Source organism: Deinococcus radiotolerans, from assembly GCF_014647435.1.
Lineage (GTDB): Bacteria > Deinococcota > Deinococci > Deinococcales > Deinococcaceae > Deinococcus > Deinococcus radiotolerans.
On record NZ_BMPE01000001.1, the window covers coordinates 1 to 57,522 of the forward strand.

The following is a 57,522-nucleotide window of genomic DNA, read 5'->3' on the forward strand; positions in this document are numbered from 1 at the left end:
GTCGCCGAAGGTGAGTTTGATCTGCCCTTCGCTGATCACCGCCGCCCGCGACCGCCCGAAATTCGTGGGGTTCGCGCCGCCCTGCGCGCCGCGCATGCTGCGCCAAAGCACCACCAGAATCAGGCCCGTCAGCACGAGCGGCAGCAGCTGCGCCAGCCAGCCCAGCGTGCTGCCGCTGCCCGTGACGGTCAGGGGCACGCCCGCGTCCCGCACGCGTTTGAGCGTCGCGCCGTCGGGCGGGAGCACCAGGGACCGCACGCCCATCCCGTTCTCCGAGGCGAGCGTCACGTTCGCCAGGCCCGCGCTGTTCAGCGTGACCCGCGTGACCCTTCGGGCATTCAGGTCCTCGAAGAAGCGGTTGGTGGTGTACGGACCGTCACCTGGCGCGGCCAGGGCGGGGGAGATCAGGGCAAGGGCGCCCAGCGCAGTCAGCAGCGGGCGCGGCAACCGTCGGGGACGCATACGTCATCCTACGCCCGGTTGGACCGGCAACTTCGTGAGCCCGGCACTCAGCTGCCGGTCAGCTTCGCGTCATAGGGTGATCACATGCGCAATGCGATTCTGCTCGGCACCCTTGCCCTGGGCCTCAGCGCCTGCTCCGTCACCGTCCGCCCCAACCTGGGCCTTCAGGGATCGGACAGCAACCTGATCACGACCCTGCGCCCGGACCGCGGCGAGGGCAGCACCTACGCCGTCGGCGAGGCGGTCCGCTTCGTGGTCAGCACCCGCGCCGCCGGGTACGTCACCCTGATCGCCCTTCAGGGCGGCGAGGCCAGCACCCTGATCCGGAACGCGTACGTGCCGGCTGGAACGACCGTGTTCCCCCGCGCGCAGGACGGCGTGACGTACAACGTCTCCTACCCACGCGGCCTGCAACGCGTCCGCGCGATCTTCACCCGCGTGCGCCCCACCAGTGACCTCGTGCTGCGCGGCACGTACGACGAGGGCCGCTGGAACGCCACCAGCACCGCCTACATCCAGCCGTACGCCGTTCAGGACCGTGACGTGCAGGAAACCTACCTGTACATCCGCTGACCTCAGCCCACACGCCGGAGGCCACCTGCGCGTCAGGTGGCCTCCGGCGCGCTGTGGGTCAGTGGTGCAGGGGCACCGTTGCGCGCCGGGCCGCCCGCGGGGATGGCTGAACCGGATGCCCCTTCCACGCCCGCACGAGAGCCCGCAGTGCGGGGTCCGCCAGCCCGCCAGCCCGAATCAGGGCGGCCGCCATCCGCTGCCGCTCGGCGGGCTCCTGGCCCAGCAGGACCAGCGCGCGGGCCTGCGCCAGCGCGACCAGCGTCTCATCCGTCCGCCCGGGCAACGTGAGCGGCGGGCTGGCCCATGCCGTCACGGGAAAGCTCGGAGCGAGTTTGGGCCCCACTCGGCCAGCCAGGTCCACAGGGCTGGGTCGGTCAGGACCCTGCGCGTTACCACGCCGCGCAGCTCCGGCTGCGCCGACCAGCGCCACGCGCCGGGGCAGGCAGACCCGGCGCGCAGCAGGCCCACGGCGCTCACCCGGCGGGCCACGCAGGTCACGCCCAGGCCCTCCCCGGCCGCCCACTCACGCAGGACGCGGTGCAGTTCAGCGAACGTGCCGCCCGACGCGACCACATCCACCAGCGCGGCCCGCCGGTCCTCGCGGAACAGGTGGCTGGGCCGCAGGCCCACCCCGGCCAGCAGAGGCCGCAGGGCGCTGGCCTGCTGGGCGTCCAGCGTCGCGTTCAGCAGCGACACGTTCAGCGCCGAGATCCGCCACGACACGGCCACGCCGCCCGTAAGGCCGCTCAGGTACGCCCGGAGCGGGTCGGGCGAGCGGCCCACGAACACCAGGTCCCGCCCGGCGGCGGCCACCAGCACGCCCGCCAGCGCGGCCCGCAGCGCCGGCAGGTGCGCGCCTGCGCTGCCCAGGTCGGGGGTCACGCCCAGCCCGTGGGGTTGGGTTACGTCCCACACGCGGGGCCCGCTCGACTGGTTGGGGCAGGCAGGGCTCGTCATGGCGTCATGCTGCGCCGCGCCCGGTGCGGGCCGCATCTGCCATCCGGCGCACCCGCGTTCAGGCCGGTTATCCTGCCCGCATGAGCCTCACCTTCCAGGACGCCAGCGCGCGCGTGGACGCCTTCATCTCCCAGTTCAAGGAGGGGTACTTCCCGCCGCTGCTGATGCTGGCCCGCCTGACCGAGGAGACCGGCGAGATCGCCCGCGTGATCGCCCACCAGAACGGCAAGACGCCCAAGGCCGGCGAGGACGCCGGAGACCTGGAGATGGAACTGGCGGACCTGCTGTTCGTGACGATCTGCATGGCGAACGAACGCGGGCTGGACCTGGAACGCGGCTTCGAGCGCATGATGACGAAGATCGAGCGGCGTGACGCGACCCGCTGGACGAAGAAGGACACGGACGAGGACGCCGCTGACCGGGCCGCTGAGGAGGGCGCGCTGTGACCGGCGACGCGGCGGGTGACCCGCGCTACCCGGTCGGGCCGATGCCCACGCCCCTGACCCTCACGCCCACCGAGCGGGTCGAGGCGCTGGGGCAGGTGTTCGCACTGCCCGCCGATCTGTTCGAGGCGGTGCAGGGCCTCTCCGAGGCGCAGCTGGCCACCCCGTACCGCGAGGGCGGCTGGACGGTGCGGCAGGTCGTGCACCACGTGGCCGAGAGTCACATGAACGCGTTCATTCGCCTGAAGCTCGCGCTGACCGAGAACAACCCGGTGATCAAGCCGTACGAGGAGGACCGCTGGGCGACCCTGCCCGATCACGAGCTGGTGCCAGAGGTGAGCCTGAACCTGATCGACGCGCTGCACTCTCGCCTGGGCATGCTGTTCGCGTCACTGGACCCGCAGGGGGACGACTGGGCCCGCCCCTGGACGCACCCGGCGCAGGGCCGCACGTACACCGTGGACACCCTGCTGGCCATGTACGCCTGGCACGGGCGGCACCACGTGGCGCACATCACCGGCCTGCGCGACCGGATGGGCTGGTAGGTGCAGTTCGGCCCTGAGCTGCACACCCCGGTCCCGCACCGCGCGGCGGGCGTGGTCGTCCTGAACGCGGCAGGGGACATCCTGCTCGTCCGCGAACGGGGCGTGCCGGGGGGACGGGGGAAGGCTGACCTGTGGCACATTCCCAGCGGCACCGTCGAACCCGGCGAGAACCCCCAGGACACGGCCGTGCGTGAGGCGTGGGAGGAAGCTGGGGTCCGCGCTGGCCTCCTGAAGTTCCTGGCGGCCTATCTGGGGCACTTCCCGGATGGTGAGCCGGTCCTGCGGCACGCGTGGCTGGCCGAGGCGAGTACCGGTTCGACCTTCACGCCCGCCCTGCCCGATGAGGTCAAGGAGGTGCGCTTCGTGCCGCAAGCTGAGTTTGACGCGCTGTACAGCGCCGGGCTGATCCGCATGCACCACACGAAACTGTTCTATGAAGACGCCCTGCGCGAACGTGAACGCTTGATGCCCCAACTTGAACGCTGAGCCCTCAGCGGCGTGCAGCAGGCGCCGCGTCCGCGCGGGGCACGAGCACAATGGCGTTCGGCACGGGGCGGCTCCAGACCGTGTTCAGGTACCCGCCCAGGTTCGCGTACCCGCCGGTCACGAACGCCGTGGCGCTGCTGCCGCTGTCCAGGCGCACGGCGTCCCGCACGCCCGCCTTCGCCAGCGCGGACGCGAACGCCTCAGGACTCCCGTGCTCCAGGAACGCAATCGTGGGTTGACCAGCCAGCGTCCCGAACGCCACCTGCCGGGTGGGCCGCCAGATGCTCGCAGCGGTGTTGAAGCCCTCCCGGGCCGGGTCGAGTGCCACGCGGCCGCCCTGCACCAGCAGCGGCCCGGCACTCAGGGCGTCCGTGGCGGCGTCCCAGCCGCCCTCCGCGCGCCAGTTCAGCGTGGCGCTCAGTGGGGCACCTGCCGTGCGGGGCAGCTGCGGGAAGCGCGCCGGGTCGAAGGTGAAGGCCAGTGTCCCCTGGGGCGGGGTCACCAGGCCCGTCATCGCTGAGCCCACCACGCCCGCGCCGGGCGCTACGAGCAGCGTGGTCAGGCGGTCCGCACCGACCCGGGTGCGGCCGTCCCCCACGAACGCCGTGAGCAGGCCGGGGTCCGCCTTGGCCCGCACGCTGTTCACGGTCACGCTGAAGCCTGCGCCACTCAGGACGTACCGGGGCCGGGGGTAACCGAAGAGGGTGTCACCCTGCGCGGTGAAGCCCAGCGTGGCACGCTTTTCTAGGCTGGGTGCGGTCATCAGGCCGCCCATGGCGACCAGGTCCACTGGCAGGTGCGTGCCTGGATCGAAGTACCCGCCGTTCACGCCGGCCACGCCGCCCACGCGCTTCACGAGGTCCGCGACGCCGCTGGCCTGTCCGGTCGGGGCGCTCACCACGCGCGGCTGGTAGCGGGCCGGGTCGAAACTCAGCAGGTGCAGGCTGCCCAGCTGCCGGTACGTCACGCCGTCCGGCATGGCGTCCGGGTCCACGGGGGGCGGCACGTTCCCGTCCAGGTAGGTGGTGGTGTCGATCACGACGCGCTCCGGGTTGTTCAGCGTGAAGATCTCGCTGCGCCCGCCCCCGGTCGTGAGGCCCACCGCGGCGCCCTGCGGGGTCTGCGTGAGGGTCAGGGTGTCACCGGACTCAAGGGTCTGCGAGGAGGGGGTGACGGACACGCCGCTCAGGGTGACAGTCAGGCCGTTCTGGAGGCGCGTGACGCTGCTGGCCGCCGCGCCACTGAGTTCCAGCACGACCCGCTGCACCTCCACCGTGCGGTGCAGGGTGCGGCTCACGCGGACGGTATCCAGATTCACCGTGAACGCCGGTTGCGGCTGTGGCAGGGGAGAGGGCGCCGGGGTGGGGCCGGGTACGGGCGCCTGTGCCAGATCCGGCGAGGGCGGCAGGGTCGCGGCCGGCACGCTGCTCGGGGCGGCGAAATCCAGCAGGGCGGGCGTGTCGGCCAGCACCTGGAGGCCCAGCGCGTTCAGGGCCGCCAGAGGAACGAACAGACTGCCGCCGCTCAGCTGCGGCACGGGCAGCTTCGCGCTCAGCGTGAAGCCCGTGGCGCGCCACCCGGTGGCCGGGTCGTAGCGCAGTTCCCGCGTGCCTAGCAGCAGGCGCAGGTCCGCCGGGTCGTTGCGGACGGCCACACCCAGGCGCGGCAGGGTCCACACCGGCAGCATCTCCCCGCCGGGGAGGGCCTGCGTGCCCACCGCCGCCGACTGCACCACGCCGCCAATCGCGACGGGCCGCGCGCCCGCCGATCCGATCAGGGCTGCGCCGAGCAGCAGAAGGGCGAGGCGACGGGGGAAAGCTCGGGGGGACGCAGTCACGCCGCGGAGTGTACCGTCCGCCCCGGCGCGCGCTGGTGAGCGGCCCGTCAGCTTCAGTGTTGGGAGTCACGGTCAGTGACGCTCTTGTATGAAAAGTGAATTTATACTTGACCGCATATGATTGAACCTTCACTGGCGCTGTACGGGGACGCCTTCGAACGCGTTGACGGTCTTATCCAGGAGCTTCTCGACACCACCGGCGTCCGTTACGGCCTGCTCGTGGACCGCAAGGGCTTCGTCCTCTCGCACAAAGAAGCCCTGTGGGCGCCGCGTCCCCCCGCGCTGGACAGCGTCGCCACGCTGGTCGCTAGCAACGCCGCCGCGACCGCCGCGCTAGCCAACATGCTGGGCGAACGCACCTTCAGCGAGCAGATCCACCAGGGTGAGAACGGCACGCTGTACGTCGAATCGGTCGGCACGGACTCGCTCCTCACGCTGATCTTTGACGCCAGCGTCCCCCTGGGCAAGGTGAAGGTGTACGCCAAGAAGAGCATCGCGCAGATCGCCGCGATTCTCGACGAACTCAAGGACATCCCCCCGGTGCAGCTGGGCGAGGACTTCAGCGCGGGCGCAACCTCGCTGCTCGACGATCTGCTGGGCTGAACCCACCCCGGCTCCCACCCCTCACCGTTCGCCTGATTCCACCAGAGGAGTTCCATGAGCACCATCAACTTCGCGGCGCGCGAAATCAACTGCAAGATCGTCTACTACGGCCCCGGCATGAGCGGCAAGACCACCAACCTCAAGCACGTGTTCTCCAAGGTGCCCGGCCACCTGCGCGGCGAGATGGTCAGCCTGGCCACCGAGGACGAACGCACGCTGTTCTTCGACTTCCTGCCCCTGGACCTGGGGACCGTGCAGGGCTTCAAGACCCGCTTCCACCTGTACACCGTGCCCGGCCAGGTGTTCTACAACGCCAGCCGCAAGCTGATCCTGCGTGGCGTGGACGGCATCGTGTTCGTCGCGGACAGCGCCCCCAACCGCCTGCGCGCGAACGCCGAGAGCATGCGCAACCTGCGCGAGAACCTCCAGGAGCACGGCATTGACGTGCGCGACGTGCCCATCGTGCTTCAGGTGAACAAACGCGACCTGCCCGACGCGCTGCCGCTCGAGATGATCCGCGCCGTGATCGACCCCCGGCAGGAACTCATGATCTTCGAGGCCATGTCCGACAAGGGCGTCGGCGTCTTCGAGACCCTCAAGACCGTCAGTCGCCTGGTGCTGGAGCGTCTCTCCCAGAACAAGTAAAGCGCAGAAGGCAGCGGGCCACCCACGTACGCGCGGGTGGCCCGCTCTCTGACCGCCCAACCCTGCAGAGCGGCGGACCGAATCGACACTTCTATGCGGCACACCGGCCTCAACTCTGGGCCACGTGAGCACCGGTCATTCATGGTGCCCCCCTGGTGTCCTGGCGGCTCCTGCGCCTTCCTCTGCACCCGGTTGAATCCCGTTCCCCGGTCTGCGCTCCGCCTGAACTGGTGGTGCATCCCGTATGCTGAAGCGTAATGAGCGCCGTGATTCACCTGCAAGCGCTCGGGCTGACCGAGTACGAAGCCCGTGCCTACACCGCCCTTCTGGCCCTGGGCCGGGCCGTTCCGGCCCGCGTGGCCCGGCAGGCCGGTATTCCCCGGCCCAAAATCTACGAGACGCTCGAACGCCTGGAGGGGCGCGGCCTGGCCGCCAAGGTCGGGCAGAACCCCCTGGAATACGCGCCGCTCAGCGCCCGGGAGTACCTCGCGCGCGCACGCCGGGCCTTCGATGACCGGCTGGGCGCCCTGGACCGCGACCTGTCCCGCCTGGCCCCCGACCCGGCCCCCGAGGCGGTCTACCACCTGTACGGCGAGGCGGCCATTCGCAGCCTCTGTGAGGACCTGACCCTGAACGCCCGGCGCAGCCTGTACATGGCGGGTGACGCCAGTTTCGCCGACCGTCTGGAACGACTCAGCCCGCGCGGGGTGGACCTGTACCGCACGCCCCTGGCGAACCTGCCGGCCATTGCGGCGCCCGGTCAGCGGGCCTTCCTGCTCGCCCGGGACGGTGAGGCGGCGCTCGTGGCGCACTTCATCGATGAGGGCGGCGTGGGTGAGGCGCACGGCGTACACACCCACAACCCCGTGATCATCCACCTGATCGAGGGGTACGTGCAGCTGGCCGCGCAGCAGCTTCAGCCGCGCTGAGCAGCGCCAGCGGGCCGCCGTGTTGACAGTGCCGGGGGTCGCTGGTAGCATAGCTGAGCCTCAAACGAGGCGGCACGATCAAGAGGGGCTGTGGCGCAGTTGGGAGCGCGTCTGAATGGCATTCAGAAGGTCAGGGGTTCGAATCCCCTCAGCTCCACCAGAAGGTGCCCCGCATGCACGCGGGGCTTTTTCAAGGCGATGTAGCTCAGCTGGTTAGAGCGAACGACTCATAATCGTTAGGTCCCCGGTTCAAGTCCGGGCATCGCCACCAAGAGAGGAGAATCCCGTCCAGGACGGGATTTTTCTTTTTGTATCGCAAGATTGAACTTGGTGTACCGACCCGTGATCGTTCGCTCCAGATCCAGACCGCTGAGACCCGTCAAAGGGGCATCGACATGGTCATCTCCGAACTCTGGGAGCAGTTCTACTACCACCTGCGGGTCAAACGGCGAGCCAGGACAACACTCCGCTTCTACAGCGTCACGCAGCGCGCCCTCGAGCGGTACGCCGCGCACGACGCTGGCTTCCCGGCTTCTCCAGACCTCATCACGGTGACCCACCTCCGGGGCTTCCTCGTGTGGCTGGATGACCAGGGTCTGGCGCCAGGGGGCATTCATGCCCACGTGCGGGCGCTCAAGGCCTGCTTCGGCTGGGCTCACAAAGAAGAGCTGCTTTCCCGAAACCCAGCATTGCGTCTGGAACGGCCGACCTTGCCCGGGCACCGCCTCCCCATGGTCGATGCCGACCTGGTTGGAAGCCTCATTCAAAAGGCCCGCGCCGCAGACCAGCCTCTCAGAGACGTGGCCCTGCTGCTGACCCTCTTCGACACCGGTGTGCGGCTGGGTGAAGTGATTGGCATGAAGGTGAACGACCTTCGTCCGGAGAAGGGCCTGGTCCGCGTGGTGGGCAAGGGGGACAAGGAGCGCTCCGTCCCCATCGGAACGCGGGCCCTGGGCGCCATCACCACCTACATGCGCCGCGAGCGCCGTCCCAAGCACGCCGGGGTGCATCACCTCTTCCTGAACCGCACTGGGCAGGCGATGACCCGGAGCTGCGTCGGTATCCGCCTGAGCCTGCTGGCCCGGCACCTCGACCTCGACCGCTCCCTGGCGGCGCCCCATGCCTTCCGCCGGGGCTTCGCGGTGGAGTTCCTGCGCAACGGCGGCGACGTCTTCACGCTGCAGCAGATCCTGGGGCACAGCAGCCTCGAGATGACGCGGCGTTACGTCAACTTCCTCGACGAGGACCTCAAGGCGGCGCACCTGCGCTTCTCGCCGGGAGACCGCCTGTGACCCCGGAGCCGCTGAACAGGGTGCTGGCGCACTACGGCTTTGACTCTGTGAGCACCATCGAACAGATCGAACGGGGAGGGGAGTGGCGGGTCCGGCAGGGCGACCGGATCCTGCGCTGGGCCCCCGCGGATCGGCCGCTGGCCGAACATATCGTCCGCGACGCGCAGCTCTTAAGCGTCCTGGAGCACCACCATATTCCCGCGCCGGAACTCCTCGCTCTGGATATGAGTGACTCAGCGCAGGTGGTCAGCGTGCAGGATCTGCGGCTGCCAGGTGCCCACACCGGGCTCGGTGCCACCGGGCTGTCGGAGCAGGGCTGGCGATCGCTGGGAGGGTACCTGTTCGCCCTGCATGAGCGTGGACCTCTCTCCCCGACGTCCCGCTCCATGCCTCCGGTGAACGCGGAGCGAGCCCTCGCCCTCCTGCGAGACCGCCAGGTTCTGGACGCGGCCCAGGTCCGCTGGGTACGGCGCTGGCTGTCCCTGGTGCCTCCCGCCGTTCCGGTGCTGACGCACGGCATGGTGACGCCGTCCTGGGTGGTGACCGATGACCGGGGCGATCTGGTTCTGGGCCTGACCGACTGGAGTGTGGCCGGTCCCAGGCTGCCAGGGCACGACTTCCTGCACCTGCCTGAGGCGGCGCGCTGGACCGTGCTGGAGGGCTACGGCCAGACCGGCTTCCCGAGACTCCTTCAGGTTTACCTGCATCAATTGTTGGAAGCCGCCCGGGACGTCGCGCCAGAAGCCGTCACAGGCGCGGCGCTTGAGCAGTTGCACCGTCTGATCGAGGAAGAACTGCGGCTCTAGAGAGATCCTTGGAGGCCCGAACCCCTGCTGCGGAGCGTGGGGCTTCGGGCCTTTATTTGCTTCGGTTACGGTGGGCTGCCGCGACTGAACTGCGCGGACGCGTCACTGTCGATACGCGGCGTTCAACTGTGCCTGGAGAAAGGCTTTGGTGCCGCGCGCGTGCGTGACGGTGGGCCGCATGCCCTGTGTGTGGTGCTGGATCTCGTCGAGCGCCCGTTTGACCTTGCGCTAGGTGTCACGGATGAGGGCGTCATCCAGCGCGTCACCTTCCCGCAGTTCGTGGGCTGGTGTGACGTAGTCGCGGTAGTGCCGCACCCGGTAGGGGAAGTCGGCTTTAGTGAGTGTGATCCACCCACGTTCACTGGCGACGGCCAGCAGGACATCGAGCCGCCAGTCCCTGATCGCGCCCAGGTGGTGTGGCGCCTCGCTTGATGCCCTTGCCAAGCGGGGATACGCCTGTGCACAGGTCACCAGGACGTGTTCGAGGATGGCGCTCAGGGCAATGAATGCCATACGTGAGGCGCCAGCGTGGTGCAGCACCACCGCCTCAGCCCAACGGTCTTGCAGGAGCCTGATATCTTCTGCCGTCAGGAAGACATGCTGAAAGGCAGGCGTGTCCAGCGCGTCTAGGCGTCAGGGGCGCGGCCAGGATCACCAAGGGCTGGGCCATGAGCCCTATCTCTGGCGCCCCACAGACCGTCCAGCCATCCGGCGAAAGGATTTCACCGACCCTGCGCTGCAACGAAGCGCGCACCTGGTCGGAATTTTCCGCCTGCAAAATGGCCTTCAACAGCAGCGCGCCCTGCCCCTGCCTCTGCGCGTCTTCAACCACGCGCGTCACATAGTCGATTCTGGATTCAGTGGCCAGCCAGCCGGAGGCGTAGCCGAGGCCAGTGAAATACGTTTCAAGCTTCCGGGCAGTCCGGTACCCGCCCGGGCCGTCACTGATGACCTGCGTCAATTGCCGGACGGACTTGTGCCGAAGCGTAGGAAACGTCATGGGGGCTGACAGGCCCGAAGGCACTGCGGCCCGGTCAGGTCCTATGACAGATGACGGACACCTGCAGTCTGGGCAGAGCTGTGCAAGTCATAGAGAGAAGGAATTGGGCAGAAGTCAGCAAGGGCAACGCGAACCTCTTCTGCGATCAATCAGGTTCACTCCACCTGCGTCGGCCGCTGCGCGGTCTCGTCCCAGGCGGCCCGCGAGTTGATCGGGGGTAATCCGGCGTGCGCGGCCAGTCAGGTCAAGACGGTGTCGGCCTGCCATAGGTCACCGGGCTTCTGCCGGAGTCATAGCGCCCATTCAGGAATCGCAACCAGCCGGCCCCGGTTATAGTTGCCGCTTCCACGGCGCGTCGTCGAACAGCCAGATCTGGGCGTCCCGGGCCAAAGCACACAGAACTCCCCAGGGCTGGCTCAGGATCTGGGCATAGACCCCGGTCTGATAAACGACGAACGCGTCGAATGCGTCGTCGAGGAGGTCGGCAGCGGCGGAGGCGAACAGGTCGAAGAATTCCGGCAGTAGGGACGGGATGTGGAAGTCGGGGTGGAACCATCGCGGGATCATTACGACCGGCACGCTGGACCGGCTGCTGTCCGGCGAGGCGATGGTCAGAAGACGTCCAGGAGCTTTTCTGCCTTTCACGACGCGGCGCAGCAGCGGCTTGAGGTGTCCTTCCACCTTGAAGCTGTCTTCGCCGGACAGGGAGTTGGGGCGAACAGGTGTGGTCATGGCGGTGGGATCAGGTTTCGTGCGGGAATGACGCGGGAGGCCTCCGAGACCAGCCTGTCGATCAGCAGTGCCGTCAATTCCGTTGCCTCCTCCGCTGGCAAGGGCAGCGCAGAGTTCAGGAGGCCGCCTCCAGCAGGGGCGGGCTGTGCCTGGGTCGCTGGCGCGCGGTTCAGCGCTGGGGCCGGTAGCGGGGCCGGGGCTTACGCCGTGGCTGGCAGAGCTTCATGCTGGCACTCGCCGCAGCGGCAGTCGTAGGCGATGGCCCCCGGCCCGACGGTCTGGACGGTGTAGTGCCCACCAGGAGTCGGCGCCACTCCGGTGACGCCAGGGTCATCCACGGGTCCGAGGGAATGGGTACCCCGGCCTTCTTGAACAGGTCTAGGTCGAGGTACTCGCTGAAGTCTGATCCCACAGAAGTTGAGGGCTTGACAGAGGATTTACAGTTCACGTGAAGGAGTCGAGCGCTCTCGAAAAACGATCAGCTGGCCCAACGCCCCCCGGATTTTTCCGGGGTGTTTCCGTCCTTATGCGCCGCCAGACGCGGCAGGAGACCCTATGCCCACCACAGCCCACCAGATCACCCGGATCACCGCCGCACATGCCCAGGGCCTCTCAGACGCTGAGACCGCACGCTACGCCGGTGTTAGCCTCAGCACCGTCAAGCGACTGCGGGTCAAGCTTGGCCTCACAACCTTCAGCGAACGCACCCTTCGTGGACGCCACGGCGAGGGACTCCTCGCTGACATGGCGACGGCTCGCGGCCTCAGGGTGACCTGGAGCCCGAGGAACGGCAGCCCTTACGACCTCCAGATCGGGAGCCAGCGGGTGGACGTCAAGACCTCAATGCAGCGCCCCGACGGCACCTGGCGCTTCCGACTCCCCCCCAGTCGCCCCAGCTTCCACGGTACCCACCGTTATCCGAAGAACTATGGCGCGGACTGCGACCTGCTGGCCCTCGTCGCGCTGCGACCAGGGACCCCTGACGCGGACATCTATTTCATCGAGAGTAGGACCGCCCCCGAGAACGTGGTTCTTCGCCCTGGAGGCGTCTATGACTCGTTCAGGAACGACTGGACGGTCTTTGAAGATGAGCGTGCCCTGGCCGCCTGAGGCTTCCCGTTTCCCCTTCGTTCTCTCAGAAGAGGTTCTGCAACAGGCAGAACTACTTTCAACGATTTAGGAGCCCACATGCGTCAACAAGATCATCTGCCTGAATTTGCCTCGTCCCTCAGGCATATTTCCTCTTCGCTCGTTCTGGACTACCGTAATGCGGGCTCAGCGTTCCTGCAGGAAAATGCTCCTGAAAGCACCGAGAAGTTTAAAAGGGCTTGCTGGCAGCTGGTATCGGCATGGCCGAATGAAACCTTCGGTCTTCAGATCACTGAGCTTGATCCACTTTTCAACACCAGGTGGGAGCACAAGCCCAGACTCAGAGTTCCTCCCTATCTGGTACATAACTTGATACGAGCAGGGTGGTTGACGGTTTTGTACAGCCCGTCGGGAGTGGGGAAGAGCCGACTCATGCTGGAACTGCTGCACGCGGTGGCCAACGGCCTGCCCTTCAAGGGTAGGAAGACCAGAGCGCGTAAGACCCTCTACATCGATTACGAGATGGGCCCAGCTGACCTGCAGCGCTATGGAGATGAGCTTGCTGTTTCAGGCTTCGTGATCACGCAACACGACGTCCCGCTGCTTAAGATCGCCCCCCTGCTGCGAAGGGCGAAGCGCGCGGGATGCGAGTTGATCGTGATTGATTCCTACGCTTCCATCGCTAACCAGACTGGAGAGGAGAACGCCGTGAACTCCAATGCGGTGGCTGAGAAGGTCCTCAAGCCGCTTGCGGATCTGGCACATTCGCTCGGACTGGCGATCGTCGTGTTACACCACACCAGGAAGGACAGCAATCAATACGAGGGGGCACAGCGTATCAAGGGGTTGGCGGACGCCATGCTGCAGCTGAGCTTGGACCAGAACTCTGGTCACATGGCGATCACAGCTCATAAGGTGCGGGGAGACTTCGAACCCTTGTCATGGGAAGCGAGAGGGCATCCCAACCTCCGCAGCCGCGCTCGCGCCGATCAAAAGGCAGGAGGCCGACATAAGGACACCGAGCGGCGCGAGTGGCTTGTGCAGCTTCTCAGCCAGGGGCCAGTGCTCACCAGTGAGGTTAATACTCGGTTCGAGTCGACGTTCGGGACAGGAGCCAAGCGGTTGGAGCACATTATTCGGGCCTTGATGAATGAGGGTATCGTTCGAAAAGCCAAGAAGGGCCGGGAGGTCGAACTGAGCCTCTTACCTCCGGTCAGTCAGGTCGGATCACGGACGTCAGATGTCCCCCTTATATATCCCCCAACGACTTCCGAGGTTTGACTCAGTCTGTGGAGCGGGTCAGCAGGCTCAGGTGGGTCCTGACCATCTTTCCTCTATCACCCCATGTGCTTGGCTGGCACTAAAGATCTCACTCGAGTGACGGTCATGATCCTCGCTTCCGCTCGGAAAATCTCCGCCATGAGCGCGGAGATTTGGGTGAACAGGGGAGAGGAGTTGGTGCAGGCCGGCGAGCCGCAGAATTCGGCGACGTCGCCCCGCAACGCCGCAATCGGCAAGGTTGTCAGGACTCCCCCCCACTCCCCCCGGGGTCAGGCGTGCGAGGCCCACGCAGGTACGCGAGAGAGGCAGGGCACTGAATCAGGCCCCCAGTAGGCACCAGCTGGCGCTCTCCAGAGCAGCCGGGCAGCGATGCCACGAGTCCTGCAAGGGTTCGGGGGTGACCACGCACAGGCGCCTGGTCCGCGCACCGGCCCTCACCCTGTCGGCGCTGACGCGCCAGAACGTTCAGTGTTGGCCAGCCAGAGCTCGGCTGAATGAACGCTGCGCCTGACTGCTGGCCTCAAGGAGAAGACATGAACTCAGCGCAAGACTCGTATACCCTGGCCGAAGTCGCCTTCCCCTCCACCTCAGCGCTTCCGCCAGGCCGGCAGGTGTTGCTGCTCGTCGTAAGTGACACCGTGGAGGACCTGGTGTGGGCCCAGGTGGAGGAGGGATTGCCGGCGTCCGTGCACCGCGCGCAGATCGTTCAGGCTTCCGGATGCTTTCCCGATCTGCCCGCTGGGAGCGAAATCTACTTCCGGCCGGAACATGTGCTGCAGGATCGGGCTGGCGGGCCGTATGGCCGCTGGAGTGCTCCTGGTGCCCTGACTGCCTGACCAGGTAACAGAGCCCAGGTCAGCCGGTCGGCAACCAAACTGGCGGCTCTTCCGAGGTTCCTCTGTCTGGCGGGTGCAGCTGGCCTTTTTCTACCGAACTCGGGCCTGTTCGACCCGCTCATGGGGACGTAAACGCCTGTTTCGAGCCGCGAATGGACGTAAATCAGACAAAACCGGCCAGGGTGTCGGGAGGTGTCGCGCGGGAACGGTGCACGCTTCTACCTTGTCGACTGAGCGTTGCTAGGGAACCGGCGCCTGTCTGCTGGGCATTGCGGGCGTGAACACCCCCGACACCCCACCTGTTCATGCCCATTTCGCCCTGTGCGAACGTCGTCCTGGCCGTATTCTGGAGCACACGATGCCAGCCAACACCACCGAGATTGAGCGCCGCCTGTGGGCCGCTGCCGACAACCTGCGGGCGAACAGCAAACTCCGCAGCCACGAGTACAGCACCCCTGTCCTGGGCCTGATCTTCCTCGCCTACGCCGACTACCGCTTCACCGAAGCCAAGACCCGGCTCTCGGCTGGTGGAGGACGGCGCAGTGGGGTCACCAAGGACGACTACCAGGCAGCGGGCGTTCTGTACGTGCCCGAAGCTGCGAGGTACTCCTGGTTACTCCAGCTTCCCGAAGGTGCCAACGTCGGCCAGAGCATCAACGACGCCATGCGCGCCATCGAGGAGGAGAACGAGGACCTGCGCGGCGTGCTCCCCAAGCTCTACAACCGCATCGACAACAGCATCCTGGTCGCGCTCCTCAAGGCCTTCAACTTCGCGGAGATCGCCGATGACCTCGAAGGGGACGCGTTCGGCAAGATCTACGAGTACTTCCTGGGCAAGTTCGCGCGGGACGAAGGGGGCAGGGGTGGCGAGTTCTACACTCCGACCAGCCTCGTCAAGCTGATGGTGGAGATCATGGAGCCCTTCCATGGCCGCATTTATGACCCGGCCTGTGGCTCGGGCGGCATGTTCGTGCAGTCTGCGCGCTTCGTGGAGGAGCACCGGGCGAACCCGACGTCAGAGATCAGCGTGTACGGCCAGGAGAAGACTGCTGAGACCGTCAAGCTAGCCCGCATGAACCTCGCGGTGCACGGCCTGAGTGGAGACATCCGTCAGGCCAATACCTTCTATGAGGATCCGCACACCAGCCCCAGCAAGTTCGACTTCGCCCTGGCGAACCCACCCTTCAACGTCTCAGGTGTGGACAAGGACCGGATCGGTGTAGATCCGCGTCTACCCTTCGGCCTGCCGCGCACCGACAACTCCAACTATCTGTGGATGCAGTACATCCACTCCAGCCTGAACGAGCGGGGCCGCGCCGGGGTCGTCATGGCGAACAGCGCGAGCGACGCGCGCGGCAGCGAGCAGGAGATTCGCCGCCACCTCATCCAGGCCGGGGCCGTTGACATCATGCTGGCAACCAGCTCGAACCTCTTCTACACGGTCACGCTTCCCGCGACGGTATGGTTCTTCGACAAGCGCAAGAAGGGTACCCCTCGCGAGGATCAGGTGCTGTTCATTGACGCGCGACACATCTATACGCCGGTCACGCGGGCTATTCGGGAGCTGAGCGGCACGCAGGTAGAGTTCCTGGCAAACATCGCCAACTTGTACCGGGGCGAGGCCAGCGAAGACCTCCATGGCAGCGCTGCGCTGATGACCGAGCACTTCCCGAACGGCGCCTACCGCGACGTCCCCGGGCTGTGTAAAGTTGCCACGCGTGCTGAGATTGAGGCGCAGGGTTGGAGCCTGAACCCTGGCCGCTACGTGGGGGTGCAGGCCCGCGCTGTCGACGATTTCGATTTCAGCGTGCGCCTGGGCGAACTGAACGAGGAACTAGAGGTCCTGAACGTCGAGGCGCACGAGCTAGAGGAGCGAATCTGCGAGAACATGCAGGCGTTGCTCGAAGGGGTCGGAGCGTGACTTGGAAATCTTTCACGCTGCGCGATCTTCTAGTGGAAACAAAGGATGGTGAATGGGGCCAGGGTGAGCCTTTTGAGGACTCTGTCCTAATGCGGGTCATTAGGGGAACTGATTTTGACAACGTCCGAGTGGGGGATTTATCTTCCGCACCCCTTCGTTACATTAAGGGGCACACAGCCTTACGGAAAGCCCTTAGATCTAGCGACATATTATTGGAAACGGCTGGCGGTTCTAAAGATCGTCCCACGGGCAGAACGGTCTACCTGCACTCATCGCTATTCAACTCATCTGAAGTGAAATTGACTTGTGCAAGTTTCGCAAGATTCTTGAGGATTGACGTTAGCAAGGCTGACCCTAGATTTATCTATTACCTGCTATCCAGTTTATATACGCAAGGGAAACTTAGAAAATACAATACGCAGCATACAGGTGTATCGCGTTTCCAATTTACTGTCTTTGCTGATAGTGAACCCCTTAGCTTGCCTCCCTGCCCCACCCAGCGCAAGATCGCAGTCATCCTCTCCGCCTACGATGACCTGATCGAGAACAACACACGGCGCGTGCGGGTGCTGGAGGAGATGGCCCGCGCCCTGTACCGCGAGTGGTTTGTGGAGTTCCGCTTCCCAGGGCACGACACTGCCGAGTTCGTGGAGGACGAGCAGGGGCATAGGCCGAAAGGATGGGAGTGGCGACAGCTTCGGGAGGTTGCAGCAACAAACTTCCTCAGCATTAAGAAGGGCAAGGAGCCTGATGAGGTGCTGTACGTTGACCTCTCCTCAGTGGGAACGGGAGCCATTGAGACGGCGGCGTTGATGCCCTTCGAGTCTGCTCCCGGGCGTGCACGTCGTTTGGTGCGTCACGGCGATGTGATTTGGGCGACAGTGAGGCCGAATCGCCGCACTTTTGCGCTTGTGCTGAATCCAGACCCACGCCTCGTGGTGTCTACGGGCTTCGCGGTTCTAACACCAAACCAGGTTCCTTACACTTTTTTCTACATGACCACGACGACGGAGGACTTCTCGGCCTACCTCGTCGGGCGGGCACGCGGCGCGGCCTACCCGGCGGTTGTGGCTGAGGATTTCGCACAGGCTCCACTGCTCATCCCAGACGAGGACATTCTTCGACTGTTCCATGAGCGGGTTGAGGCTATGGCGCTTCAACAAGAGAACCTTCGCGTCCGTAACGCCAACCTCCGCCGCACCCGTGACCTGCTCCTTCCCCGGCTGGTATCGGGTGAGCTGGACGTGTCGACGCTGGATGTGCGGGGGCTAGAGATTGAGGAAGTAGAGCGGCAAGAGGAGGCGGTGGCGTGATCGCAGAGCAGGCGAAGCTGGCGGAGTTGCTGGAGGGCAGCAAGCAGTTCGAGGTGCCGCTGTATCAGCGTCCCTACTCTTGGGGCACGCCGGAGCGCGAGCAGTTCTGGCGGGACATCGTGCGCGCCGGGCGGGACCCCAAGCCGACCCTGCACTTCACGGGGTCGGTGGTGTACATGGAGCGCCCCGGCAGCATGGCCGGGAACCTGAAGCGGGCGCGCCTGATCGACGGACAGCAACGCCTCACGACCCTGACCCTGCTGATGCTGGCCCTGGCGGAGCGTCTGGCCGAGGTCGGCGAGCTGGAGTTGCCACTGGAGGGCACGGCAGACTCCCAGCGTGTGGAGGCGTCCGACCTCCGCAACGACTACCTCGTGAATAAGCGGCTGAGCGGCGACTCTCGGTACAAGCTGCTGCCCACCCACGTGGATCGCGACACCCTCAAGCACCTGCTGGGCGACGCGCCCCCGCCGGACAAGGTGTCGCGGGAGGTGCAGGCCGGGGCCGAGTTCTTCCGGGGCAGACTGACCGAGCCGGGCGTCGACCTGCGGGAGGTGCTGCGCGGCATCCATAAGCTCCAGGTGGTGACCGTCGCGCTGGAGGAAGGCCGGGACGACCCCCAGCTCATCTTCGAAAGCCTCAACAGCACTGGCAAGGACCTGACGCAGGCCGACCTCATCCGCAACAACGTGCTGATGGGACTGGAGGCTGCCGAGCAGGACAACCTCAGCCGGGACTACTGGGTGCCGATGGAGGCGCTCTTCGCGGACACCGAGGAGGGGACCTTCGACCGCTTCATGCGCGACTTCCTGACCCTGCGAACGCGCAGCCTGCCCAACGAGCGGGAGGTGTACGCGGCCTTCAAGGCGTACCGGGCGTCCCGTCCCACCGAGGAAAGTGTGAAGGCCCTGGTCGCAGATGTGGTCCACACCGCGCGGCTGTATCTGGGGATCATCGATCCCGCGCGCCTGCCGCAGACGGCCCTTCGCCTGGCGATGGAGGACCTGACAGCGCTGCGTCTGCGGGTCATCTTCCCCTTCCTGCTCGAACTGCTTGAGGACCGCGAGCGCGGCCTCCTGACCCCTGAAGACCTCGTGCGTTCCCTGCGTCTGATGGAGTCGTTCCTGCTGCGCCGTGCGGTGGTCGGCGCTCGCACGGCACCCCTCAACCGCTTCTTCGCCGGACTGGGGCGCGACCTGAAGAAGGACGACTACCTCCGGTCCCTGGAGCGGGCGCTGGTGCGCTTTCAGGACCGGGACCAGGACGGCTTTCCCACTGACGAGGTGTTCGCCCGCTCGCTTCAGGAGGTGGCCCTCTACCGCTTGAACGTCTGTAAGCACCTCCTTGTCCGGCTGGAGAACAGCTTTAATCCGAAGGAGAAGCTCTGGCACGCTGGCCTCACCATTGAGCATGTCCTGCCGCAGAACGAGGATCTGAGCCAACCCTGGCGGGACATGCTGGGTGCTGACTGGCGGGGCATTCAGGAGCGCCTAGTGCACACCCTCGGGAACCTCACGCTGACCGGCTACAACAGTGAGCTGGGCGATCGCTCCTTCGAGGAGAAGAGGAAGCTCCCTGAGCCTAAGGGCTATGTCCACAGCCGCCTGTTGATGACCCGGAAGATCGCGGACCTTGACGTCTGGAACGAAGCGGAGATCGTGGCAAGGTCGGCGACGTTGACGCAGCATGCGTTGGGCCTCTGGGCCTATCCAGAGTTCACGCCTGAGGAAATCACTGCTCTCCGTGTAGAAGGGCGCCAGAGAAGCAAGGTCAGAACTGTCGAGGATCACCTGGAGACCAGCGGCCCGGCGTTGCGAGAGCTCTTCGGACAGGTGCGGTCGCGACTCGCTAAGTTACACGAAGGCGTCACGGAGGCATCGCAGAAGACCTACGTGGCCTACAAGATTCAGGGGTCGAATTTCTGCGACATCGTGCCACAGCCTGCGCTGGATACCGTCAAGGGTTGGCTGAATCTGTCTCCTGAGCACCTTGACGACCCGTTGCACCTGACCCGGGATATCACCGGCAAGGGCAAGCCGGGAAACGGGAACGTGGAGTTCACTCTCCCTCTCCAGTCGGACCTCGACGCATTCGAGGCCCTGGCACGACAGGCGCTCGATTATCAGCTGGCTCGCCAGAGCAAGCCCGGGGGTGAGACTGCGACTTCAGAGGCACCAGGGATGGTGGACTTCTCCCACCTGCCTGAAACAGTCCAGCAGATTCTCCATGAGCTCGAAACACGGACGCGCGGGCTGAGCGGTGACGTCTGGGACAACCTCACGCAGTTCCACCGCTCGTTCCGTGCTCGCCGTGTGTTCATGGAGGTGCGCCCCCGCCAGAGTGCCATCCATGTCTCGGTCAAGCTGGCGCCGGAAAGTCTGCAACCCGATGAGCAGGAGGGCTGGGGGCAGGGTGGAGCCTGGCTCTCGCGCACCATCCGCACCCTGGAGGAGCTGGAGCATGCGTGGCCGGCCATGGTGGCGGCATACCTGCGGCAAGAAGAGGGCGCTACGGATGTCAAGCTGCCCGGGGTCAGCAACGCACAGTACAAGCAGGCCAAGGCGATCTACGCCGAGTTGCTCAGCCGGGCTTCGAACGTCGCGGATGACGTGACGGTCCAGACGACGCAGAAGAGCGCCAAGTTCTATGTTCCTGGGAGTGCTGGTCCGAGAGAGTTTATGAGGCTGTACAGCAGCTCGATCAGCGGAAGCGCCGGTGTGCGCCTGAATCTCCTTCCTGGCGCTCTGGACAATCCGGCTGGGCTCGGCCGGCCGGTGGATCCTGGCAACGAAACGTCCGGCTTCGTGGAAGGTCACTTTGAAGTTCGAGCGACAGCAATGGATGAAGTCGATCCCATCATGCTGCTCGTGCGCCAGGCGTATGAGGTCCACCGTGCGTGAATTCAGCGAGGCCAGGCTGGTGGAGGAGACCTGTCTCGCCATCCTCCGGGACCTTGGCTGGCGAACCGCAGACGCCACGCACGAGGTGCTCGGTGAGGCAGGCACCCTGGGGCGCGAGAGCCAGCGCGAGGTGGTGCTGGTGCGTGAGCTGCGGGCCGCCCTGGTCCGGCTCAATCCGCACCTGCCAAAGACCGGAATCGAGCAGGCCGTCGAGGTGGTCACTCAGGACCGTTCGGCCCTCTCGGCTGTGGCTGCCAACCAGGAGCTGTACCGCCTGATGGTGGACGGCGTGCCGGTCCTGGTGCCTGACGACGATGGCGAGCGGCCCGAACGGGTCCGGGTGTTTGCTTGGGAGACCCCTGAAACCAACACCTTCCTGGCAGTGCAGCAGCTCACGGTCAAGAGTGACCTCTACACCCGCAGACCGGATGTCATCGGCTTCGTCAACGGCCTGCCGCTGGTGTTCATCGAACTGAAGTCGACGCACCGGCGCCTGAAGAACGCCTACAAGGACAACCTCCGCGATTACCGCTCAACCATCCCGCACCTGTTTCATCCCAACGCGCTGGTGATTCTCTCGAACGGTACGGAAGCGAGGGTGGGAAGCATGACGGCCGGCTGGGAGCATTTTGCCGAGTGGGTTCGTGTCGAGCGCGAGGACGAACCGCGGCGTGTGGGCCTGAGCACCCTGCTGCGCGGCACCTGCGAGCCCTCACGCCTGCTGGACCTGGTAGAGAACTTCACCGCGTACCTGGAGACCCAGGGCGGCGTGGCGAAGATCCTCGCCAAGAACCACCAGGTGCTCGGGGTGAACAACGCCCTGGGGGCGCTGAGGGAGACGGCTCAGAACCGGGGCCGCCTCGGGGTGTTCTGGCACACCCAGGGCTCGGGGAAGAGCCTGAGCATGGTGTTCTTCTCCCGTAAGGTCCTGCGCAAGGTCCCCGGTAACTGGAGCTTCCTGGTGGTCACCGACCGTGAGGAACTCGACCAGCAGATCTACACGACGTTTGCGCGCACCGGCACGGTCCATGAGCCCGAGGAGCAGGTCCGTGCCGGCAGCGGGGCTCACCTCAAGGAACTCTTGCGCGAGGACCACCGCTTCCTGTTCACCCTGATCCAGAAATTCCATACCCCTCAGGGCGAGGTCTACCCACAACTCTCGGCGCGGGGTGACGTGATCGTCATGACGGACGAGGCGCACCGCAGCCAGTACGACGTGTTCGCCGGGAACATGCGGGCCGCCCTGCCGAATGCCGCCTTCATCGGCTTTACCGGCACGCCGCTGATGGAAGGGGAACAGAAGACCCGGGAGGTGTTCGGAGATTACGTCTCGATATACAACTTCAGCGAGGCGGTGCAGGACCGCGCCACGGTGCCGCTGTACTACGAGAACCGGATCCCGGAGCTGCAACTCACCAATGCCCAGCTTCAGGCCAACATGGAAGACCTCCTTGACCGCGAGGGTGTAGACGAGGACGCCGAGCGGCTGGTCGAGCGGGAGTTCAGCCGCGAGTACCAGCTGCTCACCCGGGACGACCGGCTGGAGAAGATCGCCCAGGACCTGGTGAGGCACTTCCTGGGCCGCGGACAGTTCGGGAAGGGCATGGTGGTGAGCCTCGACAAGGCCACAGCCGTCCGCATGCACGGCAAGGTCCAGCGGTACTGGCAGGACGAGATCGCCGCCACGGAAGCCGAGCTCACCACGGCCACCGGCGAAGCACGGGACGCCCTGCTGGGCCGCCTGCGCTTCCTGCGGGAGACGGACATGGCCGTGGTGATCTCTCAGGCGCAGAACGAGATCGCCGACTTCGCCGACCGGGGCCTGGACATCCTCCCGCACCGCCGGCGGATGGTCACCGAGGACCTCGAGGGCAAGTTCAAGGACCCCGCCCATCCGCTGCGGCTGGTCTTCGTGTGCGCGATGTGGATGACCGGCTTCGACGCGCCCAGCGTCAGCACCATCTACCTCGACAAGCCCATGCGCAACCACACCCTCATGCAGACCATCGCGCGTGCCAACCGCGTCTGGGAAGAGAAGGTGAGCGGGCTGATCGTGGACTATGTCGGGGTCTTCCGCAACTTGCAGCGCGCCCTGGCCATTTACGGCGCAGGGAGCGGCTCAGGCATGGGCGACGAAACCCCTGTGCAGAACAAGGACGAACTCCTGGCAGCCCTGCGGGCGGTGCTCGGGGAGGCGGAAGCCATCGTGACAGCCCACGGGGTCGACCCGCAGGCCATCCTGCAGGCCACTGGAGAGACGAAGCTCGAGCTGATCCGCGACGCCACGGACGCCCTGTTGGCTGGGGACGACGTGCGGAAGCGCTTTACGGATACGGCCAACACCGTGAACCGGCTTTACAAGGCGGTGCTGCCGGATCCTGCGGCGCAGGCCTACGCGGCACAGCGGGCCCTGTACCGAGTCCTGGCGGAGCGCCTGAACTTGGATGAGGACGAGCCCGAGGTGGACGGCGTCATGCAGCAGGTCGAGACATTGCTGGACACCTCAGTTGCAGCGCACGGGTACGTGATTCGCGACGGGACCACCCGCATCGACCTGAGCCAAGTGGACTTCGACAAGCTCCGGGCGATGTTCGAGAAGACGCCCCGGCAGCGGACCGAGGCCGAGAAGCTGCGCGCCGCGCTCAACGGTGAAGTGCAGCGCCTGACCCGGCTCAACAAGACCCGCGTGAACTACGCGGCACGACTGGAGGCCATGATCCAGGACTACAACTCCGGATCGGCCAACGTCGCGGTCTTCTTCGAGGAACTGGTACGCCTGGGACGCGACCTGAGCGAGGAGGTCAAGCGCGCCGTGCGTGAAGGACTCAGTGAAGAGGAACTGGCGGTGTTCGACCAGATCACGGCGGCGTCCGGAGACGTCGGCGACCAGGAACGCGAGGCGGTGAAGGCGGTGGCACGGGGGCTGTTGACCCGGCTTAAAGGGGACCGCCTGGTGCTGGACTGGCGTAAGAAGCAGCAGGCCCGGGCCCAGGTCAGGCAGGCGATCAGGCAGGAACTCGATGCGCTCCCCGAACAGTTCACTCAGACGGAGTACGACGTGGCTGTGAATGCTGTCTACGCTCACGTGTACGAGGCCTACCGAAGTAAGGACGAAAGTATATATGCATGAGGCAGCGATTCTCAATTCAGCCATGGGTAGGGAGGAACAATTTTGAAGGTATTTATCTTTGGTGCTGGTGCCTCCTTCGGTTATGCCGACTCTAAGACAGGTCTAGGAATGCCATTGGCGCGTAACTTTTTTGAGACCTTCCATAAACTTTCAATTAGTGATGATCGTAATGTACTTCATGGATTTTTGATCCATGAGGCTGCTAGGCGAGTCGGTGTCCCTTTGGGGGATGCTGATTTACAAACCAAATGGGCTGAAAAGTATTGGGTTAAGTGGAATCTTGATATTGAGGTATTCGCGACTGAAATAGAGCGACAGCTATCTCTTATTTCTTCTGGTGAGAATAATGATGTCATGGAAGTCATGCATTATACCAAGGCATATGATGAACTGATCTTCCTGTTTGCATCGGTTATGAACGAAATTCAGAATGGGGAGATCAATCAAGCATATTTATGTTTAGCGCGCAAAATCGATAAAGATGACTTGCTTATAACTTTTAATTGGGATACTATGTTAGATCGAGCGCTAAGTGCAACGGGACAATGGCATGTTGATGACGGATATGGAGTTCAGTTTAAGAAGATCTATCGGGATGGATGGACGAATCCTCAATCATTAAATTCAAAAAATTCACTTTTAAAGCTGCATGGATCAACCAACTGGCTGATGCCTTATAGGACTTTCCATCTTGCGCTGCACGAGCGTAATTTTGCAAATATTGGCGTTGATCCCAAAGACCGCATTTTATATGCCTATGAGTCAACTAAGAGTCCATATGAAACGTGGGAGGGAAGGTATAAAGGGGGATATGAACCGTTTTCATATTATTATTACCCGCCAAATATTCCGATAGATACTCCTAAAGTCTCCGGTCGAAGTCTCGTATCTATAAATGCAATGCCTCATCTAAAGGAATACGGTAAGGTTTCATTAAATCCTGAGATGCAGGAGGCCATGCCTTTGATAATACCTCCCATTCAAAATAAAGAGTATGGAATACTAGGTGGAATTCTGGATGATATATGGTATAAGGCTGGGAAATCGATAATCACATGTGATGAAGTGATCTTTATCGGCTATAGTTTTCCTGTGACAGATGTACGAAGCTGGAAGATGATGGATGACGCCTTAAAATTCCGCGAGAGACCTTTAAAGATCACTATTGTAAATCCATATCCAGGCGACTTAAAGGATAGACTTGAGGAAAGATATGGAGATATGATTGAGGTAAGTGTTCAATATATGGGATTTACCGAATTTATTAGTGACTACTAATATCCGTTAATGATATGGCGTATAATCCAAATACCAATTGATGAATTCTAATGTAATGAAAAATTCTTCTGTCGAGCTCAATCAGAAAGCGTAGGTTCTAGCTGTCCTATGCAGTGTTGATATGAATGTTCGAGCAATTCGCGGCGCTTGAGTGTCAGGCGTTCTCCACCGTGCAGCGCGAGGACGCGGCGGAACAACTCTTCCTGGGCGTGCGGTTCTGCAAGTTCCGGCTCGAGCCGCCGCACCTCCTGCATCAGGGCGGCCAGTTCCAGAGGGGGAATATCAGTGAAGTCTCTGGAACCTCGTTCCCGCAGGATCACTGGAGTAGTGCCGTGGAGGCGCACGACCTTCTCGACCTGTCCAGGCTGCCCATTTTCGTCTGTCTGCTCGAAGATGCCCTGGCGGAGCCCCCGGGCCACCGCCCTGTTGAGGTGGCCCTGCAAGGTCTTGCCGTACGGCAGGCCGGCGGCGCGGGCATAACTGCGGTAGGCCACGCGGCACAGCATGGGCCCTTCCACCTCGATGATCTGCCGCAGTCCCTCGATGACCGGCTCAGGGCTCGGGAGGTCCTGGGGATGGGGCAGCAGGCCGGGCTCGGCGACGCGGTGAGGCGCCAGCACCAGCTCGGGAATGGCGGTCTGAGGCACGGCTGCCTCGGGAACGTCAGGACTGAGGACCTGCCCAGCCTGTTGCGCCAGGGTGATGGCGTCTTCCGGCACCTGCGCGGCATCGACAGCGTCGTCGGGAACGGCTTCGGGAATCGCCTGCGTCGCCACAGGGGCGAAGTTGCGCGGGTCGTTGTGGGGATAGACGCCCCGGGCGTCCAGCGTGCGCCACAGGTCCTCCAGGGCCGCTTCAGGATCACGGCTGAAGGTGCTGCCGCGCACGCGCCAGAACTGCATTCCAGCGCGCTCGAGAACCTGCTGCCGGTGGAGGTCCGCCTGGAACTGCTCCGGGCCGTGCCACTGGTCCCCGTCACACTCCACGGCGAGCCGGCCACGCTGGCCTTCGACCACCAGGTCGATCCGGTAGCCGTTCATCTCGAACTGCGGGATGACGCGGTAACCCCGTTCAGCGAGCTGCAGGTAGACGTCCACCTCGAACCAGCTGTCAAAGGGCCTGGGCGCGTTGTTGCGGGCCCGCCCGGGCCGGGCGGCCTCCGTGCGCAGGTCCTGGATCCGGGCGTCGGCCAGAGGCTGGAACTGGGCCAGCTCCGGGTTGCGGACGTGCCGGATGAGTGAGGCCCGCAGGTCCTCGGGATGAAGGTCCGGGAGGTCGACACTGTGGAACAGCCACAGCTGGTCCCGGGCCCGGCTGGCGGCGACGTTGTAGCGGGGCTGGAAGATGGCGTCGTCGCGGGAGCGCTTGGAGGCGCGGCGTCCATCGGTGGGACTGTCCACCATGCTCAGGAACATGACGTCGCGCTCATCGCCCTGGAAGCTCTAGGCGTTCCCGCACACGACCTTGCGCTCTTCAAGCTCCCGTTCGGAGACTTCGGCCCGGAGCAGCGCCGCGATCTCCTCGGCCTGCGTGTCCCCGACCAGACTGACCACGCCGATGGTTTTCGCCCGGCCGTCCGCGTCCCGGTAGCGCGGGTCAAGGATGCAGGCCTTGATCTGGTCCACGATGGCCCGCGCCTCGGCCGGGTTCGTCTTGTCGCCCCGCGGGACGGTGTAGCCGTCGGTCACGTGCCGCGCCACCAGCGGTGCGAGCCGGTCTGCTCCGAACTGGCGCAGGGCGATCAGCGGCTGGTCCTCGTAACTGAGCTCGCTGGAGAATTTGATGATCTCCGGCATGCATCGGAAGTGCTCCCGCAGGCTGATGCGGTCGGCGTAGGTGTAGGCGCCGAACCCGAACAGGCTGGCCTTGCGCTCCCCCAGAATCTCGGGGGCCGGGAGCCCGGTGAGATAACGGCCGACCAGGGCGTCCAGGCGATCGGTCTGCAGGCCGACGCCTTCCGGCTCGATCTGCTTGTCGTCCCCGACGATGATGATCTTCTTGGCGATGAACGTCAGGAAAAGGCTTTCAGGTCCGGCCTGACTGGCCTCGTCCACGATCACCACATCGAACATGCCGGGGCGCAGCGTGAACGTCTCACCGACCAGGTGCAGCGGCATGATCCACGCGGGGATGGCGGTGCGGGCCTCTTCCAGCGCGGCGCGGGCCGTCTGGCGGTGACGCTCCGCGTGCTTCCCGGTGCCCTTCCCGAGGCTTTTCATGGCGCGCTGCCAGCGCACCAGGCCCTGCTGCTCACGCTGGGTCAGGCGGTTCAGGGTGTTCACCCAGGCCCGGTGGGTGGCGAGGTCACGCAGGGTGTCGCGGATTCGCTGTCGGCAGGCCGCCAGACGCTGGCGGACATCAACTTCGGTGTCCGGGTTGGACAGCCGTGCGAGCTCGGCGTCCGCGCGCAGCCACCGCCACGCTGCCTCGAGGCTCCTCAGGCGTTCATCCCACACCGCGTCCTCCGGCTGAGTGCGGAGCTCGTCGGCCAGGGTCGGTGCCGTCCGGCGCAGGGTGGCCATCAATTGGTCGCGTTCCTCCAGGAGCTGCTTGCGTGCGGTCAGGTGGAGGACGCGCCGGTGGGCCTGGCTGTACGCGTCGGGATCCCGGGTCTGGACGGCTTTGATGAGTTCGCGGGTCACCGGATGGGTATCCGGCCGCAGGGCCAGGCCTTCGAGGGCCGGGAGCAGATCATTCAGCACCTGCCGCCGGGCTGTGGCGGTGGCCTCCGCACTGGCCGCCTGAACCCCTGCCGTGAGGCGGTCCAGCTCAGCGCTGTCCCACCAGCGCGGCTCAGGCAGGCCGGCGACCGACCGCGTGGCCGTTCTGGCCTCGGTCAGGCGGTCCTGAAGCTCATCCAGGCGCGTCAGCGCTTCCTGCGCCTCACGAAGGGCCAGCAGGCGGCGCTTCATCGAACCGGAGACCGGCAGCCCGACCTCCTTCCAGAGCGTCTCCAGTCCTGCGAGACGCTGATGAAGCCTGAAGTGCTGGAGCAGGGCTTCAAGTACTTCGGGGGTGTCGGCCGCGCGTCCCCCGACCCTGACTTCCTCACGCAGGTACTGCCGGGTCTTTACGGCCGCCGGCTTCATCAGGAAGTTGCCCCAACCTCCTCCGGCCCGCAGGTGGGCGAGCACCGTCTCGGCGTCGGCCTGGACGGTCTGAGGGTCCCGGGTGCCCAGCCCGCTCACTGCTGTCTCCTCCAACCAGTCGCCGTGCGTCAGCAGCGACGGCAGATGGGCATCGGTCTGGGCGCGCACCTCCTGCCACAGCCCGGCCTGACCCTTGAGGGTGGCCGCGACGGCGCCGATCAGCCAGGCGTCGGGGCCGGCGTGAATCGTCTGCACGGCGCGGGACAGCTCCCGCAGCGCGTCCAGCAGCGCCCGGCGAACGTCCGGGGCCGTGTCCTGCAAGGTGGCGAAGCCCAGGTGGGCGCGCCCGCCCGCATGGCGGTCCGAGGTGGTGACCGCTTCGGCTTCCTCACGCACGAACTGAAGGAACGTTTCAGGAGCCAGCAGCGTGTCCCGGCCGTTCCAGTGCTGCGCGAGTTCCGTCTCTTCTTCCGCCGTGAACTCGCGCAGCAGGGCCAGCAGTCTCAGCGCCTGGGCGTCGGTCAGCGGCGCGCTCTGCACCGGATTGCCGAGTTCCGTGAGCCACCCGAACTGCGCTTCCTGAGCGCGCAGACGTGCCCCGGTCTCCTGAGCGCTGCCCAGGTAGCCTTCCAGGTTCAGGTCGCCGACTTCACCCTGGCGGATGCGCCGCAGGTCGTCCAGCAGGGTGTCCTCTTCCTTTCGTGCCTTCTCCAGCTCGTACGAGAGGGCATTCAGGCGGGCCGTTTCGCGGGTCTCCGGCTCCCGGTGGGCCGAACGCTGCGTGATCTCCTGCACCGAGCGCTCGAGGGTGGCCTTGGCGCCCTCCTCGCCGCGCAGATGCGTCACGCACAGGGCGGCCAGCTCTGCCGGGAACTTGTCCCGCAGCACCTTGAGGGCGCGGGCGGTGTGGCTCGTCACCAGCACCCGCTGGTCGGTGGCCAGCAGGTGGGAGACGAGGTTGACGATGGTGTGGGACTTGCCGGTTCCTGGGGGGCCCTGCACCAGGACGCCGGGCTGGCGCTCGAGCCTGCGAATGATCTCCAACTGGGCGTCGTTGGCCGGCAGGGGAAAGTACACCTCGGTGGCGCGCTGGCCCCCTGAGGTGCCGCTCATGCCACGGCCAGGGGGCTCGTTCGACACCTCGACGAAGCGGCGAAGCGGTTCGGGAATCGTGTCGAGCTGTCCCGCCTGGCGGACGATGTCGGCGTACGCGGCCACCAGACTCCGTTCGCCCCGGCGGCGCAGGATCAGGGCAGGTGCCCAGTGGACGGTGGGATCGGCTGGAGCCCCGCGAGGAGGAGTCAGTTCCGGAAGATATGAGCCGCGCTCTCCCGCCGCGTTCACCCACGCCTCAAGCAGTTGAGGGAGGATCGTGGCGCTCCAGACCTCCTCACCAGACTCTGCGAGGGCCTGATGAATATGGTCCTGGACCTGTGCCAGGGGCCGCTCATCGGCGTCGAGCATGTCCTGCTCAAGGGTCGTTCTGGCACCGTCCCCGGCCGCGGTCACGGTCAGGACCCCCCTCAGGGCGTCGAACGTCAGGGCCGCGCGCGCCGTGAGCAGGTGGCGGCGCACCTCGGAGCCCCCAGGCGTGCGCCAGGCCAGGTACCCGAGCCCCAGGCGCAGCTCGTAGGTTTCTCCGAACGACTCCAGCTTCTGATGAAAGTCGAACAGCTGGGAGTACCGGTCCTGAACCGTCCGGGCCCGGCGCTCCTCGGCAGCCCAGGCATGCCATTCCCGCTCGTACCGCCCCCAGGCCGCCAGCGCCTGCGCGTCGTCCTCGAGAAACAGGGTTTCCTGAATCTGCTGAGGCTGCAGATCATCGTCCGGAATGACCGTGGTGATGACCCTTTGCGTCAACACCACTGGCGGTCGGTCCGGTTGCCCCACCGGGCTGGTGAGCCAGTCGGTCAGTTCCGCGGGCACCATGGGAGCCGGGCGGAACTTCGGCTTGCGGAGCACCAGCCACTCGTCCGGCGTCACCTCACGCTCGGTCAGGCGCGCGGCGTTGGTCACCTCGGGTTCCTGCGGGAGGCTGTGCAGCCACAGCAAACTGTCGTTGTCACTGGTGCGCTGCGGTTTGTACTTCAGCCCCGTGAACTCCTGGAGGAACTGAAAGACCTTCGTCGTGCGTTCGCGTGTCGTCGCTTCCATCTCAAAACCTCAGGCGGCGGATAGGTGGCTGGGGAACTGCTCGTGCCTACTCTACGGGGACCCCAGGGAGGGGCTCATCGGGGGAAAATTCAGCGGGCGCAGCTGAAGAAGGCGTCACAACTTCCCCCGGCAGGTCGGTGGCGTCGGCGGTTGGCTCGGGAGAGGCTGCCGCAGGCGCACTGCTGGCGCTGGACCGGGCCGCCGGGGCGGGGGTGGGCGGCGCCGCTGGCGCGGGCTTTGGGGGGGAAACGGGAGGCGGTGACGAGACCGGAGCTGCAGTGGCCGGTCTGGTGGGCTGCCGAGAGGAAGCGGATGGGGGCATGGCCGCTTCCTCCTGCACGACCGGTGGTGGCGACACTGGCCGAACTGGAGCCGCAGTTTCCACTGGTGCAGTGCGGGGCGCCTCTCTTGGAGCCACAGCTGAGCTGGGTGCCGCCGTGGGAGGCGCCGCGTCCACCTCCGGGAGGGCCACCTCGGGCACAGCCGCCGGTCTGGCTGAAGGTGATGGTGGCGTTACCACCGCCGGAGCGGCCACCGGTGTTTCAGGAGATGCCGCCCCTGCCGCTGGGGGGACCGTCACAGCCGGCAGGGTGACCGGGGCAGGGGTGGTGGTCTGCGAGGCAGGGCGGGTTTGGCTCATCCAGGCCACCATGGCCCCTCCAGCGCCAGCGGCCAGAAGAGCAGCCACCATCACTGGGCCCCAAGGAATCCGGCGGCCTGCCCGAACATCTGCAATGCCGACTGGGGGCGTGTCCGGGACCTCACGGAACGGCACGTCAACAAAGGGAGAGTCTGCCGGTAAGGTGGGCGCGGCGCGGGGTGCCGTCGTGAGCCTGACCGCTGGCACCAGTTCAGGCGCCGCGTCCGTCAGTTCGCGGCGCGCACTCCACTCCAACTTTGACAGCAGCCGCAGGACGTGGTCCACATCGTCACGCTGATGGGCGTAGGGAGGCACCCGCAACAACTCCAGCGCCTCATCGATCTGCCCACGCTGCTCCTGAACGACCCGCAGGGAATGGGCCTGTCGTACCTGAGCGGGGAGAGGCAGGCGCGGCTGATCCAGCTGGGCCTCACGGTCTCGAAGGAGCCGTTCCTGGTCAACCAGCCGCAGCTGCGCCGTGCGCAACTGTGCGGTCAGGTCGTCAACGACGAGGTCAATCTCGGCCCGCGCCTGCTCCCAATGCGCCTGGGTCGCTGCCAGTCGCTGCTGGACGCGCGACTCGACTTCACGCATCACCTCTCTGCGCAGTTCCTCCTCGGTCTTGCGTGGAAAGCGGTCCGCCAGACGCACCTCGCTCACGGTGACGTAGCGCAGGTCCGCACAGATCGAGGCGGTTGCCGGCAGGACGTACCGCTCCGGTGGGCTGAAACCGACCGTGACGTCTGCACCCAGCGCCACGGCCAGGGTATAGACCCCCTGCTCGTCAGTGCGGGTGGTATGACGCTCCTCGTTCACCTCAGCCCAGACCTCGACGTCAGCGACGCCCTGGTGGTCATGGGCAGCGACCACCCGGCCCCGCAGGAACGAGAGATTCATCGGCTGAAGGCCAAGCCGCGTGGGAAGCACACGAGGATCGGCGCCGTCCCACCGCCCACCGTGACTCCTCGGCGCCGATTTCAAGGCGTCAACGAAGCCTTCCGTGCCGAGCAGCAGACCCACGTTGAAGTCTTCGGCCACACTGGAACTCGGGTCGGCACTCGGCAGCCACACCATCGGCGTCACGCGGACATTGCCGCCCAGCCCAAGCCGCTTCAGGCCCGCCTGGAGGTCGCGTGACGCATTGTACGCCTGCTGATACGGGTTCTCGGCCCGGCCCGCTTTGAAGTTGACCACAGGGTCCGTGAAGCGGCCACGCCGGACCAGCCACTCGCCGGCCGCCGTACCTGTCACCACCCCATGCTTGTTCTTGACCTCGATCAGATCGATCCCACCGGCACTGATCAATGCGCAGTCCAGTTGCCGCCGCTGGAGACCCGGGCTCGTGAACTCAAGGAGCGCGATGGCGTCAGGGTGGCTGGTCAGGAACGCTTCAAGCACAGGAATGATCGGCTCAGCCACGTCACCGATCAGGAAGCTCTGACCGACAAACATCCGGCGAAGCGGACTGTCAGGCGCGACGCCACTCAACGTTCGACCCGCTGGGTGATGAAGTTCGGCTTGTTCTCGAATGTTCCCCACGTGCCGAACAGGGTGGCCTTGCCTGAGCGCAGGGCGTCGAGGGTGACCGATGACCAGTCGCCGGCGTACACGACGCCCTGGTACGTCTTGTTGTTCACGGTGAAGGTGTACGTGACATGCACCTTCTGATTCCGGCTGGTGAACTTCTTGATGCTGGCCACGTTCACCTGCGCGGAGGCGATTTTCAGGAGCGGCTTGCTCGTGGAAGGAAGCGCCGGCGCCTGACTCAGAAGGCGCTTGACGGTGAACGAAGGCTGGTTGGCGTAGGTGTCCCAGAGGCCCACCAGGTTCACGGAACCGGCCTTGAGCCGCTCCTGATCCGCTGCTGTCCAGTCGCCCTCATACATGATCGCCGCGTAGGTTTTTCCCTCCACCTCCACGTTGAACTTGAGATGGGAGCGGCCACTGGCGCTGCGGAACACCGTGACCTGTGAGGGACGCGCCTCACTCAGCAGGCGCAGGTTCTGGGCTTCGTTGCCGCGCAGCGACAACGTGATTCCCAACGCAGCGGGGGTGACCGCTCGGCCAGGCAGGCTGACGGCAGACGCGGCAGAAAGCAGAACGCAGGCCAGAAGCAGGAAATGGCGCATGTGCGGCGAGTGTAGTGAATGCACTCTTTCACCGCACATACAGATGAATTCGCCCAGGGTGCCCCTTCAACATTCTCCCAGCGATGATCCTTTGCTCTCCATGAATATTGACAGTTCAAAACAACCGATATAGATTGTCTGGGACGAGGAAAAAGCTCAGCTGGTTAGAGCGAACGACTCATAATCGTTAGGTCCCCGGTTCAAGTCCGGGCATCGCCACCAAGAGAACTCCGACCAGGGAAGGGTCGGAGTTTTTCCGTTCCTTCCCCTGGCGTCCTGGGGTCAACTGTTCGGATCGGACCCTGCGCCGCCTGGAGGCGCCGGCCATGACCTGTGGCAGCCGCTATGCTGGTGCGCAGCATGATGACCCGGATCTCACGCGCTGACTTCGAACCTCTGCTGGGGCAGGACTTTCAGGTGCAGACGCCGGGCCAGCCGGTGCAGGGCTGGACGCTGGTCGAGGTGACGGGCAGCCCATCCGGCGCAGAGGCCTTCGACCTGCTGTTCACCGGGCCGCTGCATTCGCCCCTGGGGCAGGGCGTCGTCCGCCTGACTGGGCCGAACCTGTCCCCACTGGACCTGTTCGCCGTGCCGCTCGGACCGGACGGCCAGGGCATGCAGTACCAGATCATCTTCACCTGACCGCACGCAGCGGCCCATGAAGCGCCAGGCGTGGGGCGCGGCCTGCCGGACTCCGGGGATGGGCGAACCCACACGGCCGGAATCCGGCAGGCCGCCCTTAACCGGGTAACAGCGTGTGAACGGGGCGCCGCATGAACCAGTACACGCCCCGCTCCTCAACGGGCAGGAATCCCAGGCGCGTGTACAGTCGCAGGGCCGGGTTGAAAGGCTCCACGTGCAGGGTGACGGGCACGCCCTGCCGGTCGGCCTCTTCGAGCCAGTGGCTCAGGATGTGCCCGCCCAGCCCGCCGCCCCGGTGCTGGGGCAGCAGGGTGATATCCATCACGCGCCACTCGGGTCCCTGCTCGTGGCGGTAGAAGCGGCCGACAGGACTGTCATCCAGGGTGATGATCAGGTAGTCCGCGCCGGGCCGCTGCGCGTGGTAGGCGTGGTCCTGCGCCGCGAACTGCTGGGTCAGGAAGTCGTGCCGCTGATCATCCGTCCAGTGGGGCACAAGCGCGAGTTCATCCGCCCGGGTGCTCGCGTACAGCTGGAACAGAAAATCACGGTCGGCTGGCGTGACTGGACGCAGGGACACACGCACGATTCAGGACCGGGGTGGGAAGACGCCCTGCAGGGCAATGCAGAAGTTCGCGGTCAGGTACGGCTGCATGTTGTTGTGCGGCTGGCTCCCGCCTGCCGGCGCGAGGGCTGACGGGGACAGGTTGATCGGCGGGCCTGCGTTCGGCGCGGCGTACGTGGTGCCGCCCACTGGCCGGGCGAGAACGTTCCCGTTCGGGTCCTTGCTGTTGGCCGGATTGATCTGTGCCATCAGGGTGTGCGTGTGCGCCGGGATCTCGCTTTCCAGGAGGGTGACGGTTTCCGCACCGTCCGTCTCGCCCAGGTCGTGCTGGGACAGGCCAGGGCCCTGGCCGGGGTGCATGGGCGCGCAGCCCTGCAGGTCCGGCAGGGCGAAGGTGCTCTTGCCGTCACCGCCGTAGGTGGTTCCCAGCAGAGAGAACAGGGCGGTGTTCTGCGAGATGGGCAGGAGCTGGCCGTTGCACAGGGCCCAGCCTCTGGGGGGGAAGTTGAAGGGGAAGATGCGGATTTCAGCCACGAAGGGGTCAGACATAGGGCTCCTGTGAGATCAGGTGGGGCTGGGGAAGATGCCGTACAGGGAGATGATGAAGTTCACGCACAGGTAAGGCTGGAAGTTGGTGTGGGGCTGACTGCCGCCCACGGGCCCGATGGCGGGCGCCATACTGGCCCCGGCCTCGCCGATGCGGTACAGGCTGATCACGGTGGGCTGGGCGAGCACGGTGTTCTGCGGGGCCGCCTGAAGGGCGTTGTTGCTGGAGGCCACCGCCGCGTGCGTATGTGCGGGCAGTTGGTTTGAGGTCAGCGTGACTGTTTCCACGCCGCCCGTCTCGGCCAGGACCATCCCGTTGCCCTGATGCGTGGGCAGACGGCCGCGCATGTCGGGCAGCGCGAACGTCTCCTGGCCGTCCCCGCCGTAGGTGGTGCCGATCAGTTGAAAGAGCGTTTCATTCTCCGAGATGGGCACCAGCTGCCCCTCGCAGAACATCCAGCCAGCCGGGGCAAAATTCCCCGCGAACATGCGAACTTCTCCGACGTACGGTTGAGCCATGAGGTACTCCTTAGGTCTGGGAGGGGAAGATGCCCTGCAGGGCGATGCAGAACGACAGGGTCAGGTAGGGCTGCATGTTGCTGTGCGGTTGCGAGCCGCCCGCCGTGGAGACCGTGGATGCCCCCAGGGCGACGGCAGCGCCAACGTCCCCGTAGATTTCTCCTGTGGCGGTGGCCAGGAAGTTCCCGGTGGTGTTCGGCAGGGTGGCGGGAGCGGACAGGCCGGTCAGGGTGTGCATGTGCGTGGGCATTTCAGAGACGGACAGGGTGTGCGCCTGCTCGCCGCCCCGTTCCCCCGGGAGGTGCCCGGCGCCCTGGTGGATGGGGACACGCCCCCGGTAGTCGGGCAGCGCGAAGTTGACCCGGCCGTCCCCGCCGTACGTGGTGCCCAGCAGGGAGAACAGCGCCTGATTCTGATTGATGGGCAGCAGCTGGCCATTGCACGGGGCCCAGCCTTTGGGGGCGAAGACGAAGGACATCAGACGAATTTCACCTAGAAACGGTTCGGCCATGGGTGCTCCTTGTGCCCTGAGGCAACGTGATGGATGACGGGAAGGAAAGAGCCTGGAGGTTCAGGGCACCAGGCACGTGGCGTTCACGAAGTTGACGGTTGTGCCGGCTGTGACGTCGACGCTGGCGCCGCCGATATCACGGCTGGACACGAAGTTCTGCACGTTCGTCGAGCTGGTGCCGACGCCCGTGAGGCCCTGCAACTGGAAGGTGCTGCCCTGGTATGAGCCCAGGGAGTAGTCAATGACGGCAGCTGGGTTGGTGCCCATGGAGATGTTGTTGTTGGTCAGATTCAGGCACACGCGGTTGCCCTGATTGTTGCCGTTGGCATTCTCGATGAACAGGCCCGCGAAGGCGAAGTTCCCGCCGGCCGTGACCGTGTTGTTTCTGATGGTGGCGTCCAGTTCGCCCAGATTAACGGACCGGGTGTAGCCGCCCAGGCCGAACGCGTAGTTGGTGACGTTGTTGCTGTTCAGGTCCGCGGTGATGTGCCCGCTGTCCTCAACGGCCAGCGCAATGCCGTACCCGTTGTTCGACGGGTCTGGGGTGGTGATGGGATTGTTCGCAATGGTGCCGGTCAGGTCGGCGTCGTTCCCGGAGAACACGTTGATGCCCATGCCTGCCCCGCCCGAGACGCTGCGGTTGGCCGTCACGTTGAATCTGGTCCGCGAGGTCTGCGAGCCCGAGAGGTTGATCGCCGACTGGTTCCACCCGGTGAAGGTGCTGTCCGTGATGCTCACGTCCGAAACGCTGGTGTCCCCGGCGTCCACCTGGATGCCGTCGGTGCCGCTGGTGGCGGTGGCCTGCGTGAAGCTGCTGCTCTGCACGACCGTCTGGAAGTTCGCGGTATTCCGTAGGGACACCGTGACACCATCGGAGGGCAGGTTGACGGTTCTGCCCGGGTTCATGAAGGTGCTGCCCGTGATCTGCAGTTTGTCCGGCGTGCCGGGCGCGGCGGTCGTGGCGGAGCTCACGCGGACGAACACGCCGTGGTTGGCGGCGCCCGTGACGGTGGTGCCCGTGATGGCGTTGGTGCCGAGCAGTTCAAACAGGTTCACGCCGTACTCGTGAATGGCGTCCCCGGCATTGGTGACGGTGCTGTTGCTGAGCGTGAAGTTCCTGATGTTCCGCCCGTTGATGCCTTCCTCGGCGGACCCGTTGATGGCCAGGCGGTCCAGCGTGACGCCCGTGACGGCGGACAGGTTCACCGGGGCGTTGCAGCCAGCGTTGGTCGAGCCGTCGCAGACGCCTGCGCCGCCGCCGTCCACGCTGGTGGCGTTCGTGAAGTTCATCCAGCTGAGGTTCAGGTTGCTGCCGTTCGTGACGCTCACACCGGCCGTGCTGGTGTTCTGGATGGTGCCGCCGGAGCCTGCCGTGCCCGCGCCGCTGACCGTCAGACCTGCCGCAGCGCCGGTGTTGACCAGCCGCACGCCGTACGTGCCGCCGTTGGCGTTGATCTGCCGGAAGTTCAGGCCCCCCGCGCCGATGGTGGTGTTCTGGACGTTCAGGGCGCCGCCCAGGCCACTGCTGATGGTGTTGGTGGTGCCGCCGACCGTCAGGGTCCCGCTGCCCGTGGCGCTCAGTCCGGTACCGGTGGTGGTCGTGATCGCCAGGCCGCCGTTCGGGAAGGACACGGTCGGGCCACTCCCCGTGGCGGTGCTAATGGTTACGGCGGGGTTGGGCCCCGTGTAGAAGGTCTTGGTGCCCAGGAAACTGACGGCCCCGGCCGTGTTGTTCTGAATGAGCACGCCCTGTCCGGTCGGCGCGCCCGAGGTGCCGCTCGTCACGGCCCCGTTCAGGGTCACCGAGCCGCCCGTCAGGCTCTGCGCGGTGATCACGCGGCCCGTGTTGTGGGTCAGGCTGCCGCGGTACGTGACGGTGGGGGTGCCGGAATCCACCAGCAGGGCCGGGTCAGCCGCGACGCTGCCGGTGACGCTGGACGTATCCGCGAACAGGATCGTGCCGGCCGAGCCGTTCAGGATGTCAATGCCGCCCGAGGTGCCGCCCAGGGTGGTCGTCCCGGTGAAATTGACCGTGCCGTCCATGTTGGACAGCAGGATGCCGTCGCCGGCCGAGGCGCTCAGGGTGGGTGTGGCGCTGCCGGCCGTGCCGCCCGCGCCGAAGGTCACGGTGCCGGACGCCATATTCGTGATGTTCACCGCCCGGCCGGCACTGGCCTTGCTGACCGCGCCGAGCATGGTGACGGTGGGCGTGCTGTCCGTCACGGTGAACGCGTCCCCGGAGGGGTTGGTGACGTTGACGCCGCTGCCGAACGAGAAGGTGCCCGCCGAGTTGTTCAGGATGTCAATGCCCGCGTCTCCGCCGTTCAGGGTGGCCGTGCTGGCGGTGTAGGTGCCGTCCGCGTTGTCGAACTGGAGTCCGGTACCGTTCGAAGCGTTCAGCGAACCACTGAGGTTCAGGGTGCCGGTGTGCCCGCCACTGACGCTGAGCAGCGCCCCGGCGCTGGCTTTCGTGACGCTGCCCCCGTAGGTGAGGTTCAGGGCGCCGCCACTGACGCTCACGGCGGCGCCCGCCGCGCCGGTCACGGTGCCGCCCGTGCCGGTCAGGGTGCCGTTCACGCTGCTGAAGTTCAGGCCGCTGGTCGCGCTGCCCGAACTGCTGAGCGTACTCAGCGTGCCGTTCACGGTGCCGCTGCTCAGGTTCAGGGCGGGTCCGCCGGTTGCGGAGACGGAGAGGTTCGAGACGGTCAGCGTGCCGAAGCCCGTGCCGGTCACGCCCTGCGCGCCGCTGCTGATGGTCAGGCCACTGATCTCCGAGACGCTGGTGGCGTCTGCGGGCAGCGTGACGGCCGCGCCGCTCGACTGCCCGATACTGGGGGTCTGCCCGGCCGGTTCAACCGCAATGCCGCTGACGGTCAGGGGCACGCCCTGACCGATGAGCTTCTGATTGGCTTTCAGGGTGACGCCCGCGTTCTGGCCGGTCGTGGTGCCGTCGCCCCGGTAGACGTACAGGATGTCCCCGGCGCTGGAGGCGTTCTGCGCGGCCAGCAGCGTCGTGAATGGACTGGACTGACGGCCGTCAGGGGTGACGGCGCTGGCGTTGTTCACGTACCACACCCGCTGGCCGATGTTGACCGTGTTCTTCAGCACGCCCGTGGGCGTGCTGCACGAGCCGTCGGACACGCTGCTGCTGATGGTGTCCGTGACGTTGCCGTCCCCGGCTTTCGGGTTGAACGTGAGGCTGCCGTCCGCGCTGGCCGTGACGTTCCCGCCCCGGGCGCTCGTGGGGGTGGTCGTGGCGGTCAGCGTGGGGGCCGGCTGACCCTGGGTGGGGACTGCCTGCACCCGCGTCAGTGGCCCCTGACTGGCCGGAATGACGGTGGTGGTGTTGCCCACGGCCGCGCGGGCGGGCGCCCCGTACTCCGTGATGATGAAATCCCCGCCGAGTTTCGCCAGGCGCGCCGAGTTTCCGGCGGTCGTGACGGACGGAATGAACTTCAGGCTGGGGCTGCTGATGGAGGTGCCGCACAGGGCAGCGACCTCGGTGGCGTTCAGCGTGGCGGCTCGCGCCGCCGCCTGGGTTCCCAGGGCCTGCTCCTCGGCGCTCTCGGAGACGCGGGTGACCGAGTCGTCCATCGCCTCGAACAGCATGCTGAACGAGAACGGATCGTCCGCTGCGCTGCTCTGAAGCGGCACCTTCACGGCGAAGGTCACGAGCCCGTCGAACTGATTGACCCCCGGGTTGGCGCTCAGGGCGCGGCTGCCGGGCGTGGTGGCGTTGCGCACCACGAAACCGTACGGGAACAGGCGGGTCACGCCCAGGGCGGCGGGGGTCGTGGGCGTCGTGAAGCGCAGGGGGTCCACCTCCTGCTCCGTGAAGAACTGCAGGTCCTCCCCGCCGGGCATCAGGCGCGCCCCGCCCGTGAGGGGATCGGGCAGCATGCCGTGCGTGGGCGTGATGGTGGGGGCGGTCGCGGCGCTGGCTGCGGAGCCGTCAAACTTCGTGAAGGTGCTCAGCGGGGTTTCCCCGACCGTGGATGGCGTGCTGGCCGCCACGAAGGTCAGGTTTGACCGCGCCTGCGTGGCGGCGACGCCGCTGCTGCTGGCGTTGCGGACCCGGAAGGTCGCGTACAGGTGCCGGTACCCGCCCGCGCCGCGCGTGCCGGTCACGAACGATCCCCGGGACGCCAGTTCCATCTGAACGCCCCCGGTGGTCGTCAGGGCCTGACCGGCCAGCGTGTGGGGCACGGCGCGGGCGGTGGCGGTCATGCCGTCCGCGCCAATCCGCTCGAACTTGATTTCCATGAGGCCCAGCGTGGACCCCAGGCCAGGGGTAGGCGCCGTAGGGGCGGAGGGGGCCGTGGGCGCGGTGGGGGCAGGGCCGGCCGCGCCGCCTGGCAGGGGCGCGGCCGTGCGCGCGCAGCCCAGCAGGAGGCTGAGGCCCAGCAGGATCATCAGGGGCGGGCGGCGCCGCGTGCGGTCAGTGGTGTTCATCAGCAGGAGCTCCCCAGGTAGGTGGTCGGCGCGGCGGCCGTGCCCGCGGTGCGGACCCGGCACACGGCGACCGTGTTCGGCCCGGCGTACGTGCTGCCCGCGAACGTGGCAACCTGTACGGTCGTGCCAGCCGGCAGCGTGGCCTGCAGGTCCGCGGCGCGCTGCGTGACGGTCCGCGTGCCGGGCGTCACCTGCTCTTCCAGGCTTTCGGTGACGCGGGCGACGCTGTCCTCGGTGGCCTGCAGCAGGATGCGCACCTCGAACGGGTCGGCGGCGGCCGTGGCCTGGAGCGGCAGGCGGTAGGCGAAGGTCACGCGGCCGTCGAACTGCCCGGCGGCCGGGTTGCCCGGCAGGGCCCGGCCCACCCCACTGGCGCGGCGCACCACGAAACCGTACGGGAACACGCTGGTCACGCCGGACGCCGTGACCTGCGCGCCCTGCGTCCAGTTCTGCGGGTCCGCCTCGGCTTCCGTAAACGCCTGGAAGTCCGCGGCCTGCGCGGTCACCACGGCCGCCGTCTTCAGGGGGCTGTACTCCATGCCGTGGGTGGGCAGGATGTTCGGGGCGACGCCCGGGTCGGCGGCTGTCCCGTCGAAGCGGGTCAGGCGGGTGATCGCGGTGCCCTGAAGGGTGCTGGCCGCGCTGACGGCGAAGAACGTGAGGTTCTGCCGGGCGTCCGGGTAGGCCGCCGCGGTCTCGTAGCTGGCGTTGCGGACCTCAAAGGTGGCCGAGAGATACCGCTGCCCGCCCGCGCCGCGCGTGCCGACGTCAAAGGCACTGGTGCTCAGCGCACGGACCTGCACCCCGCCCGGGAGGGCCGTCACGGCCTGGGCGTTCAGGCCGGCGCGGACGGGCCGCAGCTCGGCGTGAACGTCCTGGCTGCCCAGACCGCTGATGGTGAGTTCCATCAGGCCCAGCGGGGTTGGCGTGGCGGGCGGGGTCGTGGTGGTCTGACAGGCCGTCGCGACGGCCGCCGTGAGGAGCAGCAGGGTCGGAATCTTGAATCTGGACATGTCGGTACTCCTTGACGTCACAGGTCCTGGGGCTCAGCGAGATCCAGTGACGGGAGGCCGAACCCCGTGATGGGCACGCTCTGAATCAACGTCACGGCCGCCCAGCGGCCCAAGTCCTCGACTCTGGGTGGGCGGTACGCGGCGGTGTCGGCGGGTGTCTGAGGGTCCTGGGCAGGGTGGGAAGACATCATGACGGTACCTCGGGAAGGTGAACAGGGGCGGTGCACTCAGGCCAGACCGGCCGCCGCGGCTGACGTCGGCGGCGCAGGACGCTGCGCCGGGCGGATGCAGGGCCCGCCGATCAGGTGGAGACGTGTCCGGTCCCACCAGCATAGGACCCGCGGCGCAGCGGCGCGGCTCACATGCCGGTCCCAGCGTACGGGTGGCCCCGTTAAGGGCGCGTTAGCCCCAACAGCTCCCTTCAGGCCACCCTGCGCGCGGGCGAGGCAGGCTGAATCAGAGGTGATTCCGGCGCGGCCCGAGGGAAGCGACCTAGAATGCCTGCCATGTCGTATGTGTCCCTGAACCCTGCGCGCGGCGAGGTGCCGCGAGACACCCTGGTCCGCTGGCTGAACGAATACCTGAACGTGGACGCCTTCAAGGACCCCAGCCTGAACGGCCTGCAGATCGAAGGCACCGAGGTGGTCCGCCGCGTCGCCGTGGCGGTGGACAGCAGCCTCAAGACCATTCAGCACGCCGCTGACAGCGGCGCGGACCTGCTCATCACCCACCACGGGCTGTTCTGGGGTCAGCCGCTGGCCCTGAGCGGCCCGCACCGCGAGCGGGTCCGCACGGCCCTCATGGCCGACCTGAACCTGTACGCCGCCCACATCCCCCTGGACGCGCACCCGTTCGTGGGGAACAACGCCATGATCGCGCAGGCCCTGACGCTCCAGAACACCCAGCCGTTCGGTGAATGGGCCGGCGGCAAGATCGGCGTCGCCGGAGAGCTGCCCTTCGAGCAGTCCCTGCAGGACTTCGCGGACCGCGTGCAGAAACTCACGGGCGAGATCTGCCTCGTGCACGGGGGCGGGCGCTCCCCGACCGTGCATCGCCTGGGCGTCCTGAGCGGCAGTGGCGCGGGCAGCATCGCCGAGGCCGCCGCGATGGGCCTGGACACCCTGCTGACCGGCGAGCCCGAGCACAAGCACTTCCACGACGCGTTCGAGTACGGCGTGAACGTCGTCTACGCCGGTCACTACGAGACCGAGGTGTTCGGCGTGCGCGCCCTGGCCGCCCGCCTTGAAGACGAGTTCGGACTGGCGTGGCAGTTCCTGCACCACCCCACCGGCCTGTGACGCCCCTGCACCCGGGCCTGTTCATCAGCTTCGAGGGCCCCGAGGGCGCGGGGAAGAGCACGCAGCTGACCCGCCTGGCCGCTCGCCTGCAAGAGCACGGTACGCCGCACCAGCTGACCCGCGAACCCGGCGGCACGCCCCTGGGTTCACGCGTGCGTGACGTCCTGCTTGACCCAGACCTGAGCATCGACCCGCTGCCCGAATTCCTGCTGTACTCCGCCAGCCGCGCCCAGCTGGTCTCGAACGTGATCCGGCCCGCCCTGGCGCGCGGCGAGGTGGTCGTGTGCGACCGGTACGCGGATTCCAGCCTCGCGTATCAGGGCGCCGGACGCGGCCTGCCCGTGAACCTCCTGCGGGAGATCACGCTGGCCGCCACGGACGGCCTCACACCGGACCTGACCGTGCTGCTGGACCTCGACCCGGCCGTGGGGCTCGACCGCGCGGCGCGGCGTGGACAACCCGACCGTCTGGAGCGCGCTGACCTGGACTTCCACCGCCGCGTGCGCGCCGGCTTCTTACACCTGGCCGAGCAGACCCCCGCACGCTTCTTGGTGCTGGACGCCACGCGCTCCGTGGACGCGCTGGCCGGGGAGATCTGGGCAGCAGCGGCGGCGCGCCTGCCCTGACGGACCTCAGCGGCTGCGCCGCGTGTCAGTGGCTGGCGCGGCCCTGTCCGGTGGGCGCGGTGACCTCGGGCTTCACGCCAGGCAGTTTCACCTCGAACACGGTCGCCCAGCGCTTGCCGGTCAGCAGCAGCGTGCCGCGCTCCGGCACGAACGCAATGCCGTTGGGCACGTCGTCAAAGGTCAGGGGCCGCCCGGCCTTCACAGCGGCGGCGCTCGCCTCGCGGGTCAGGGCGGCCACGTCAATCCAGGCGGTGACCTTCCCGGTCTGCGGATCAATCCGCGCGATCCGGTCCGTCAGCCACACGTTCGCGTACACGTTGCCCTGCACGAACTCCAGCTCATTGAGGTTCTTCACGGGCTGACCGGCGTCCGTGACCTGCACGGAGCGCGTCACGCGGAATGTTTTCGGATCGCGCCACACCAGCGTGGACGACCCGTTACTCATGATCAGCGCCTTGCCATCGGTGGTCAGGCCCCACCCCTCGCCACTGTACCGGTACCGCCCGGTCTCCTTCAGCGTGCCCGCATCGAAGGTGATGGCCACGCCGTCCTCCCACGTCAGGTGGTACGCCACGCCGTTCAGGGCCGTGACGCCCTCCCCGAACGCCGTCGCGATGGGCGTGGCGACCCTGGCCAGCACCTTCCCGCTCTTCAGATCCACGCGCCGCACGCCGGACTGCCCCTCAATACCGGTACTTTCCATGAGCGTGCCATTCCCGAGGTACTGGAAACCCTCCGTGAACGCGGCGCGGTCATGCGGGTAGCGCGCCACCACGCTGGGCATCAGGATGGGTGTCGCAACGGTCTGCGCAGCTCCCAGCGGGAACAGCAGCAGGGGCAGCAGGGCGGGCAGCAGGCGAGGGCGCACGGCCTCATGGTAGCGGCCCCCACGCGGGACGCGCGTCAGCCGTCTGGCGGGGGTGGCTGTCACAGGGGACAGCCTCAGCCTTCAAGAGCCCGGTCTGCTGGGTGCCCGGAGCCCGTCAGCGTCCTGATCTCCTCAGCCCAGCAGGCCCCCGGCTGAGGCGCGCACCACCTCGTGCGGGTCGTCCAGCAGCGGCCTGAGATGGCCCATCTCGCCCCACTGAGCCAGCGCCCAGGCCGCGGCCTCGCGCACCTCCCAGGCGGGGTCCTGCACGCCTGCCAGGAGCAGCGGCCAGCCCTGCGGCGCGCGGGTGTTCCCCAGGACCGTCAGCGCGTTGCGGGCCATGCCCTTGCGCCTCGGGCGCAGGAACGCGGTGCCCGCCCACTGCCGCTCGAACTCCCGTTCACTGACGCCAAAAAAGCGGGTCAGGTCCGGGTGGGCCAGTTCCGGGTCCGGACGGAAGAGTCGCGCCAGCGGCCCAGCCTTCAGCGTCCACGGGCAGACCTCGCTGCACACGTCACAGCCGAACAGCCACTCGCCCATCCCGGCGCGCAGCTCGGGCGGAACCGGCCCGCGGTGCTCGATGGTCAGGTACGACACGCAGCGCCGCGCGTCGATCGCGCGGTCCGGGCCGATCGCGGCAGTGGGGCAGGCGGTCACGCAGCGCAGGCAGCGCCCACAGCGGTCCGGGTGGGCCTCCGCCGCGCCGGGGTGCGGCAGGTCGGTCAGCAGGACCGCCAGCGTCACGAACGCGCCCAGCTGCGTGCTGACCAGCATCCCGGACTTCCCGCGCCAGCCCAGGAACGCCCCGGACGCGAACAGCCGCTCCATGACCGGTCCGTGATCCACGTACCCGCGGGCGCGCACGCCCAGCCGCGCGGCCTCCGCCTCCAAGTGCGATAGGACCGGCTGGAGCTGGTCATGGTAGTCCGGCGTCCACGCGTAGCGGGCCACGCGGCCCACCCGCACGCCCCCCTCCGGCACGGGCGGTGTCGCGAACGCGTGCGACACGCCCAGCACGAGCACGCTCTGCACGCCCTCTAGGCGCTGGGAGGGATCGGCCCGCACCGGCAGCTGCCGCTCCAGGTAGCTCATGCCCGCGTGGCGCCCCGCCGCCAGCCACCCTGCGTACTCGTCCACCGCCGCGCGCGGCACCTGCGCCGGGGCCCACCCGACCGCGTCCGCCCCCAGGCTCAGGGCGAGGTCGTGCAGTTGGTCGTGGGGCGAGACGCTCATCGCCGCGCAGTATGCCGCGCCGCCCGCACCGGAAAGGGGAGAGGCCGCACCCTGACAGCGGCGCGGCCCCCTGCTGTTGTCCCTTACAGCGTCTCTTTCGCCAGCGCCCAGGCGCGTTCGAAGACCTCGCCGCGTTCAGGGCGGGCCATTACGCGCGCCAGCCCCTGCGCGAGGGTCATGCTGGGCACCGTGACCTCTGTGACGCGCTGCACGTCGTCCCAGTGGCAGGCGGCCAGGGCGATGTCGCCCTGCTCGGCCTTCAGGCTGAAGTGCACGCCGTCGCCGCGCAGCTCCACGCCGCACAGGTCGCCGTTCTCGCGCCCGCAGCGGCCCAGCCGGAAGTCCACGGTGCTCAGGTCCGTCCAGCCCAGCGTGCTCGCAATGAACCCCGCGAACAGCCGCGCGGGCAGGTCCTTCTTGCCGGCGTGCCGGACGGTCAGGTGTGTCACGCGCCCCAGCTGCCGCGCCGCGTCTGGCGAGTCGAACAGCTGCGCCAGCGCCTCGCGCCACCCGGCCGAGCGGCTCCAGCCCAGGTCCGCCAGCGCGTAGTGCCGGGAGGGTGGGACGTCCAGCGTCAGGCTGTCCACGATCACCTGATCGGCGATCTCGGTCAGTTCGGCCAGCAGCGTGCCCTCGGGGCGGCTGTCCGCGCCCCACCAGACGTGGTTCACGGTCGCCGGGCGGATCAGCGGCAGGATCGCGCCCTGCAGCTGCTCGGGGCTGGCCTCCAGCGTCAGGCGTTCCACGTACAGCCCGCCCGATTGAGGCACGAGCGCGGCGTGCACAGTCAGGTCGTCCGTGCCGTCCATGACACCGATGATCTGTCGCCCCGCGTACCGGCCCTCCAGGCCCGCGAGGGCCTCCTGCACGCGGCCCAAGTGCCGCTTCACGGTCAGGGCGATCATGTTGCCGGTGTAGGCGCGCGTCTCCACGTCCGTCTGCGCCCACAGTTCATCCAGGGTCGCCTGGGCCTTGCGGACGGTAGTGTCCACTGGCCCCAGCGATTTCAGGTCGGTCGCGTAGGTCACGCCCTCACCTCCCGGGTCACAGGCGCCGCCAGCGGCGGTCGTCGCCCATCAGGTCGTCGGCCGCGTCGGGGCCCCAGGTGCCGGACGTGTAGTTCGGGAAGTCCGGGCCCTCGCCCCTCTTCGGTTTGCGGGCGGGGTCGGTGTCCCACACGCTCAGGATGCCGCTGACGATCTGCCACGCCAGGTCCACCTCGTCCTCGCGCGGGAAGAGGATCGCGTCGCCCACCATCGCGTCGAGCAGCAGGCGGGAGTACGGGCTTTCCAGCTGCGCGCCGAACGCGTCGTAGCGGAAGTCCATGACGACCTCGCGCAGCACCATCTCCTGCCCCGGCGTCTTGCTGCTGAATTTCAGGCTCACGCCCTCGTCCGGCTGGATGCGGAAGGCCAGCACGTTGCGCTCCAGGCCGCCGGGGAAGATGCCCAGCGGGGGCCGCTTGAACACCACGGCGATCTCCGTGACCTTCTTCGGCAGCCGCTTGCCGGTGCGCAGGAAGAACGGCACACCCTGCCAGCGCCAGTTGTCCACCTCCAGCTTCACCGCCACGTACGTGGGCGTCACGCTGCCCTCACGCACGCCGGGCTCCTCGCGGTACCCGGGCACCTTCTCGCCGTACAGGGTGCCGGGACCGTACTGGCCGCGCACCGCGACCTCCTCCACGCGCCCAGCGGGAATCTCCTTGACGGCGCGCAGCACCTTCACCTTCTCGTCGCGGATGGCGTCCGCGTCAAAGGCCGCCGGGGGTTCCATGGCAGTCAGCGCGAACAGCTGCATCAGGTGGTTCTGCAGCATGTCGCGCACCACGCCCGCCTCCTCGTAGTACCCGGCGCGGCCCTCCAGGCCCAGGTCCTCGGCGGCCGTGATCTGCACGTGATCCACGTACCCGCGGTTCCACAGCGGCTCGAAGATGGCGTTCCCGAAGCGGATCGCCATGAGGTTCTGCACCGTCTCCTTGCCCAGGTAGTGGTCAATGCGGTACACCTGCGACTCGTTCCACACGTGGTGAATCGCGTCGTTCAGCGCGCGCGCCGAGGCGAGGTCACGCCCGAAGGGCTTCTCGATCACCAGGCGGCGCCAGCCCTCGGACTCGTCCGAGAGGCCCAGGCGGCCCAGACCGTTGCTGATCGGCTCGAACAGGCTGGGCGGCGTGGAGAGGTAGAACAGGGCGTTCTTGCGGCCCCCGTGCGCCTCCTCGGCCCGGTCGAGTTCGCGGCCCACCTTCTCGTACACCTCGTCCGCGGCGAAATCCCCAAACTCGTAGTACAGCAGTTCGCGGAACTTCTCCAGGCTGCCCGGCTGGATCGCGTCCGTCTCCTTGCTGTCCTTCAGCGCCTGAATGGCGTAGTCCTTGAACTGCTCGTCCGTCATCTCCTGACGGCCCACCCCGACGATGTTGAACGCGCTGCCCAGCAGGCCGTCCTGCCACAGCCCGAACACGGCGGGCAGCAGCTTGCGCCGGGACAGGTCGCCGGTCGCGCCGAAGATCACCAGCGTGGCGGGTTCCGGCGCGCGGTTGCGGCGCATCAGCGCGCGGAAGGGGTTCGTGCCGTCCTCGCCGGGGGCGCCCGCCGCTCGTTTCGGACTGGCCTTTTTCGGGGCGGCTTTCTTCACCTTCGGGGCGGGTTCAGCCACGCCCACCTTCTGCGCAGCGGCCTTGCGGGTCACGTTCTCCTGCACCTCGCTGGCCTTCACGCCACGGGCGCGGGTGTCCTTCGCGGGGGCGGCGCTGGCGGCCTTCTTCGCCGATGCCTTCTTGGCCGCGGGCTTCTTGGCGGCAGGTTTCTTCGCCGGTTCCTTCTTGGCACTGTCCTTTTTCGCGCCGCGGGTCATGCGTCACCCTTCACGCGCTGCTGGCCAGTCTCGCCCAGCTGTTCGGCGGCGCTCCCCTCGCCCGCGCTGGCCGTCTGGCCGATGTTCTCCGGCGCGGCCACCTTGGGGTGATCGCCGGGCGCCACCTCGGGCACCAGGCCCTCCTGGCGGGGGGATTCGATGGTCTTCACGGCGTGCCCGCCGAACGCGCGGCGCATCGCCGAGAGCATCTGCCCGGCGTAGCTGACCTCCTGCTGGCTGCGGAAGCGCATCTGCGTCGCCAGGGTGATCACGGGGGTCGGCACGCCCAGTTCTATGGAGTCGATGATCGTCCAGCGGCCCTCGCCACTGTCCGCCACGTAGTCCGAGAGCTTCTCGAACTCGGCCTTGTTCTGCAGCGCCTCGGCGGTCAGGTCGAGCAGCCAGGAACGCACGACGCTGCCGTGCCGCCACAGTTCGGCAATCTGCGCCATGTCGAGGTTGAAGTCCTGATGCGCCTTCATCAGCTCGAAGCCCTCGGCGTAGGCCTGCATCATGCCGTACTCGATGCCGTTGTGGACCATCTTCACGTAGTGCCCGCTGCCTGCCGGGCCCATGCGGCCCCAGCCGCGGTCGGCGGCGGGCGCGAGCGCCTCGAAGGCGGGACGCAGGCGCTCGACGGCTTCCTCGGCGCCGCCGATCATCATGGCGTAGCCTTCCTTGAGGCCCCACACGCCGCCGGACGTGCCGACGTCCACGAAGTGAATCCCTTTGGCCCCGAGTTCCTCGGCGCGCCGGATGCTGTCCTTGTAGTTGCTGTTGCCGCCGTCGATGATGATGTCGCCGGGCGCGAGGCGCGTGGCGAGGTCGTCGATGACGCTCTGCGTGATCTTCCCGGCGGGGACCATGACCCACACGGCGCGGCTCCCCGGCTCGCCGAGTGCGGCGATCAGGTCGTCCATGCTGCGGGCACCGCGGGCGCCCTGCCGTTCGATCTGCGCGACGCTGTCCTCGCTGCGGTCGTAGCCGGTGACCTCAATGCCCCCCTGGGTAAGGCGCAGGACCATGTTGCCGCCCATCTTGCCCAGTCCGATCATGCCTAGTTTCATGGTTGTCCTCCCGGCATGGAAGCGCTTCCGGCCCCCAGCCTCAACGTGCTGCACTATACGTCCGCACCCGCGCGGGACGTCCAGGGCAGCCCCCCCGCCTTCACGCCGCATGAAGCAACCGTCAACCCCGCCCCCACCCCGGACGCCGCGCACCTCCGTGAAAGGAGAGACCAATGCCCGCCGGACGCAGTGCTACGCTCCGGACATGACCGCACCCGCCCCCACCCCCGCAGCGGGCGACCTGCTGCCCCGCGCCGCGCGCGGCGAGCGCCTCCACCACGCCGAGATCGAGGCTCTGTACCACCAGCCTCTCCCGGACGTCGCCGCCGTCGCCCACCACCTGCGCCTCCAACGGCGCGACCCCGACACCGTCACGTTCCTGATCGACCGGAACATCAACTACACCAACATCTGCAACGTCGGCTGCAACTTCTGCGCCTTCTATCGCACCCGCCGCCAGAAGGACAGCTACACCCTCGACTACGAGCAGATCAGCCACAAGATCCGCGAACTCGAAGCCGTGGGCGGCACCCGCATCCTCCTCCAGGGCGGCGTGAACCCCGACCTGGGCCTGGACTACTACACAGGCCTGCTGCGCCACGTCAAGGCGCACCACCCCACCATCCGCATCGACGCCTTCAGCCCCGAAGAAGTCCTGTTCATGGAGAAAACCTTCGGCCTGAGTCTCGACGCGCTCCTCGACACGCTGATCGACGCGGGCCTCGACGGCCTGCCCGGCGCTGGCGGCGAGATCCTCGAAGACGACGTGCGCGCCAAGGCCGCCCCCGCCCGCATCCGCAGCGAGGACTGGTTCCGCATCATCGACGCCGCCCAGCGCAAGGGCCTGTACACTATTGCCACCATGGTCATCGGCTTCGGCGAAACCTACGCCCAGCGCGCCAGCCACCTCCTGAAAATCCGCGAGCAGCAGGACAAAGCCAACCGCGACTACGACGGCAACGGCTTCTCCGGCTTCGCCATGTGGACCCTCCAGACCGAACACACCCGCCTGCACGGTAAGGCCCCCGGCGCCACCGCGCACGAGTACCTCCAGCAGCTCGCCATCGCCCGCATCGCGCTGGACAACATCCCCAACATCCAGGCGTCCTGGCCCGCGCAGGGCTTCAAAGTCGGACAGGCCGCGCTGTACTACGGCGCGAACGATCTCGGGTCAACCATGCTCGAGGAGAACGTCGTCTCCGCCGCCGCCGGCCACGACCGCCACCAGGCAACCGTACGCGAACTGATCCGCATCGCCGTGGACGCCGGCTTCACCCCCGCCATCCGCAACAGCCGCTTCCAGATCATCGACTGGCCCGACGCGCAGGCCATCCTGAACCGCGCCCCGGAGAACCCCGAAGGCGACCGCGCCGTCGGCTCAGCAGGCTGAACCCTGGAACACAGCCGGGGCGGCTCCCCCCACATATGCAGGCCGGGGCCTAGTGGCCCGACCAGCCCGCAGAATAGGAGGGAGTGACCGCGAGACCCTGTCCCTCACTCGCCCACGCCACGCTGCTCCCGTGCGCCCGGAGGACCGCGCTGTGCCCGCCCTGGCCTTCATCTTCTGCGAAACCCGCCCCCACCCCACGACCACGCCCACCGAGTGGACCGGCGAGGCGCGCCTGCTCCTCGACCCGCCGCGCGACCTGCTGGATGCCCTGCACGCCGCCGACCTGCACGACCTCGGCCACCCCGACGACCTCAGCGTGCAGGTCAGCGCCGAGACGCTGTTCGAGGACGGCCAGATCACCGGGCGCACCACCCTGAACGCCGCGGACCTCGCCACCCTCACCGCGCACCTGCCCGACCCCCACCACGCCCGCCTGCTCGCCTGGGCGGCCTTCGCCTACGCCTTCGAAAGGCAGGGCAACGAGGCCCGGTTCATCATGTGGTTCGTGGAATAACCCCCACGGATCAGGGGCACCGCACCACAACGCGCTGAAATGTTGTGGACTGTCGCTGATGAATCGGGCCGAGCGCCGGCTCAGCGCGCTGGGCCCGCCGCACCTCAATAAAATGATCCCGCCACGCACAGGCGGGACCATCTGCAACAGCAGCTATTCAGCGCTTCACGCCGCGCCAGGAAGGTCGGTGGCCCCACCACCCGGCAGGGCGCCGTCCAGCTGCACCCGCCGGGCCATATCTTCAAGGACTTCCCCGTACAGACTCGCGCTGAGTCTGGGCAGCCACGCCAGCTCAAGCGTGATGTCCCCCAGGTCCCGGTGCACGCTCCGGTGCTGCCAGCCCGGGCCTTCAGCGTCCAGCACGAACTGCGCGGACTGCACGAGAATCCTCACGCGGCCCTCTGCCGTCCGCGTATCACTGAAGTGACGGGTGACATTCATGGCCCCAGGATACGCAGCGCCCCTGACGAGATTCATACGCCAAAGTGATGATGGGCTGACTGCCCAGCCGGTGCATGAAGCATGGAGAGTGCCCATGCTGCTCAGGCGCTCCCCATGCTCGTTCCCGCGTTACTTGATCAGAGAGATGGACGCCGTGCCGCTGTAATCCTCGCTCCAGACGGCGAGCGTGCCACCATCTGCATTCAGGGCCGCGCCCCTGACGTTCAAGAGCGAGATGAACGTGCTGATGGGCTTGGCCCCGCCGGTTTCCAGGCGGTAGACGCCAGAAGTGTCCCGCCCCCACAGCGTCGAGGTGTTCTTGCGGTCAAAGCCAAGCAACTCGCCGGTGCTGATGCCGTCAAACTGCGTGACGGTACCGTCACTGTTCACGCGGCTCAGGGCGCCGTATGCGGACAGCCACAGGGTGCCGTTGTCGCTGATGGCGGCGCTGCTGGCGGGCACGGTGGTTTCGACCTTCGTGGCCTGCTGCGTGGTTGTCTCAATCCGGTAGATGCCGCCGGGGTACCCGGGCACGATGAGCGCGAGCTGCTGCCGGTTCGGGCTGAAGAAGAAGTTCTGGTTCCCGTAGAACGACCCCGCCGAGCCCAGGTTCAGGTTGACGGGTGTGATCTCTCCGGTCGCGGTCGTCCAGGTGTTCAGGGAGGATGTGACGGCTCCCGCGCTGTAGGTGCTGCGCACGAACCACACGCGGCCCTGACTGTCCGTGGTGTTGCTCATGGTCTGCACACTGCCCAGCTGAGGGGTGGGCAGTGTGGTGACGGCCCCCTCATCGGACACCAGCGTGGCCACATCCTGGCCGAGCACCAACACGCCTCCGTCGGTTTGAATGAAGCGCGGGCTGGAGTATCCCGACGTTGGCGCTGACACGCTTGTCAGCGCCTGCCCACTGGCGCTCACGCGGGTCACTTTGATCCGGTACTGGTTTGTGGCGCTGTCGAATGCGCCGTCCGTGGCGACCCACGCACCTGCAGTGGCCTGCGTGACCCCCAGCACCGCACCTGACACAGGAAGGCTGGCACGGGCAGGGCGGACACTCAGAGTCGCTGTCGGGGAGCTGTACTGGCCCAGATCTGGGCTGCTCACCTTGATGGTCGAGTTGCCCAGCGCCGCGTCGACGCTGGCCTGCACGGGCACCATGACCTGAGTGGACGCGCCTGGCGTGACCACGACGGTCTTGGGCGTAGCGGTCACGCCAGCTGGCAGGTCGGTCAGGGTGACGGTGGTGGAGCCGCTGAAGCCGTTGCTGGTGGAGACCGTGACGGGGACGCTGGCCGACTCACCCTGAGAGACAGAGAGCCCGTAGCCACTGAATGACAGGTTGACGGTAGGGGCATTCACGGTCAGTTTCCCTGAAGCGCTCGCGGACTTGTCAGCGCTGGTCGCCGTGACGGTGATCGGATACGTGCCGGGTTTCACGCTTCCGTCTCCAACGACCTTCAGGGTGACGTACGACGCCCCATTCAGGTTGGTCGTGACGGGCTGAGTACTGAGTCCGGCAGGCAGGCCTGAGAGGGTGTACGTGACGCTTCCCGAGTAGTTGCCAATGCTGGATGCGTACACGTAGACGTCCTGCGAGCCGCTGGGATACATCTGGACGTCCGGTGGGGAGAGCATGATTGACAGGCCCGGCCGGGTGACGCTCACGCTGCTGTAGCCACCGCCCACCTGTTTGCCCGCCGCGTCCCGCGCCACGATCTGGAACGGCGTACCGCTCAGGTTACCCTCGCCGCTGTAATGGAAGGTCAGCGTGGTATCGAGGCGCTGCGGATTCAGACCCAGACGGCCCAGGTACGTGGCCGTCGCTCGTGCGTCCTGGCTGGTCAGGGTGGCCGCCGTCAGGTTGACAGTCTTGGGTTCAATGGTGAGGCCGGGCAGGTCGGTGCTCAGGCTGATCTGGCCGGTGTAACCGCCGTCCTGGTAGATCCGCGCTGCGACAGAAACGTCTGCGTCAGAGGTGAAATCGACCGAGCTGGCCAGGGTGATATTGACCTCTGGCGATGCCCGCACAGCTTTCAGGACGCTACGCGCGCCGCTGCCAAGGGTTTTGATCGTCAGTTGATCGTTGCTGCCGGCGTACTCCACGGCGTTCCAGCCCGCGGTCAGGTTCACATCCAGGCTTACGGTGCCGGTGCTGCCGTCCGGAAACGTGCAGGTGAGCTTTCCTTTCACGGTCGCGGCGCTGTCACTGTACAGGCGGGCCACCTGGCTGCCGCTCACAGTGCCTCCCGCCACGAGCTGTTCAGTCACCGTGCCCAGGTAATCCACCTTCGAACTCAGGAGGGTGACCTCTGAGAACAGCGCGATACTTGGATTGGCGCTCTGAGTGCCCGTAAACTGGCACGAGTCGAGGTTTCCTGTCGGCAACAACTGGAAGAGGCTGGCGGGAGCCTTGGTCAGGGACAGATCGAGTGCGCCATTGGTCACGGCACTTTTGTTGTTGATCTCCACCTCCGAGCCCTGACTCAGGACACTGATCGCAGCGCCGGTTGGGAGGTCACTGACTGGTCCCTGAATTCGGGTCGGCTGCACCGCAGTGCCAGGCATGACCTTGTACTCGACGGTGATCGTCTTGCTGGCGTCCAACGTGACGGTCTGTGGCGTGGGGGTCACATACCCGTTCACAGTGCCGGCTTCAACTTTCACAGTGGTGCCCGGTGTGAGATTGGTGAAGACCTTGCTGCCATCAAGTGTGCCGTCGAACAGTGTCGCGCCAGAGCCGGCGTTGGTGACCTTGATGGGCGCGCTGCTGACCCCATTCAATGCAACGGTCAGGCTGACGGATGCGGCGGGTGGGGCGGGCTGCGGGCAGGCCGTGAGCAGCACGGTCAGGCCAAGCATGGCGGTCGGAAGCTGAAGACGTTTCATAATCGCTCAGAATTCTAATGCCTTGATCTTGAATAGGTTGCCGCAGATGACGTTTGTCAGAGTGAAGAACTTCACGTGAAGGCATTCCCGGACTCCTCTTTTTTGCTCGGCCCGTCTACACACCTGCGAGCCGCGTGCCTGGGCCTCCCGTAGACTCCGGGCATGTTCAACTTCTCACGACGACAGGGTGCGCCCACTGCGGTGCTTCTTCTTCGTTGGGGGCGTTGAGCGCAGCCCAGCGTTCACCTGCACGCCCCCGGAAGCGAGAAGCGACCGGGGGCGCGTTTATCTGGGGGAGGTTTCATCATGGGAATGACGATTGCAGAGAAGATCCTCGCCGCGCACAGCGGTCACGATCACGTGGTGCCCGGACAGCTGATCGAGTGCCGCACCGACTGGGTGCTGTGCCACGAGATCACCACGCCCGCCGCGCTGCGCATGCTGGAAGAACGCGGAATGGATCAGGTGTTCAACCCGGATCAGATCGTCGCGGTTCCTGATCACTCGGTGCCGGCCATGAACATCAAGGCCGCGAAGATGTACCAGAAACTCAAGAGCTGGGTGCACGAGAAGGGCATCAAGCACTTCTTCGACGTGGGTCGCGGCGGCATCGCACACGTGGTGCTGGAGAACACCGGCCTGATGAAACCCGGGCAGACCCTCGTGAGTGGTGACAGCCACACCTGCAACGCGGGCGCCCTGGGGGCCTTCGCGACCGGCGTGGGCAGCACCGACCTGGCGGGCGCCATCTACGCCGGGAAGGTGTGGTTCAAGGTGCCGGAAACCATGCTGATCCGCGTGACCGGTCAGACCCAGCCGGGCGTGACGCCCAAGGACATCGTGCTGGAAGTCATCAAGCGCATCGGCGCGGACGGCGCGAACTACATGGTTATGGAGTGGGTCGGGGACTACATCGACAACTTGGACATGGAGGGCCGCTTCACGCTGACGAACATGGCCATCGAGGCAGGCGGGAAGACCGGCATCGTCGCCGTGGACGACACCACCCGCGCGTACATGAGCGCCCGCGGCGTCACGCCCGACGCGTACACCGAGTACCAGTCCGACGCGGACGCCAGCTTCAAGGTGATCGTCGAGGTGGACGCCTCACAGGTCGAACCGACCGTCGCCTACCCACACATTCCCAGCAATGGGCGCGTCGCTGGGAGCGACCGGATCGCCGTGACGCACGCGTACGTGGGCAGCTGCACGAACGGCCGCATCAGCGACCTGCGCGACGTCGCCCGCATCCTCAAGGGCCGCAAGGTCGCCGAGGGCGTGCAGATGATCGTCGTGCCCGCCACGCAGGCCATCTGGAAACAGGCCGCGCAGGAGGGCCTGCTGGAGATCTTCGTGGACGCCGGGGCCAGCGTCAGCTACCCCAGCTGCGGCGCGTGCCTGGGCATGCACTCCGGCGTGCTCGGGCCCGACGACGTGTGCATCAGCAGCAGCAACCGCAACTTCGTGGGCCGCATGGGCGACCCTTCAGCGCAGATCTACCTGGCTAGCCCGGCCACCGTCGCCGCGAGCGCCGTCGCGGGCTTCATCAGCGACCCGCGCGCGTACAACGACACCATCAACGCCGCCGACTGAGCGGCCGCGACCCAAAGTCAAGGGGAGGAGAGAAGCGTGGATCTGAACATTCTGCTGGCCGTAGCGGCCATTCACACGGTGGTTCTCGTGATCCCCGGCCCGGACGTCCTGCTTGTCAGCCAGACCGCACTGGCCCGCACGCGCCGCTCGGCCCTGCTGGCCGGGCTGGGCGTCGTGCTGGGCATCGCGTGCTGGGCGGCGCTGGCGCTGCTCGGCATCGGGCTGCTGTTCCAGGCGTTCCCCTGGATTCACGGCGTGGTGAAGGTCGCGGGCGGCGCGTACCTGCTCTGGATGGGCCTGAACCTCTGGCGCAGCAGCACGCAGAAACCAGCGGAGGCTGCGCCCATCCAGGCGCCCCTGAGCGACCTCGCCGCGCTGCGCGCCGGGTTCCTGACGAACATCAGCAACCCCAAGGCCGCCGTGTTCTTCGGCAGCGTGTTCAGCGGCGTCCTCGGCGCGCACGCGGGCACCGGACTGAAGCTCGCCGCGTTCCTCGTGATCGTCGGCCTCAGCCTGGGCTGGTTCGCGCTGGTCGCCACCGGCATGTCCACCGCGCCCATGCAGCGCGCCTACCTCCGCGCCCGTCGCGGCGTGGACCGCGTGGCGGGCACGCTGATGCTGGGCTTCGGCGGACTGCTGCTCGCCTCCCGCGAGTGAGGCAGGTAGGGGGTGCAGATGCTCGGTCCGGCTGAGGTGATCCAGATGAGGCAGCGGCGGCGTCACCACTCATCTACGCTGGTCGGAGATGCCGTACCTCCTGCTCGCACTGCTGACTGCTGGACTGACCTGGCGCATCATCTCGTCGGGGCGCCTGGCGTACTCGAAACGTCAGATCCTGATGTCGTGGATCGGGCTGCTCGGGCTGCCCATCACCATGGCGTTCTGGCAGGGCGGCATGGACCTGTCAAAAGCCGCGCACCAAACCCTCCTGAGCACGGCGATCCTACTGCCGATGCTGGTCGTTGTCGGTCTCTGCCGGGAAGTTTTTCCGCTTATACCTACCGAGCTGATGCTGTTTGCTCCGGCTCTCTGGTACGTTCTCGCAGGTCGGGAACCACGCAGCCTGACACGGTAACGGCGTCCGGCATTTACGGAGAGGTGAGCCGTCTCAGTCGTGACCGGACTGCTACTCGCGTCCCGAGAGTAAGCTGGGTGGACTATGGGTGAAGCCAAACGCCGCAAACAACTGGGTCTGATGCCCACCGTTCACCCCTTCGAGGCGCAGCTGGACGCCGACGGCACCCTGACCTTCACGCAGGCCCCCGACGACGCCGCGCTGCGCGAGCGGATCGAGGAGGCGCTGCGCCTCACGCAACCGTACGGGGCGGCGTGGGATAGCCAGTACCGCACGCAACTCGTCCTGCACGGGCGGGTGGACGGCACCCTGTCCACAGCCGAGGACGTGGCGGCGCTGCCCGTCGCGCCCCACCGCCGC

The 57,522-nt window shown here is 66.6% G+C and carries 50 protein-coding genes, 2 tRNA genes and 1 pseudogene (1 of these 53 only partly in view); 28 read left to right on the forward strand and 25 right to left on the reverse strand.

The genetic code is table 11. From position 1 onward, the window contains the following. A pseudogene (locus tag IEY63_RS00005) lies at positions 1-462 on the reverse strand (ATP-dependent zinc metalloprotease FtsH); the annotation flags it as partial. A gap of 84 nt (positions 463-546) precedes the next feature. Between IEY63_RS00005 and IEY63_RS00010 the strand changes: the two are divergent. After that, complete coding sequence (locus IEY63_RS00010) at positions 547-1,035, forward strand: DUF4384 domain-containing protein (RefSeq protein ID WP_189066943.1); 489 nt, start codon at positions 547-549, stop codon at positions 1,033-1,035. Positions 1,036-1,093: 58 nt separating this feature from the next. Here the strand turns inward: IEY63_RS00010 and IEY63_RS00015 are convergent, their stop codons facing one another. Both IEY63_RS00015 and IEY63_RS00020 read right to left on the reverse strand, forming a co-directional pair. Next, on the reverse strand, positions 1,094-1,348 hold the full coding sequence (locus IEY63_RS00015) for a hypothetical protein (RefSeq protein ID WP_189066944.1): 255 nt from the start codon (positions 1,346-1,348) through the stop codon (positions 1,094-1,096). Beyond that, complete coding sequence (locus IEY63_RS00020; RefSeq protein WP_189066945.1) at positions 1,345-1,992, reverse strand: hypothetical protein; 648 nt, start codon at positions 1,990-1,992, stop codon at positions 1,345-1,347. Before IEY63_RS00020 ends, IEY63_RS00015 begins: the two co-directional genes overlap by 4 nt. An 80-nt stretch (positions 1,993-2,072) precedes the next feature. Here IEY63_RS00020 and IEY63_RS00025 point away from each other — a divergent pair, with 80 nt between their 5' ends. The 3 genes from IEY63_RS00025 to IEY63_RS00035 are packed head-to-tail and all read left to right on the forward strand — an operon-like array spanning position 2,073 to position 3,466. Then, positions 2,073-2,438, forward strand: a complete 366-nt coding sequence (locus tag IEY63_RS00025; protein ID WP_189066946.1) for a nucleotide pyrophosphohydrolase — start codon at positions 2,073-2,075, stop codon at positions 2,436-2,438. Beyond that, a complete protein-coding gene (locus IEY63_RS00030; RefSeq protein ID WP_268239622.1) occupies positions 2,435-2,980 on the forward strand; it encodes a YfiT family bacillithiol transferase in 546 nt (181 codons plus the stop codon). Before IEY63_RS00025 ends, IEY63_RS00030 begins: the two co-directional genes overlap by 4 nt. Next, complete coding sequence (locus IEY63_RS00035) at positions 2,981-3,466, forward strand: Nudix hydrolase (protein WP_189066947.1); 486 nt, start codon at positions 2,981-2,983, stop codon at positions 3,464-3,466. A gap of 4 nt (positions 3,467-3,470) precedes the next feature. Here IEY63_RS00035 and IEY63_RS00040 read toward each other — a convergent pair whose 3' ends face one another. After that, positions 3,471-5,153 (reverse strand): phosphodiester glycosidase family protein, encoded by a 1,683-nt coding sequence (locus IEY63_RS00040; protein ID WP_229784505.1) that lies wholly within the window; start codon positions 5,151-5,153, stop codon positions 3,471-3,473. 267 nt (positions 5,154-5,420) lie between these two features. On the opposite strand from IEY63_RS00040, the gene mglB reads away from it, so the two are divergent. The 7 genes from mglB (at position 5,421) to IEY63_RS00075 (ending at position 9,578) form a co-directional block, all read left to right on the forward strand. Beyond that, positions 5,421-5,906, forward strand: coding sequence for a GTPase-activating protein MglB (mglB, locus tag IEY63_RS00045; protein WP_046844629.1), 486 nt, complete (start codon positions 5,421-5,423; stop codon positions 5,904-5,906). A 54-nt stretch (positions 5,907-5,960) separates the two neighbouring features. Further along, positions 5,961-6,551 (forward strand): GTPase MglA, encoded by a 591-nt coding sequence (gene mglA, locus IEY63_RS00050; RefSeq protein ID WP_189066948.1) that lies wholly within the window; start codon positions 5,961-5,963, stop codon positions 6,549-6,551. 257 nt (positions 6,552-6,808) lie between these two features. Continuing rightward, positions 6,809-7,480 carry a TrmB family transcriptional regulator gene (locus IEY63_RS00055; protein WP_062157851.1) on the forward strand — a complete coding sequence of 224 codons (672 nt, stop codon included), beginning with the start codon at positions 6,809-6,811 and terminating at the stop codon, positions 7,478-7,480. Between the two features lie 84 nt (positions 7,481-7,564). Then, a tRNA-Ala gene (locus tag IEY63_RS00060) sits at positions 7,565-7,640 on the forward strand. Between the two features lie 34 nt (positions 7,641-7,674). Then, positions 7,675-7,751 (forward strand) — tRNA-Met (locus IEY63_RS00065). Between the two features lie 124 nt (positions 7,752-7,875). Then, positions 7,876-8,772, forward strand: coding sequence for a tyrosine-type recombinase/integrase (locus IEY63_RS00070; RefSeq protein WP_189066949.1), 897 nt, complete (start codon positions 7,876-7,878; stop codon positions 8,770-8,772). Next, a complete protein-coding gene (locus IEY63_RS00075; protein WP_189066950.1) occupies positions 8,769-9,578 on the forward strand; it encodes a protein kinase family protein in 810 nt (269 codons plus the stop codon). Before IEY63_RS00070 ends, IEY63_RS00075 begins: the two co-directional genes overlap by 4 nt. Positions 9,579-9,806: 228 nt before the next feature. On the opposite strand, the gene IEY63_RS00080 is transcribed toward IEY63_RS00075, so the two are convergent. The 3 genes from IEY63_RS00080 to IEY63_RS00090 all read right to left on the reverse strand — a co-directional run bounded on the left by IEY63_RS00080 (position 9,807) and on the right by IEY63_RS00090 (position 11,310). Beyond that, positions 9,807-10,091 (reverse strand): hypothetical protein, encoded by a 285-nt coding sequence (locus IEY63_RS00080; RefSeq protein ID WP_189066951.1) that lies wholly within the window; start codon positions 10,089-10,091, stop codon positions 9,807-9,809. 34 nt (positions 10,092-10,125) lie between these two features. After that, a complete protein-coding gene (locus IEY63_RS00085) occupies positions 10,126-10,578 on the reverse strand; it encodes a hypothetical protein (protein ID WP_189066952.1) in 453 nt (150 codons plus the stop codon). A gap of 330 nt (positions 10,579-10,908) precedes the next feature. Then, entirely contained in the window at positions 10,909-11,310 is a 402-nt protein-coding gene (locus IEY63_RS00090; RefSeq protein ID WP_189066953.1) for a hypothetical protein, read from the reverse strand. Between the two features lie 555 nt (positions 11,311-11,865). Between IEY63_RS00090 and IEY63_RS00095 the strand changes: the two genes are divergently transcribed. The 8 genes from IEY63_RS00095 (at position 11,866) to IEY63_RS00130 (ending at position 25,058) form a co-directional block, all read left to right on the forward strand. Beyond that, positions 11,866-12,420, forward strand: a complete 555-nt coding sequence (locus IEY63_RS00095; protein WP_189066954.1) for a hypothetical protein — start codon at positions 11,866-11,868, stop codon at positions 12,418-12,420. Between the two features lie 78 nt (positions 12,421-12,498). Continuing rightward, the gene (locus IEY63_RS00100; RefSeq protein WP_189066955.1) at positions 12,499-13,680 is read left to right on the forward strand and encodes an AAA family ATPase; all 1,182 of its coding nucleotides are present in this window, start codon (positions 12,499-12,501) and stop codon (positions 13,678-13,680) included. Positions 13,681-14,213: 533 nt separating this feature from the next. Next, a complete protein-coding gene (locus tag IEY63_RS00105; RefSeq protein WP_189066956.1) occupies positions 14,214-14,516 on the forward strand; it encodes a hypothetical protein in 303 nt (100 codons plus the stop codon). 358 nt (positions 14,517-14,874) lie between these two features. Further along, entirely contained in the window at positions 14,875-16,437 is a 1,563-nt protein-coding gene (locus IEY63_RS00110) for a type I restriction-modification system subunit M (RefSeq protein ID WP_189066957.1), read from the forward strand. Beyond that, positions 16,434-17,750 carry a restriction endonuclease subunit S gene (locus IEY63_RS22700; RefSeq protein WP_189066958.1) on the forward strand — a complete coding sequence of 439 codons (1,317 nt, stop codon included), beginning with the start codon at positions 16,434-16,436 and terminating at the stop codon, positions 17,748-17,750. The genes IEY63_RS00110 and IEY63_RS22700 overlap by 4 nt, the downstream gene beginning before the upstream one ends. Next, positions 17,747-20,650 (forward strand): DUF262 and DUF1524 domain-containing protein, encoded by a 2,904-nt coding sequence (locus IEY63_RS00120; protein ID WP_189066959.1) that lies wholly within the window; start codon positions 17,747-17,749, stop codon positions 20,648-20,650. The genes IEY63_RS22700 and IEY63_RS00120 overlap by 4 nt, the downstream gene beginning before the upstream one ends. Continuing rightward, positions 20,643-23,780 carry a type I restriction endonuclease subunit R gene (locus IEY63_RS00125; RefSeq protein ID WP_229784387.1) on the forward strand — a complete coding sequence of 1,046 codons (3,138 nt, stop codon included), beginning with the start codon at positions 20,643-20,645 and terminating at the stop codon, positions 23,778-23,780. Before IEY63_RS00120 ends, IEY63_RS00125 begins: the two co-directional genes overlap by 8 nt. 42 nt (positions 23,781-23,822) lie before the next feature. Beyond that, entirely contained in the window at positions 23,823-25,058 is a 1,236-nt protein-coding gene (locus IEY63_RS00130) for an SIR2 family protein (protein ID WP_189066961.1), read from the forward strand. 77 nt (positions 25,059-25,135) lie between these two features. On the opposite strand, the gene IEY63_RS00135 is transcribed toward IEY63_RS00130, so the two are convergent. Genes IEY63_RS00135 through IEY63_RS00150 form a run of 4 tightly spaced genes read right to left on the reverse strand, consistent with a single transcriptional unit; the run spans position 25,136 to position 33,070 of the window. Further along, positions 25,136-26,473 carry a PDDEXK-like endonuclease domain-containing protein gene (locus tag IEY63_RS00135; protein WP_189066962.1) on the reverse strand — a complete coding sequence of 446 codons (1,338 nt, stop codon included), beginning with the start codon at positions 26,471-26,473 and terminating at the stop codon, positions 25,136-25,138. Between the two features lie 27 nt (positions 26,474-26,500). Beyond that, positions 26,501-30,301, reverse strand: a complete 3,801-nt coding sequence (locus tag IEY63_RS00140; protein ID WP_189066963.1) for a DEAD/DEAH box helicase — start codon at positions 30,299-30,301, stop codon at positions 26,501-26,503. 46 nt (positions 30,302-30,347) lie between these two features. Then, positions 30,348-32,393 (reverse strand): NERD domain-containing protein, encoded by a 2,046-nt coding sequence (locus tag IEY63_RS00145; RefSeq protein WP_189066964.1) that lies wholly within the window; start codon positions 32,391-32,393, stop codon positions 30,348-30,350. 32 nt (positions 32,394-32,425) lie between these two features. Next, entirely contained in the window at positions 32,426-33,070 is a 645-nt protein-coding gene (locus IEY63_RS00150) for a hypothetical protein (protein ID WP_189066965.1), read from the reverse strand. A 360-nt stretch (positions 33,071-33,430) separates the two neighbouring features. Here IEY63_RS00150 and IEY63_RS00155 point away from each other — a divergent pair, with 360 nt between their 5' ends. Further along, the gene (locus IEY63_RS00155) at positions 33,431-33,712 is read left to right on the forward strand and encodes a DUF6916 family protein (RefSeq protein ID WP_189066966.1); all 282 of its coding nucleotides are present in this window, start codon (positions 33,431-33,433) and stop codon (positions 33,710-33,712) included. A 97-nt stretch (positions 33,713-33,809) separates the two neighbouring features. On the opposite strand, the gene IEY63_RS00160 is transcribed toward IEY63_RS00155, so the two are convergent. The 7 genes from IEY63_RS00160 to IEY63_RS00190 are packed head-to-tail and all read right to left on the reverse strand — an operon-like array spanning position 33,810 to position 41,506. Then, positions 33,810-34,289 carry a GNAT family N-acetyltransferase gene (locus tag IEY63_RS00160; RefSeq protein ID WP_189066967.1) on the reverse strand — a complete coding sequence of 160 codons (480 nt, stop codon included), beginning with the start codon at positions 34,287-34,289 and terminating at the stop codon, positions 33,810-33,812. A 9-nt stretch (positions 34,290-34,298) separates the two neighbouring features. Then, positions 34,299-34,823, reverse strand: a complete 525-nt coding sequence (locus tag IEY63_RS00165) for a phage tail protein (RefSeq protein WP_189066968.1) — start codon at positions 34,821-34,823, stop codon at positions 34,299-34,301. A gap of 15 nt (positions 34,824-34,838) precedes the next feature. Next, the gene (locus IEY63_RS00170; RefSeq protein ID WP_189066969.1) at positions 34,839-35,339 is read right to left on the reverse strand and encodes a phage tail protein; all 501 of its coding nucleotides are present in this window, start codon (positions 35,337-35,339) and stop codon (positions 34,839-34,841) included. Between the two features lie 10 nt (positions 35,340-35,349). After that, positions 35,350-35,850: a phage tail protein gene (locus IEY63_RS00175; RefSeq protein ID WP_189066970.1), complete on the reverse strand. Its 501-nt coding sequence runs from the start codon at positions 35,848-35,850 to the stop codon at positions 35,350-35,352. A gap of 60 nt (positions 35,851-35,910) precedes the next feature. After that, complete coding sequence (locus IEY63_RS00180; protein ID WP_189066971.1) at positions 35,911-40,302, reverse strand: beta strand repeat-containing protein; 4,392 nt, start codon at positions 40,300-40,302, stop codon at positions 35,911-35,913. After that, positions 40,302-41,315, reverse strand: a complete 1,014-nt coding sequence (locus IEY63_RS00185) for a hypothetical protein (protein WP_189066972.1) — start codon at positions 41,313-41,315, stop codon at positions 40,302-40,304. Before IEY63_RS00185 ends, IEY63_RS00180 begins: the two co-directional genes overlap by 1 nt. Positions 41,316-41,332: 17 nt before the next feature. After that, positions 41,333-41,506, reverse strand: a complete 174-nt coding sequence (locus IEY63_RS00190) for a hypothetical protein (protein WP_189066973.1) — start codon at positions 41,504-41,506, stop codon at positions 41,333-41,335. Positions 41,507-41,821: 315 nt separating this feature from the next. Between IEY63_RS00190 and IEY63_RS00195 the strand changes: the two genes are divergently transcribed. Together IEY63_RS00195 and tmk are read left to right on the forward strand one after the other, a co-directional pair. Next, positions 41,822-42,613: a Nif3-like dinuclear metal center hexameric protein gene (locus IEY63_RS00195; RefSeq protein WP_189066974.1), complete on the forward strand. Its 792-nt coding sequence runs from the start codon at positions 41,822-41,824 to the stop codon at positions 42,611-42,613. 5 nt (positions 42,614-42,618) lie between these two features. Beyond that, positions 42,619-43,239: a dTMP kinase gene (tmk, locus tag IEY63_RS00200; protein WP_189067977.1), complete on the forward strand. Its 621-nt coding sequence runs from the start codon at positions 42,619-42,621 to the stop codon at positions 43,237-43,239. Positions 43,240-43,264: 25 nt separating this feature from the next. Here the strand turns inward: tmk and IEY63_RS00205 are convergent, their stop codons facing one another. From IEY63_RS00205 to gnd, 5 genes are all read right to left on the reverse strand, one after another. After that, positions 43,265-44,107: a glutaminyl-peptide cyclotransferase gene (locus IEY63_RS00205; protein WP_189066975.1), complete on the reverse strand. Its 843-nt coding sequence runs from the start codon at positions 44,105-44,107 to the stop codon at positions 43,265-43,267. 132 nt (positions 44,108-44,239) lie between these two features. Next, complete coding sequence (gene queG, locus IEY63_RS00210) at positions 44,240-45,340, reverse strand: tRNA epoxyqueuosine(34) reductase QueG (RefSeq protein WP_189066976.1); 1,101 nt, start codon at positions 45,338-45,340, stop codon at positions 44,240-44,242. 83 nt (positions 45,341-45,423) lie between these two features. Then, on the reverse strand, positions 45,424-46,368 hold the full coding sequence (locus tag IEY63_RS00215; protein WP_189066977.1) for a glucose-6-phosphate dehydrogenase assembly protein OpcA: 945 nt from the start codon (positions 46,366-46,368) through the stop codon (positions 45,424-45,426). 16 nt (positions 46,369-46,384) lie between these two features. Next, positions 46,385-48,196 (reverse strand): glucose-6-phosphate dehydrogenase, encoded by a 1,812-nt coding sequence (gene zwf, locus IEY63_RS00220; protein ID WP_189066978.1) that lies wholly within the window; start codon positions 48,194-48,196, stop codon positions 46,385-46,387. Next, entirely contained in the window at positions 48,193-49,374 is a 1,182-nt protein-coding gene (gene gnd, locus IEY63_RS00225) for a phosphogluconate dehydrogenase (NAD(+)-dependent, decarboxylating) (RefSeq protein WP_189066979.1), read from the reverse strand. Before gnd ends, zwf begins: the two co-directional genes overlap by 4 nt. Before the next feature lie 94 nt (positions 49,375-49,468). On the opposite strand from gnd, the gene mqnC reads away from it, so the two are divergent. Then, on the forward strand, positions 49,469-50,653 hold the full coding sequence (mqnC, locus tag IEY63_RS00230) for a cyclic dehypoxanthinyl futalosine synthase (RefSeq protein WP_189066980.1): 1,185 nt from the start codon (positions 49,469-49,471) through the stop codon (positions 50,651-50,653). Between the two features lie 130 nt (positions 50,654-50,783). Then, positions 50,784-51,167, forward strand: coding sequence for a hypothetical protein (locus IEY63_RS00235; protein ID WP_189066981.1), 384 nt, complete (start codon positions 50,784-50,786; stop codon positions 51,165-51,167). A gap of 165 nt (positions 51,168-51,332) precedes the next feature. On the opposite strand, the gene IEY63_RS00240 is transcribed toward IEY63_RS00235, so the two are convergent. Continuing rightward, positions 51,333-51,608, reverse strand: a complete 276-nt coding sequence (locus IEY63_RS00240; protein ID WP_189066982.1) for a hypothetical protein — start codon at positions 51,606-51,608, stop codon at positions 51,333-51,335. 129 nt (positions 51,609-51,737) lie between these two features. After that, the gene (locus tag IEY63_RS00245; RefSeq protein WP_189066983.1) at positions 51,738-54,494 is read right to left on the reverse strand and encodes an alpha-2-macroglobulin family protein; all 2,757 of its coding nucleotides are present in this window, start codon (positions 54,492-54,494) and stop codon (positions 51,738-51,740) included. Positions 54,495-54,800: 306 nt separating this feature from the next. Between IEY63_RS00245 and IEY63_RS00250 the strand changes: the two genes are divergently transcribed. The 4 genes from IEY63_RS00250 to IEY63_RS00265 all read left to right on the forward strand — a co-directional run. Then, a complete protein-coding gene (locus IEY63_RS00250; RefSeq protein WP_189066984.1) occupies positions 54,801-56,087 on the forward strand; it encodes a homoaconitate hydratase family protein in 1,287 nt (428 codons plus the stop codon). A 36-nt stretch (positions 56,088-56,123) separates the two neighbouring features. Then, complete coding sequence (locus tag IEY63_RS00255; protein WP_229784388.1) at positions 56,124-56,744, forward strand: LysE family transporter; 621 nt, start codon at positions 56,124-56,126, stop codon at positions 56,742-56,744. Positions 56,745-56,832: 88 nt separating this feature from the next. Further along, positions 56,833-57,162 carry a hypothetical protein gene (locus tag IEY63_RS00260; protein WP_189066985.1) on the forward strand — a complete coding sequence of 110 codons (330 nt, stop codon included), beginning with the start codon at positions 56,833-56,835 and terminating at the stop codon, positions 57,160-57,162. 84 nt (positions 57,163-57,246) lie between these two features. Beyond that, positions 57,247-57,522, forward strand: partial view of a hypothetical protein gene (locus IEY63_RS00265; protein WP_189066986.1) — the 5' portion only. The gene runs 957 nt beyond the window's last position; 276 of the gene's 1,233 nt are visible here — the first part of the coding sequence; its start codon is at positions 57,247-57,249; its stop codon lies beyond the right edge, outside the window.

Bases quoted from the DNA above. Each gene is read 5' to 3' on its own strand.
- IEY63_RS00155 (WP_189066966.1), top strand. From the start codon at position 33,431: ATGATGACCCGGATCTCACGCGCTGACTTCGAACCTCTGCTGGGGCAG.
- IEY63_RS00100 (WP_189066955.1), top strand. From the start codon at position 12,499: ATGCGTCAACAAGATCATCTGCCTGAATTTGCCTCGTCCCTCAGGCAT.
- IEY63_RS00240 (WP_189066982.1), bottom strand. From the start codon at position 51,608: ATGAATGTCACCCGTCACTTCAGTGATACGCGGACGGCAGAGGGCCGC.
- IEY63_RS00055 (WP_062157851.1), top strand. From the start codon at position 6,809: ATGAGCGCCGTGATTCACCTGCAAGCGCTCGGGCTGACCGAGTACGAA.
- IEY63_RS00245 (WP_189066983.1), bottom strand. From the start codon at position 54,494: ATGAAACGTCTTCAGCTTCCGACCGCCATGCTTGGCCTGACCGTGCTG.
- IEY63_RS00085 (WP_189066952.1), bottom strand. From the start codon at position 10,578: ATGACGTTTCCTACGCTTCGGCACAAGTCCGTCCGGCAATTGACGCAG.
- gnd (WP_189066979.1), bottom strand. From the start codon at position 49,374: ATGCGGCGTGAAGGCGGGGGGGCTGCCCTGGACGTCCCGCGCGGGTGC.
- IEY63_RS00260 (WP_189066985.1), top strand. From the start codon at position 56,833: ATGCCGTACCTCCTGCTCGCACTGCTGACTGCTGGACTGACCTGGCGC.
- IEY63_RS00020 (WP_189066945.1), bottom strand. From the start codon at position 1,992: ATGACGAGCCCTGCCTGCCCCAACCAGTCGAGCGGGCCCCGCGTGTGG.
- IEY63_RS00150 (WP_189066965.1), bottom strand. From the start codon at position 33,070: ATGCGCCATTTCCTGCTTCTGGCCTGCGTTCTGCTTTCTGCCGCGTCT.
- IEY63_RS00080 (WP_189066951.1), bottom strand. From the start codon at position 10,091: ATGGCATTCATTGCCCTGAGCGCCATCCTCGAACACGTCCTGGTGACC.
- IEY63_RS00195 (WP_189066974.1), top strand. From the start codon at position 41,822: ATGTCGTATGTGTCCCTGAACCCTGCGCGCGGCGAGGTGCCGCGAGAC.
- IEY63_RS00090 (WP_189066953.1), bottom strand. From the start codon at position 11,310: ATGACCACACCTGTTCGCCCCAACTCCCTGTCCGGCGAAGACAGCTTC.
- IEY63_RS00250 (WP_189066984.1), top strand. From the start codon at position 54,801: ATGGGAATGACGATTGCAGAGAAGATCCTCGCCGCGCACAGCGGTCAC.
- IEY63_RS00025 (WP_189066946.1), top strand. From the start codon at position 2,073: ATGAGCCTCACCTTCCAGGACGCCAGCGCGCGCGTGGACGCCTTCATC.
- IEY63_RS00170 (WP_189066969.1), bottom strand. From the start codon at position 35,339: ATGGCTCAACCGTACGTCGGAGAAGTTCGCATGTTCGCGGGGAATTTT.
- IEY63_RS00135 (WP_189066962.1), bottom strand. From the start codon at position 26,473: ATGTTCCTGAGCATGGTGGACAGTCCCACCGATGGACGCCGCGCCTCC.
- IEY63_RS00110 (WP_189066957.1), top strand. From the start codon at position 14,875: ATGCCAGCCAACACCACCGAGATTGAGCGCCGCCTGTGGGCCGCTGCC.
- IEY63_RS00105 (WP_189066956.1), top strand. From the start codon at position 14,214: ATGAACTCAGCGCAAGACTCGTATACCCTGGCCGAAGTCGCCTTCCCC.
- mglA (WP_189066948.1), top strand. From the start codon at position 5,961: ATGAGCACCATCAACTTCGCGGCGCGCGAAATCAACTGCAAGATCGTC.
- zwf (WP_189066978.1), bottom strand. From the start codon at position 48,196: ATGACCCGCGGCGCGAAAAAGGACAGTGCCAAGAAGGAACCGGCGAAG.
- IEY63_RS00165 (WP_189066968.1), bottom strand. From the start codon at position 34,823: ATGTCTGACCCCTTCGTGGCTGAAATCCGCATCTTCCCCTTCAACTTC.
- mglB (WP_046844629.1), top strand. From the start codon at position 5,421: ATGATTGAACCTTCACTGGCGCTGTACGGGGACGCCTTCGAACGCGTT.
- IEY63_RS00095 (WP_189066954.1), top strand. From the start codon at position 11,866: ATGCCCACCACAGCCCACCAGATCACCCGGATCACCGCCGCACATGCC.
- IEY63_RS00145 (WP_189066964.1), bottom strand. From the start codon at position 32,393: ATGTTTGTCGGTCAGAGCTTCCTGATCGGTGACGTGGCTGAGCCGATC.
- queG (WP_189066976.1), bottom strand. From the start codon at position 45,340: ATGAGCGTCTCGCCCCACGACCAACTGCACGACCTCGCCCTGAGCCTG.
- IEY63_RS00175 (WP_189066970.1), bottom strand. From the start codon at position 35,850: ATGGCCGAACCGTTTCTAGGTGAAATTCGTCTGATGTCCTTCGTCTTC.
- IEY63_RS00180 (WP_189066971.1), bottom strand. From the start codon at position 40,302: ATGAACACCACTGACCGCACGCGGCGCCGCCCGCCCCTGATGATCCTG.
- IEY63_RS00140 (WP_189066963.1), bottom strand. From the start codon at position 30,301: ATGGAAGCGACGACACGCGAACGCACGACGAAGGTCTTTCAGTTCCTC.
- IEY63_RS00190 (WP_189066973.1), bottom strand. From the start codon at position 41,506: ATGATGTCTTCCCACCCTGCCCAGGACCCTCAGACACCCGCCGACACC.
- IEY63_RS00010 (WP_189066943.1), top strand. From the start codon at position 547: ATGCGCAATGCGATTCTGCTCGGCACCCTTGCCCTGGGCCTCAGCGCC.
- IEY63_RS00070 (WP_189066949.1), top strand. From the start codon at position 7,876: ATGGTCATCTCCGAACTCTGGGAGCAGTTCTACTACCACCTGCGGGTC.
- IEY63_RS00185 (WP_189066972.1), bottom strand. From the start codon at position 41,315: ATGTCCAGATTCAAGATTCCGACCCTGCTGCTCCTCACGGCGGCCGTC.
- mqnC (WP_189066980.1), top strand. From the start codon at position 49,469: ATGACCGCACCCGCCCCCACCCCCGCAGCGGGCGACCTGCTGCCCCGC.
- IEY63_RS00040 (WP_229784505.1), bottom strand. From the start codon at position 5,153: ATGCTGCCGGTGTGGACCCTGCCGCGCCTGGGTGTGGCCGTCCGCAAC.